General features: G+C 63.7%; 43 protein-coding genes (1 of these 43 cut by a window edge). 33 read left to right on the forward strand and 10 right to left on the reverse strand.

What is annotated here, in order from left to right:
- The 5 genes from AC0L2C_RS02015 to AC0L2C_RS02035 form a co-directional block, all read left to right on the forward strand.
- Positions 1 to 333: the final stretch of a fumarylacetoacetate hydrolase family protein gene (locus tag AC0L2C_RS02015; protein ID WP_287236926.1), read on the forward strand. 822 nt of this gene lie to the left of the window's left edge; 333 of the gene's 1155 nt are visible here — the last part of the coding sequence; its start codon lies off the left edge, out of view; it ends in the stop codon at positions 331 to 333.
- A gap of 255 nt (positions 334 to 588) precedes the next feature.
- Positions 589 to 1521, forward strand: a complete 933-nt coding sequence (locus tag AC0L2C_RS02020) for a substrate-binding domain-containing protein (RefSeq protein ID WP_287236924.1) — start codon at positions 589 to 591, stop codon at positions 1519 to 1521.
- A gap of 123 nt (positions 1522 to 1644) precedes the next feature.
- A complete protein-coding gene (locus AC0L2C_RS02025) occupies positions 1645 to 2631 on the forward strand; it encodes an ABC transporter permease (RefSeq protein ID WP_128167742.1) in 987 nt (328 codons plus the stop codon).
- A 3-nt stretch (positions 2632 to 2634) separates the two neighbouring features.
- Positions 2635 to 3429 carry an ATP-binding cassette domain-containing protein gene (locus tag AC0L2C_RS02030; RefSeq protein WP_287341477.1) on the forward strand — a complete coding sequence of 265 codons (795 nt, stop codon included), beginning with the start codon at positions 2635 to 2637 and terminating at the stop codon, positions 3427 to 3429.
- Between the two features lie 69 nt (positions 3430 to 3498).
- The gene (locus AC0L2C_RS02035) at positions 3499 to 4521 is read left to right on the forward strand and encodes a LacI family DNA-binding transcriptional regulator (protein WP_473522577.1); all 1023 of its coding nucleotides are present in this window, start codon (positions 3499 to 3501) and stop codon (positions 4519 to 4521) included.
- Positions 4522 to 5026: 505 nt separating this feature from the next.
- On the opposite strand, the gene AC0L2C_RS02040 is transcribed toward AC0L2C_RS02035, so the two are convergent.
- Positions 5027 to 5608 carry a TetR/AcrR family transcriptional regulator gene (locus AC0L2C_RS02040; RefSeq protein WP_023799451.1) on the reverse strand — a complete coding sequence of 194 codons (582 nt, stop codon included), beginning with the start codon at positions 5606 to 5608 and terminating at the stop codon, positions 5027 to 5029.
- A gap of 263 nt (positions 5609 to 5871) precedes the next feature.
- Between AC0L2C_RS02040 and AC0L2C_RS02045 the strand changes: the two genes are divergently transcribed.
- The 6 genes from AC0L2C_RS02045 (at position 5872) to AC0L2C_RS02070 (ending at position 15102) form a co-directional block, all read left to right on the forward strand.
- Positions 5872 to 6129: a hypothetical protein gene (locus AC0L2C_RS02045; RefSeq protein WP_023799452.1), complete on the forward strand. Its 258-nt coding sequence runs from the start codon at positions 5872 to 5874 to the stop codon at positions 6127 to 6129.
- Positions 6123 to 9299 carry an efflux RND transporter permease subunit gene (locus AC0L2C_RS02050; RefSeq protein ID WP_473522578.1) on the forward strand — a complete coding sequence of 1059 codons (3177 nt, stop codon included), beginning with the start codon at positions 6123 to 6125 and terminating at the stop codon, positions 9297 to 9299. Before AC0L2C_RS02045 ends, AC0L2C_RS02050 begins: the two co-directional genes overlap by 7 nt.
- A gap of 15 nt (positions 9300 to 9314) precedes the next feature.
- The gene (locus tag AC0L2C_RS02055) at positions 9315 to 10484 is read left to right on the forward strand and encodes an efflux RND transporter periplasmic adaptor subunit (protein WP_473522579.1); all 1170 of its coding nucleotides are present in this window, start codon (positions 9315 to 9317) and stop codon (positions 10482 to 10484) included.
- A 260-nt stretch (positions 10485 to 10744) separates the two neighbouring features.
- Positions 10745 to 11851, forward strand: coding sequence for a mandelate racemase/muconate lactonizing enzyme family protein (locus AC0L2C_RS02060; protein WP_287236914.1), 1107 nt, complete (start codon positions 10745 to 10747; stop codon positions 11849 to 11851).
- Positions 11852 to 12203: 352 nt separating this feature from the next.
- Positions 12204 to 13526, forward strand: a complete 1323-nt coding sequence (locus AC0L2C_RS02065; protein WP_473522580.1) for an NAD(P)H-dependent oxidoreductase — start codon at positions 12204 to 12206, stop codon at positions 13524 to 13526.
- A gap of 19 nt (positions 13527 to 13545) precedes the next feature.
- The gene (locus AC0L2C_RS02070) at positions 13546 to 15102 is read left to right on the forward strand and encodes a xylulokinase (RefSeq protein ID WP_473522581.1); all 1557 of its coding nucleotides are present in this window, start codon (positions 13546 to 13548) and stop codon (positions 15100 to 15102) included.
- Here the strand turns inward: AC0L2C_RS02070 and AC0L2C_RS02075 are convergent.
- Positions 15099 to 16061, reverse strand: a complete 963-nt coding sequence (locus tag AC0L2C_RS02075) for a sugar-binding transcriptional regulator (protein ID WP_473522582.1) — start codon at positions 16059 to 16061, stop codon at positions 15099 to 15101. The two genes, AC0L2C_RS02070 and AC0L2C_RS02075, sit on opposite strands and share 4 nt — an antisense overlap.
- Before the next feature lie 427 nt (positions 16062 to 16488).
- Between AC0L2C_RS02075 and AC0L2C_RS02080 the strand changes: the two genes are divergently transcribed.
- The 9 genes from AC0L2C_RS02080 (at position 16489) to AC0L2C_RS02120 (ending at position 27459) form a co-directional block, all read left to right on the forward strand.
- Complete coding sequence (locus AC0L2C_RS02080; protein WP_473522583.1) at positions 16489 to 17499, forward strand: ABC transporter permease; 1011 nt, start codon at positions 16489 to 16491, stop codon at positions 17497 to 17499.
- A 132-nt stretch (positions 17500 to 17631) separates the two neighbouring features.
- Positions 17632 to 18570: a substrate-binding domain-containing protein gene (locus AC0L2C_RS02085; protein WP_473522584.1), complete on the forward strand. Its 939-nt coding sequence runs from the start codon at positions 17632 to 17634 to the stop codon at positions 18568 to 18570.
- A 50-nt stretch (positions 18571 to 18620) separates the two neighbouring features.
- Complete coding sequence (locus AC0L2C_RS02090) at positions 18621 to 20129, forward strand: sugar ABC transporter ATP-binding protein (protein ID WP_473522585.1); 1509 nt, start codon at positions 18621 to 18623, stop codon at positions 20127 to 20129.
- Between the two features lie 135 nt (positions 20130 to 20264).
- A complete protein-coding gene (locus tag AC0L2C_RS02095; RefSeq protein ID WP_473522586.1) occupies positions 20265 to 21029 on the forward strand; it encodes an SDR family oxidoreductase in 765 nt (254 codons plus the stop codon).
- Between the two features lie 8 nt (positions 21030 to 21037).
- Entirely contained in the window at positions 21038 to 21823 is a 786-nt protein-coding gene (locus AC0L2C_RS02100) for an SDR family oxidoreductase (protein WP_023799464.1), read from the forward strand.
- A gap of 432 nt (positions 21824 to 22255) precedes the next feature.
- Positions 22256 to 23230 carry an ABC transporter substrate-binding protein gene (locus AC0L2C_RS02105; protein ID WP_473522587.1) on the forward strand — a complete coding sequence of 325 codons (975 nt, stop codon included), beginning with the start codon at positions 22256 to 22258 and terminating at the stop codon, positions 23228 to 23230.
- Positions 23231 to 23305: 75 nt separating this feature from the next.
- Positions 23306 to 24391, forward strand: coding sequence for a quaternary amine ABC transporter ATP-binding protein (locus tag AC0L2C_RS02110; protein WP_473522588.1), 1086 nt, complete (start codon positions 23306 to 23308; stop codon positions 24389 to 24391).
- The gene (locus tag AC0L2C_RS02115) at positions 24388 to 26370 is read left to right on the forward strand and encodes an ABC transporter permease (protein ID WP_473522589.1); all 1983 of its coding nucleotides are present in this window, start codon (positions 24388 to 24390) and stop codon (positions 26368 to 26370) included. The genes AC0L2C_RS02110 and AC0L2C_RS02115 overlap by 4 nt, the downstream gene beginning before the upstream one ends.
- Positions 26371 to 26433: 63 nt before the next feature.
- On the forward strand, positions 26434 to 27459 hold the full coding sequence (locus AC0L2C_RS02120; RefSeq protein ID WP_473522590.1) for a serine hydrolase domain-containing protein: 1026 nt from the start codon (positions 26434 to 26436) through the stop codon (positions 27457 to 27459).
- Positions 27460 to 27493: 34 nt separating this feature from the next.
- Here the strand turns inward: AC0L2C_RS02120 and AC0L2C_RS02125 are convergent, their stop codons facing one another.
- Positions 27494 to 28852, reverse strand: a complete 1359-nt coding sequence (locus AC0L2C_RS02125) for an NAD(P)-binding domain-containing protein (RefSeq protein ID WP_287236899.1) — start codon at positions 28850 to 28852, stop codon at positions 27494 to 27496.
- Between the two features lie 251 nt (positions 28853 to 29103).
- Between AC0L2C_RS02125 and AC0L2C_RS02130 the strand changes: the two genes are divergently transcribed.
- Positions 29104 to 29814 (forward strand): helix-turn-helix domain-containing protein, encoded by a 711-nt coding sequence (locus AC0L2C_RS02130; protein ID WP_128245547.1) that lies wholly within the window; start codon positions 29104 to 29106, stop codon positions 29812 to 29814.
- 279 nt (positions 29815 to 30093) lie between these two features.
- Here AC0L2C_RS02130 and AC0L2C_RS02135 read toward each other — a convergent pair whose 3' ends face one another.
- The 6 genes from AC0L2C_RS02135 to AC0L2C_RS02160 form a co-directional block, all read right to left on the reverse strand.
- Entirely contained in the window at positions 30094 to 31128 is a 1035-nt protein-coding gene (locus tag AC0L2C_RS02135; RefSeq protein ID WP_473522591.1) for an RNA polymerase subunit sigma-70, read from the reverse strand.
- A 42-nt stretch (positions 31129 to 31170) separates the two neighbouring features.
- On the reverse strand, positions 31171 to 31917 hold the full coding sequence (locus AC0L2C_RS02140) for an SDR family oxidoreductase (protein ID WP_287236897.1): 747 nt from the start codon (positions 31915 to 31917) through the stop codon (positions 31171 to 31173).
- Positions 31918 to 32050: 133 nt separating this feature from the next.
- On the reverse strand, positions 32051 to 33091 hold the full coding sequence (locus AC0L2C_RS02145; protein ID WP_473522609.1) for a heme-dependent oxidative N-demethylase family protein: 1041 nt from the start codon (positions 33089 to 33091) through the stop codon (positions 32051 to 32053).
- A 9-nt stretch (positions 33092 to 33100) separates the two neighbouring features.
- Complete coding sequence (locus tag AC0L2C_RS02150; protein ID WP_473522592.1) at positions 33101 to 34066, reverse strand: PDR/VanB family oxidoreductase; 966 nt, start codon at positions 34064 to 34066, stop codon at positions 33101 to 33103.
- Entirely contained in the window at positions 34063 to 34659 is a 597-nt protein-coding gene (locus AC0L2C_RS02155; protein WP_287226126.1) for a dimethylamine monooxygenase subunit DmmA family protein, read from the reverse strand. The genes AC0L2C_RS02150 and AC0L2C_RS02155 overlap by 4 nt, the downstream gene beginning before the upstream one ends.
- A gap of 14 nt (positions 34660 to 34673) precedes the next feature.
- The gene (locus AC0L2C_RS02160; protein ID WP_473522593.1) at positions 34674 to 35807 is read right to left on the reverse strand and encodes an aminomethyl transferase family protein; all 1134 of its coding nucleotides are present in this window, start codon (positions 35805 to 35807) and stop codon (positions 34674 to 34676) included.
- Between the two features lie 165 nt (positions 35808 to 35972).
- On the opposite strand from AC0L2C_RS02160, the gene AC0L2C_RS02165 reads away from it, so the two are divergent.
- The 12 genes from AC0L2C_RS02165 to AC0L2C_RS02220 all read left to right on the forward strand — a co-directional run bounded on the left by AC0L2C_RS02165 (position 35973) and on the right by AC0L2C_RS02220 (position 52303).
- Positions 35973 to 37370: an ammonium transporter gene (locus AC0L2C_RS02165; protein WP_287232500.1), complete on the forward strand. Its 1398-nt coding sequence runs from the start codon at positions 35973 to 35975 to the stop codon at positions 37368 to 37370.
- A 37-nt stretch (positions 37371 to 37407) separates the two neighbouring features.
- A complete protein-coding gene (locus tag AC0L2C_RS02170) occupies positions 37408 to 37626 on the forward strand; it encodes a hypothetical protein (RefSeq protein ID WP_287072904.1) in 219 nt (72 codons plus the stop codon).
- A gap of 133 nt (positions 37627 to 37759) precedes the next feature.
- Positions 37760 to 38656 (forward strand): class II glutamine amidotransferase, encoded by an 897-nt coding sequence (locus AC0L2C_RS02175; protein ID WP_287236893.1) that lies wholly within the window; start codon positions 37760 to 37762, stop codon positions 38654 to 38656.
- Positions 38657 to 38660: 4 nt separating this feature from the next.
- Complete coding sequence (locus tag AC0L2C_RS02180) at positions 38661 to 39392, forward strand: protein GlxC (RefSeq protein WP_473522594.1); 732 nt, start codon at positions 38661 to 38663, stop codon at positions 39390 to 39392.
- 6 nt (positions 39393 to 39398) lie between these two features.
- Positions 39399 to 40727, forward strand: coding sequence for an FMN-binding glutamate synthase family protein (locus AC0L2C_RS02185; RefSeq protein ID WP_473522595.1), 1329 nt, complete (start codon positions 39399 to 39401; stop codon positions 40725 to 40727).
- Between the two features lie 37 nt (positions 40728 to 40764).
- Positions 40765 to 42072 carry a type III glutamate--ammonia ligase gene (gene glnT / locus AC0L2C_RS02190; RefSeq protein ID WP_473522596.1) on the forward strand — a complete coding sequence of 436 codons (1308 nt, stop codon included), beginning with the start codon at positions 40765 to 40767 and terminating at the stop codon, positions 42070 to 42072.
- A 92-nt stretch (positions 42073 to 42164) separates the two neighbouring features.
- A complete protein-coding gene (locus AC0L2C_RS02195; protein WP_473522597.1) occupies positions 42165 to 43418 on the forward strand; it encodes a sarcosine oxidase subunit beta family protein in 1254 nt (417 codons plus the stop codon).
- A 16-nt stretch (positions 43419 to 43434) separates the two neighbouring features.
- On the forward strand, positions 43435 to 43710 hold the full coding sequence (locus AC0L2C_RS02200) for a sarcosine oxidase subunit delta (protein WP_473522598.1): 276 nt from the start codon (positions 43435 to 43437) through the stop codon (positions 43708 to 43710).
- A 285-nt stretch (positions 43711 to 43995) separates the two neighbouring features.
- A complete protein-coding gene (locus AC0L2C_RS02205; RefSeq protein WP_287237181.1) occupies positions 43996 to 46974 on the forward strand; it encodes a sarcosine oxidase subunit alpha in 2979 nt (992 codons plus the stop codon).
- A complete protein-coding gene (locus AC0L2C_RS02210) occupies positions 46967 to 47596 on the forward strand; it encodes a sarcosine oxidase subunit gamma (RefSeq protein WP_128245534.1) in 630 nt (209 codons plus the stop codon). The genes AC0L2C_RS02205 and AC0L2C_RS02210 overlap by 8 nt, the downstream gene beginning before the upstream one ends.
- A 264-nt stretch (positions 47597 to 47860) precedes the next feature.
- Entirely contained in the window at positions 47861 to 50230 is a 2370-nt protein-coding gene (locus AC0L2C_RS02215; protein WP_473522610.1) for a DUF1989 domain-containing protein, read from the forward strand.
- A gap of 363 nt (positions 50231 to 50593) precedes the next feature.
- Entirely contained in the window at positions 50594 to 52303 is a 1710-nt protein-coding gene (locus AC0L2C_RS02220; RefSeq protein ID WP_287209992.1) for an APC family permease, read from the forward strand.
- Between the two features lie 113 nt (positions 52304 to 52416).
- Here AC0L2C_RS02220 and AC0L2C_RS02225 read toward each other — a convergent pair whose 3' ends face one another.
- Entirely contained in the window at positions 52417 to 53910 is a 1494-nt protein-coding gene (locus AC0L2C_RS02225; protein WP_128245532.1) for an aldehyde dehydrogenase family protein, read from the reverse strand.
- Positions 53911 to 54062 lie beyond the last annotated feature (152 nt).

Here is a 54062-nt window from a genome sequence, read left to right on the forward strand (position 1 = left end):
AAGGTCGAGGGCGAGGATGGTTTCTCGCTGGAGGGCGCCAGTTCGATGGCCGAGATCAGCCGCTCGCCCGAAGAACTGGTCGCCGCCGCCATGGGCCCGCATCACCAGTACCCCGACGGGCTGGCGCTCTATCTCGGCACCATGTTCGTGCCGTCGAAGGACCGCGGCGAAAAGGGCAAGGGCTTCACGCACAAGATCGGCGACATCGTCACCATCTCATCGGAGAAATTCGGCGCCCTGATCAACCGGGTACGGCTGTCTCCCGACTGTCCCCACTGGACCTACGGCGCCAGCCATCTGATGCGCGACCTTGCCAGGGCCGACCTCATTTAGCTTCCGTCCCGCCTGCGCCTCGTCTTCGGCGCCGAGGCCGCTTGCCGCAAAAGATATCAGCCAAACTGATGCGATCTGATGGGATGGCTGATGGCGCATTGTCGTGCGCCAACTACCACTGGCAAATGGAGGCTTGCCATTGGTCGAAAAAGCGGATGCTCTGATGCATCCAGATCGCCGCTGGCAAGAATACGGTCAGGCTTGCCGTGATCGTCGCCGGAGCTGGAGGACGTTTTCAAAATGGGAGGAAATCAAATGCTGACGAGGCTACGACTATTTGTATTCGGCTTGATCTTGGCGCTGGCGATTCCGGCGGCGGCACAGGCCAAGACCTTCTACTGGATTTCGCATGGCGGCCCGGCCGACCCGGTCTGGACCTACTTCCTCGCCGGCGCCAAGCAATGGGCGACGGACACCGGCAACACCGTCAACACCTCGTTCCACAATGGCGACGTGTCGTCCCAGCAGGAGGCTGTTCGCGCCGCCATCGCGGCAAAGGCCGACGGCATCACCACCACCAGCCCCGACCCGGGCAGCCTTATCGAGCTCGTCAAGGAGGCACGAGCGGCAAACATCCCGATCATCAACTTCAACACGCCCGATCCGAAGGCGGACTTCAACGCCTATGTCGGCGGCGACAACGTCACCTTCGGCAAGAACTGGGCTCAGTATCTGGTCGACAAGGGCCTGGTGAAGAAGGGCGATTTTGTCTGGATGCCGGTTGAAATCCCCGGCGCCACCTATGGCGTCCAGGAAGAAGAGGGCATCAAGAGCGTCTTCGAGCCGCTCGGCATCACCTATGAAATCACCGAAGCCACGCTCGACCAGGCCGAAGCAATCAACCGCATGGTCGACTATCTCACCGCCAACAGGGCCAAGGTCAAGGCGATCATCGGTCTCGGCGACCTGGTGACCGGCTCGATCAAGCGGGTGTTCGACCAGGCCGGCATCAAGCCGGGTGAAATCCCGGTCGTCGGCTGGGGCAACTCGCTCGACACCACCCAGGAGGTGCTGACCGGCTACGTCAATGCCGCACAATGGCAGGATCCGCAGGCGACCAGCTATGTGGCGCTTTCGATCGCCAACATGGCCGCCAGCGGCATTCCGCCCGGCTTCGACGTGATCACCGGCGCGCTCTACGAAAAGGACACCGCGCAGGTCTACGACGACATCCTGTCCGGCAAATAAAACCGCGATCGGGATGGTCGCGGCGGCGCTTGCCGCAGCGATCATCCCCATCATCCCGCTGAGCCTCGAACCGCCTCATGCGGCGCCGGACTTGGCCAGTTCCAACCATGTCGCGGGTCCAACGTGGAAAACAGTTCCATCATCCAACGCTCGATTGCCAGGCCGGAATTCGGGCCCTTCGTGCTGCTCGTCGTCGAGCTTGTCGTGTTCTGGGGGTTCAACCACGACTTCCTGTCACCGCAGAACATCAGCAACATACTCGCCTTCACGGTCGAGCTCGGCCTGATCGCGCTGGCGATGACGCTGTTGATGACTTCAGGCGAATTCGACCTCTCCGTCGGATCGCTTTTCGGCTTCTCGCCCGTCTTGATGTGGACGCTCTTCAACAGCGGCCTCACCTCGCTGGAGGCCGGCTTTGTGTTGGCCTTGCTGGTTGCCGCCTTCATCGGGCTGGTCAATGGCTGGTTCGTGACGCAACTCAAGATACCGTCCTTCCTGGTGACGCTCGGCATGCTGCTGGTGGTGCGCGGCACCGCTCTGTTCGTCACCAGCGGATTTCCGCAACGCACCTGGAGCGCCGAAGGCAGCTGGCTTGCCGAGGCGCTGGTCGGCGATTTCTTCATCGGGCCGTTCCGCATCTACATGTCGCTGTTCTGGTTCATCGCAGCCGCGATCGCACTTGGCTACGTGCTGACGCAGAGCCGCACCGGCAACTGGATCCAGGCGGCCGGCGGCAACCCCAATGCGGCAAGGGCGCGCGGCGTCAATGTCAGCGGCGTCAAGATCGGCCTGTTCATCCTGTCGTCGATCATGGCCTCGCTTGCCGGCGTCATCAGCTCGCTGCGCACTTCGGCCGCCAACCCGAACAGCGGCACCGGCTACGAGCTCGAAGTCATCGCCATGGTGGTGATCGGCGGCACCGCGCTGACCGGCGGACGCGGCACCATCATCGGTACTGTGCTCGGCATCCTGATCCTGCGCGTGATGCGCAACGGCATCGTGCTGATCGGCGTGCCTGGGCTTGCCTACAACATCTTCATCGGCGCGATCATCCTCGGCATGATGGCGCTCCACTCATGGCTGGAACGCCGGCATCAGGCGGGGACTTGAACCATGGCTGAGCCGCTTGTCCGCATGGAAAACATCCGCAAGTCCTACGGGCGCGTGCAAGCGCTGGTGGACGCCAATTTCCATGTTAACGAAAAGGAGATCGTCGGTCTGCTCGGCGACAATGGCGCCGGCAAGTCGACGCTGATCAAAGTCTTGTCGGGTGCGGTCCCGCTGACCAGCGGCGACATCTTCATCCGCGGCAAGAAGGTGGACTTGCGCAGCACCAGCGACGCCATCGCCCACGGCATCGAGACGATCTACCAGGACTCCGCACTGGTCACGCAATTGTCGATCGCGCGCAACCTGTTCCTCGGGCGCGAGCCGATCAAGCCGCCGCGTTTCCTCAACCGTATGGACCAGGAGGCGATGAACGTGGTTGCCCGCGATCTGCTCAAGCAGGTCGGCATCTCGAAGGACATCCCGCCGACCACACCAATCGGCTCACTCTCAGGCGGCGAGCGGCAGGCGGTGGCGATCGCGCGCGCCATGCATTTCGACAGCGACCTCATCATCCTCGACGAGCCGACCAACAATCTCGGCGTCGCCGAGACGCAAGGTGTGCTGAGCTTCGTGCGCAGCGCCCGCGATTCGGGCCATTCCTGCATCTTCATCGCCCACAACATCCACCACGTCTTCCAGGTGGTCGACCGCATCGTCGTCATGCGCCGCGGCAAGGTGGTTGCCGACGATATCGATCCGAAGAACACCAACGTCGCGGAAGTCGAACGGATCATCACCGGCATGTCCGACAAGGAGATCCACGACGCCATCGCGCAGGGGAAGCAACCACAAGGCTGAGTGGCCAGTTGGAAGCCGGGTTGGCCGTATCTCTGGTACAGGATCACATCGGCTCCTATGACTGCGACTATGAAAGCCACCGTTGCGGACATCGCCAGAAGCTGCGGGCTGTCGACCGCGACGGTCGACCGGGTGCTGAACAACCGGCCGGGCGCCAGCGCCGCCAACCGGCAGCGGGTGATGGAGGCGGCCAAGCAGCTTGGCTATCTGCCGGTCGTGGATCAGGTCACGCTGCCCTCGCGGCCGGCGCATCTCGAGTTCTTCCTGCCGATCGGCTCGAACGCCTTCATGACGGATCTGGCAAATCATATCGAGGACTATGCCGCACGCTTGCCACTTGTCGCCTCCTGTCGGATCCACAAGCTCGCCGGGATCTCGCCGAACGCGTTGCAGGCGGCCGTCGAAAACCTCTCGCTTAGGGCGAACGGCGTCGGTGTCATTGCGATCGATCACCCGAGAACGCGCAACATCCTGCGCGAGATCGTCGAAGCCGGCATCCGCCTGGTCACGCTGGTGTCGGACGTTCCGGGCGCGCCGCGATCGGCCTATGTCGGCATCGACAACCGTGTCGCCGGGCGCACCGCAGCCCTTTTGATGGGACGTTTCCTGGGCGGCCGCACGGGCCATCTGGCAATGATCGTCGGCTCACGCTCCTATCGCGGGCATGAAGAACGCGAAATGGGCTTTCGCTCGGTGCTCAGCGAGGAGTTCCGCAATTTGACCGTGACCAGCGCCGTCGAGATCAACGACGAGCCTGATATCAGCTACACGGCGACGATGAAGGCGCTGCACAACGAGCCGGAACTGCTCGGCATCTATTGCGTCGGCGCCGGACGCTCTGGCGTGGCGAGAGCGCTGCTGGAAGCCAAGCCGCAAAGGAAGCCGGTGTTCATCTGTCACGACCTGACAAGGGCGACACGCGGCTATCTCGTCGACGATCTGCTCGATGTCGTCATCGACCAGAATGCACGGCTGATCGCCGAGCAATCAGTCATTCGCCTGCTCGGCTCGATCGCTTCCTCGGCGCCCTATCTGACGCGGAAATTCATCGAACCGCGCCTGATCTTCAAGGAGAACGTTCCGGTCCAGTGATGCCACGCAAGCGCCACGGTTGGTCGCGGCGATGGTTAATATTCGGTTGATAGCGCGAATCTGCACATCTGCTATGCATCTTTTGCTATTGCCGAATCATTGGGCAACCGCTAGTTTCGCAGTTGTCGGCCATCTACTCCTCCCAGATGCGATGCCGACGCTGAGTGCGGCGCACCTCCTCCCGCGTCGTATTCGAAATCGAGCCCGCTGCCACCTCCTCCCGGCAGCGGGCTTTTTTTGTTCTTGGGTGTCGGGCAAGGCGGCGGCAATCGCCAATGGCTGGTTCGGGCAGCGCCGCAGCCCCATTGGAATCCCGCCACACTTGTCACTCTCACCAATTCGCTATCGGGCCTAGCCTGCTCTCAACCAGCAGCGACCGCCGCGCGCAAGAGCGCGGCGACAGACCGGCAACGGAGACGTGAGATGACAGCACATGCCAAGGCAAAAGAGTACTCGCGGCGCGGCTTGCAATGACACGCCAGCGATCGTTTCGCCGCTTGCGAGACTATCTGGCCCTGAACGAGGTGATCAGGCCTTCCGCCATGCGGACAAACTGCGCGCTGGGGCCTTCGGCTCCGACGCTTTGCAGGCTGACACGGGCGCCTTCAAGCAGCAGCGACAATGTATCGGCGAGAAGCTCTGCCTGTCCGATGCCGGCATCCCGACACAGGCCGACGAGACGGTCGCGCTGAGCCTGCTTGAGTTCCTTGATGACCCGACGGGCCGGATGGTCGGTCTCGCTCAACTCGATGGCGGCGTTGGCCATGTCGCAACCGCGGCCGTCCATCATCAGGCAATCGGCTGCCATCCGAACCCAGGCATGCAGTTGCGCAAGCTTGTCGCCCGGATGCTCCGCCTCGAACTTTTGCCACATCGCGTTGGCGCTGCATGCGGTCGCCCGCAGGCACTCGATGACCAGATCGTCCTTGGACTCGAAATGACGGTAGAGCGTCATCTTGTTGGTACCGGCGGCCTCAGTGATCGCGTCGACGCCGACGCCCTTGATGCCATGCTTGTGGAACATATCCCGTGCCGTCTCCAGGATGCGATCCCGGGGGCGGATCCGTTCCGCCGTGCCGTCTTCCATCAAAACCTCCTTGGTTTCCGGGATTTCCGAAAAATCCCTCGGCACACCTCTTGACTAGGGTGTTACCGGTCTGTAACTTCTAGATGTTACTTACTGGTAACACCCCCATTGCCTCGTGTCAATCTCGCAGGCGCCTGTGAACAGCCTCCGCCAAATCGGCCCAGGCATGAAACTGCGCCCCAGGCGACTTTGGCCGCGAAAAGGAAGACCACCCGATCTGCGGCGGCGTACGCCACAGATCGCCAAAGCCAGGAGCCGCTACGATGTCGCAGCGCAAAGATTTGACGATCGACGAAGTTGTGAAGGATCCGATGATCCGGATGCTGATGCAGGCCGACCGTGTCGACCCGCGCTCTTTCGAGACGATGCTGCGTAGCCTTGCGGATGCGCAAGGCCGCAGCCGCAAGGCGCCGCCTCGTTTCCTGGAAGATTCCGGGCAAAGCCGCAGCCGGCGGCTGTCAAGGGTGGCCAAGGCCTTTGGCCAGGCAAGAGCATCGGGCGAGGCGTGCGTGTCATGGTAAATTTCTTCATCCACCGTCCGATCTTCGCATCGTCGATCGCCATCATCATGGTGCTCGCCGGGACGATCTGCTATTTCCTGCTGCCTGTCTCGCAGTTTCCCGATATCACGCCGCCTCAGGTGGTGGTCAGCGCCAACTATCCTGGCGCCAGTGCGCAAGTCGTGGCCGACACCGTCACGACGCCGCTCGAACAGCAGATCAACGGCGTTCAAGGCATGACCTACATGTCGTCGTCGAGCTCCAATGACGGCTCGTCGACGATCACCGTTACCTTCGAGGTCGGCTATCCCCTGAGCACCGCCGCCGTCGATGTCCAGAACCGCGTCTCACAGGCGGCGTCCTCGCTGCCGGCCATTGTCAACCAGGGCGGCGTGACCATCAAGAAGCAGAACCCGAACTTCGTCCTGATCGTCAATCTCACCTCGCCCGACGGCTCCGTCGATCCGGTCGCGCTCAGCAACCTCGCCTACCTGCAAGTGGTCGACCCGCTGAAGCGCCTGCCCGGCGTCGGCGACGTGCAGATCTTCGGCGAGCGGCGCTATTCGATGCGCGTATGGCTCGATCCCGACAAGCTCGCCAATCTCGGCATCACCGCCGTCGATGTCCAAAACGCCATTGCCGAGCAGAATGTCCAGGTCGCGGCCGGCAAGATCGGGCAATCGCCGGCGCCGGCCGGCACCGCTTTCGAAATGCAGGTCAACGCGGTTGGCCGACTGAGCGATCCCAAGGAATTCGGCGATATCATCGTGCGCGCCGATGCCGCGAACGGTTCGCTGGTGCGGTTGCGCGACGTCGCGCGCATCGAACTCGGCGCCCTGCAATATTCGTCGTCGGCGTTCTTCGGCGAGGACCCGACCGTGGTGCTTGCGGTCTACCAGATGCCGGGCTCGAACGCGCTCGATCTGCAGCAGCGCGTCAAGGACAAGATGCAGGAACTGTCGGCCCGCTTCCCCAAGGGCGTCAGCTACGCCATGCATTACGATACGACACGTTTCGTTTCGGCGTCGATGCACGACGTGGTGGTCACGCTCGGCGAGGCGCTGGTCCTGGTCGTCGCGGTGGTGTTCATCTTCCTGCAGAGCTGGCGCACCACGATCATCCCGACGATCGCGATTCCCGTGTCGCTGGTGGCCACGCTCGTCGTCATGTACATGTTCGGCTTCTCGCTGAACATGCTCAGCCTGCTCGGCATGGTGCTGGCGATCGGCCTCGTCGTCGATGACGCGATCGTCGTCGTCGAGAATGTCGAACGCCAGCTGGAGGCCGGCCTAAAACCGCTGGCTGCGACGCGCGCGGCGATGGCCGAGGTCACCGGCCCGATCATCGCCACAACCGCCGTGCTGATGGCCGTGTTCGTGCCGGTCGCCTTCATACCCGGCGTTTCTGGCCGGCTCTACAATCAATTTGCCCTGACGGTGGCGATCTCCTTCGGCATCTCCGCCTTCGTCTCGCTGACGCTCACCCCGGCGCTGAGCGCCGCTTTCCTGCGCCACCGCCCGGCAACGCAATTCGTGCTGTTCCGCTGGTTCAACACGGGCTTCGATCGGCTGTCGCATGCCTATGCCAATGGTGTGCGCTTCCTCATCCGCCTGCGCTGGATCATGCTCGGCATATTCGCGGCTGGGCTTGTCGCGACCTATTTCGTCTGGCAGCGCCTGCCATCGACCTTCCTTCCGGTCGAGGACCAGGGCTATTTCTTCGTGGTCATCCAATTGCCGGATGGGGCGTCGCTGGAACGCACCGACGCGGTGGCGCGGAAGGCACGCGAGATCCTGCAGAACACGCCTGGTGTCGATATCGTCGGCTCGATCAGCGGCTTGAACTTCCTCACCAGTGCCGCCCAGTCGAACTCGGCGGTGGAATTCGCCATCCTGAAGCCATGGGACGAACGCGGCCCTGACCAGAGCGCCTCGAAGCTCGTCGCCGACGTGCGCTCGAAGCTCATGGAACTTCCGGAAGCGTTCGCGCTAAGCTTCGATCCGCCTTCGATCCCGGGCATCGGCACGACCGGCGGCTTTGAATTCCAGGTGGAGGACCTGACCGGTCGCGGCAGCGCTGCGCTCAACGACGCGACGCAGGCAGTGCTGGCCGAAGCGCGCAAGCAGCCCGAACTCAACCCGCAGCAATTGTTCTCGTCGTTCTCGACCTCGACGCCGCAGTTCAACTACGACCTCGATCGCAACAAGGCGAAGCTGCTCGGCCTCAGCCTGCCCGACGTGTTCAACACACTGCAGATCTATCTCGGCTCGCTCTATGTGAACGACTTCAACCTGTTCGGCCGCACCTTCCGGGTGACGATCCAGGCCGACAAGGATGCGCGTGCGGGTGCGGCCGACATTTCGCGGCTCTATGTGCGCAATGCCTCCGGCGGCATGGTGCCGTTGAGCACGCTCGGCAAGCTGGTGCCTATCGTCGGCCCGGAAACCGTCCCGCATTACAACAACAATGCGTCGGCCCTGATCAATGGCGGTGCCGCACCCGGCTTCTCCTCGGGCCAGGCGGTCGCTGCGATGGAACGTGCCGCCGCCACGGCGCTGCCGAAGGATTTCGGCTACGAATGGACGGGCATCACCTATCAGGAGCTCAAGGCCGGATCGATCGCCTCGATCGTCTTCGGTCTCGCCATGGTCTTCGTCTTCCTGATCCTTGCCGCCCAATATGAGAGCTGGGCCATGCCCTTCATGGTCCTGCTCGCGGTGCCGCTTGCCCTGTTCGGCGCCTTTGTCGCCTTGCTTATGCGCGGCATGCAGATCGACGTCTATTCGCAGATCGGTTTCGTCATGCTGATCGGGCTGGCGGCAAAGAACGCCATTCTGATCGTGGAGTTTGCCCGGCGCCGGCGCGAGGAAGGTCTCAGCATCGTCGACGCCGCAATGGAAGCGGCGCGCCTGCGGCTGCGACCCATCCTGATGACGGCCTTCGCGTTCATCCTCGGTGTGCTGCCGCTGATGTTCTCGACAGGTGCCGGTGCAGCCAGCCGCCAGTCGATCGGCACCACCGTCTTTGGCGGCATGGTCGCAGCGACGATCCTGTCGCTGGTGTTCGTGCCGGTCTTCTACGCGGTGATCGAGCAGCTGCGCGAGCGCGGCAGCAAGAGCGAGCCTGTCGCCGAACCGACTGAACCAACTGCCGAACCCGCTTTCGAGCGATTGGCCGAAGCGGCCGAATAGAATTGGAGAATGATCATGCGTAAATGGAAAATTGCGTTGGGAGCGGCTGTTGCCGTGGGGGCGGTCTCGATGGCCAGCGTCCACTTGCTCGACATGGGTAATTTCGGCCTCAACGCCGGCACGGCAGGGGCGGCAACGCCTGAGCCCGCGGCGCCCGAGCCCGCGGCTTTTGTCATGCCGGTGCCAGTGGTGAGCGTCGTCAAGAAGACGATCCCTATCTATCTCGACTATGCCGCTCGCACCGAGCCGATCCGCAGCATCACGCTGCAGGCGCGCGTGCCGGGGTATCTGCAGGAGCAGGTCGCGCCCGACGGCAGCGATGTCAAGAAGGGCGACCTTCTCTACAAGATCGCTCCAGAAGATTTCCAGGCTGCCCTTGAACAGGCGAAGGCTCAGGTCCAGCGCGACGAGGCAACGCTCGACTATGCACGATCCAACCTTGGTCGCGGCACCGAACTGGCCAAGAGCGGATACATCGCCAAGGATGCGTTCGACCAGCGCACCAGCAGCTTGCGCGAGGCCCAAGCATCGCTCGCCGTCAACCAGGCGGCTGTGCGGACCGCCGAGCTCAATCTGAGCTATTCGGAAATCAAGGCGCCGTTCGCCGGGCGCGTCGGCCGCAACCAGGCCTCGGTCGGAACGCTGGTCAGCGTCGCCGGCACAGTGCTCAACACGCTGGTGCAGCTCGACCCGATCTATGTCACCTTCAATCCGAGCGAAACGGATCTGGCGCAGATCGAGGAAGCCCGCGCGACGGGACCCATCGATGTCGACGTCCTGCTTCCCGGCGATACGGAACCGCGCCAGAGAGGTCAGCTCACCTTCATCGACAACACGGTCGATCGCTCGACCGGCACCATCACCGCACGCGCGACGATCGGCAATGCCAAGTTCACGCTGCTGCCGGGCCAATATGTTCGCGTCAGGCTGCATATCAAGCAGCAGCCAGGTGCACTGATGGTGCCGCAGACGGCATTGGGATCGAGCCAGCTCGGCAAGTATCTCTACGTCGTCGGCAAGGACAATACTGTCGACCAGCGCATTGTTTCGCTGGGGCCGACCAACGGCGACCTGGTGGCGATCTCGAGCGGCGTAGCGGAAGGCGACCAGGTGATAACAGGCAATCTGCAGAAGATCGGCCCGGGAATGCCTGTCTCGCCGCTGCCACAGAAACCTGCCACCTGATACCCCCCATCAGGCCCGGTCCAGCGGCGCCCCCGGCTATGCCGAGGGCGCCGTTTTGCTGAGCAGTTCGACAAGGCCGGCGACATCGGCACAGCTTCGAAGAATTGCTTGCCTATGCGCGCTGCCTCGAACAGTGTGTTTCCAGAGGCGTCAAGGCCGATCGCGCCGGCCTGACGCGCAACCGGCCTGACGGCAGTTGAGCCCAGCGGACGATGCAGGTTGGCGGCTTCGTCAGGGCGTCACAGCGACGGACAGAAAAATTGCGGATCAAAACCATCAAGGCCTACCATGTCGTGCAGCCCTTTGTGGACGGGCCCTACCGCATGTCCAAGGGGCGTGTCGCCGCCGCGTTCGACGCGGTGATCGTCGCAATCACCTCCGACAGCGGGCTGACCGGCTGGGGCGAGATGGCGCCGCTCGGCAATTTCTACTCGCCGGCATTCTCGGCCGGCACTCGCGCCGGCGTCATCGAAATTGCGCCGCATCTGCTCGGCCACGATCCTCGCGCCTTGGCCAGTATCGGCAGGCTGATGGACACGGTGTTCAAGGGCCATCCCTACATCAAATCGGCGCTCGACATGGCCTGCTCGGATCTCGCTGCACGCGCCGCCGACATACCGCTGGTGACGCTGCTCGGCGGGCGCGAGAGCGAGACGGCGGAACTCTACAAGGTCGTCACCCATGGCACCGTCGACGCGATGGCCGCACTGGCCAAGCGCATCGTCAGGGACGGGTTTCACCGGCTGCAGGTCAAGGTCGGCGGCAACGTCCATGACGACATCGAGCGCGTCACCGCGGTCGCCGCTTCGGTGCCGAAGGGCACCGTCATCTTCTGCGACGCCAATGCCGGCTGGACGCCCTATCAGGCGCGCCAGTTCGCTGACGCGACGCGCGCCATCGACTACACGTTCGAGCAGCCCTGCACCACGATCGACGAATGCATGTCGGTGCGCCGCTCGCTCGACAAGCCGATGGTGCTCGACGAATCCGTCACCTCGCTGGACGACATGCTCGACATCCACCGCAAGGGGGCGGCTGACGGGCTGACGCTGAAAATCTCGCGGCTCGGCGGCGTGACCAAGACGCGCCAGATCCGCGACCTTGCCGTCGACCTGGGCTTCATGATCACCGTCGAGGACACCGGCGGCGCCGAGATCGACACATCAGCCATGGCGCATCTGTCGCTGTCGACGCCGGAGGAGCGCCGGCTGCACGCCATTGCCTTCCACGAATGGGTGACGGTGCGCACCGCATCGAACAAACCGCCGGTTTCGGGAAGCCGCATGGGCATTCCAGACGGGCCAGGCCTCGGCATCGACGTTGTTCCCGACCTGCTTGGCGCGCCCTTCTTCGAGGTCGGCAGCTGATAGACTGGCATGCGCCAGCATTCCGGCTGGCGCTCTCTGTTGCGCGGCTTCGTCGTTGGCGATTGGCACAGCGGCAGCTGAGCGGTCGTGAAACAGTTTTTTCGTCGCACTCGCTTGCTTGCGAGAAGGGATGTCACGGTCGTCGCCGCCTGCATCCCAAGAGATCACCGCCTTCTGCGCCCCTCGCTGACCGCGCTGCCAAGCCGCAAGCCAAGGCTTGCACAAATTAAATCACAGAATGTTTGCGGGGACGGCTGCCGAATTGCCGGTTGAAATATTTTTCATTTGGAAATAGGAATGTTCAAAATGATGACTTCGACGCTGCGGCGCGTCAGGAACTGGAGGAAGCGACATGGCCCATCCGCAATTTGCAGCGGAACTTTTGCAGCGCGCTGAACAGCAGGGACCGATCACCATCGGGCTTGCCGGCGCCGGGCAGATGGGCACCGACATCGTCGTCCAGGTCGCGCTGATGCCGGGCATGCGGATCGGCGCCATTTCCGAGGTCAGGCCGCAGGCGGCGATCGACGCGGCGATGCTCGCCGGCCACGACCGCTCGGATATCGTGCAGGCCGGCAATGCGGCGGCGATCGACCGCGCCATCGAGGCCGGCAAGATCGCGGTGACCGAAGATTTGCATGCGCTGGCGTCCGCCGGCCGCATCGACGTCATCATCGACGCGACAGGCAACCCCAACATCGGCACGCTGTTCGCGCTTGAAGTGATGAAGAACGGCAAGCATATCGTCATGCTCAACGTCGAGGCCGACATCACCATCGGCCGCTTCCTCAAGGAGGAGGCGCGCAAGGCCGGCGTCGTCTATACCGGCGCGGCCGGCGACGAGCCGGCCTGCACGCTGGAGATCATCGGCTTTGCCAGGAGCCTCGGCTTCAACATCATCGCCGCCGGCAAGGGCAAGAACAATCCGCTGAAGATCGATGCCATGCCGGCCGACTACGAGAAGGAGGCGGCCGAGCGCAATATGAATGCGCGCATGCTGGTCGAGTTCGTCGACGGCTCGAAGACGGCGATCGAGATGGTGGCGATCGCCAACGCCACCGGCCTGGTGCCCGACGTGCCGGGCATGCACGGCCCGACCGCGACGCTGGAGGAACTCGCCGGCGTGCTTTGCCCGCGCGAGGATGGCGGCGTGCTGCACCGCAAGGGCGTGGTCGACTATTCGATCGGCAAGGGCGTGGCGCCCGGCGTGTTCTGCATCATCGAGACCAGGCATCCGCGCGTGCTGGAGCGCATGATCGACCTCAAGGTCGGCAAGGGCCCGTATTTCACGATCTTCCGCCCCTATCATCTGACCAGCCTGGAAGTGCCGCTGTCGGCGGCGCGCGCCGTGGTCTACAAGCGCGCCGACATGGAGCCGCTCGACCATCCGGTCGCCGAGGCGGTGGCGGTTGCCAAGAGCGAGCTTGCCCCTGGCCAGTCGCTCGGCATGATCGGCGAGAACGACTATCGCGGCTTCGCCATGACCTGGGAGGACGCGCGCGCCCGCGGCGCCCTGCCGCTCGGCCTCGCCGAACGCGCCAAGGTGGTCAAGCCGGTCAAGACAGGCGATTTCCTCACCTATGAAAATTGTGTACCCGACGATTCGATGGTGATAACCCAGATCCGCCGTCGTCTCGACCAGTCGGACGGACGGTTCGTTACGAACGCCGCCTGATCCGCTGGATTCCCGCCTGATGGACGATGTCGTAATCGGGATCGACGCCTCGACCACGGCCGTGAAAGCGATTGCCTTCACGCGCGACGGCAAGGAGCTGTTCCAGGCGCGCGAACCCTACCCGCTTTCAAATCCCAGGCCCGGCCATTTCGAGCAGGATGCCGAACATTGGTGGACCGCGCTGCTCGGCGCCTTGAAGCAAGTCACCGAGGCGGTTGGCGCTGCCCGGGTGGCGGCGATCGCCATCGCCCACCAGCGCGAGACCTTCACGTTGATCGACCACGCCGGCAAGCCGCTTATTCCGGCGATCCTGTGGCTGGACGAGCGGGCGCGCCCGCAAGTCATCAGGCTTTCGGCGGAGCTCGGCCGCGAGACGATCCGCGACTGGAGCGGCAAACCGCCGGACCCGACGCCCGCGCTCTATGCGATCGCCTGGCTTGCCGAGCACCAGCCGCAAACGCTTGATGACGCAGCCGCACTCGTCGACGTGCATGGCTTCTTCGTCCACCGGCTGACCGGACGTCTGGTCACCAGCACGGCAAGTGCGGATCCGCTCGGGCTGCTCGACGTCAAGAATGGCACTTGGCACCCTCAGCTCGTCGAGGCCGCGGGGCTGCGCCCGGACCAGTTGCCGCGACTGGTCGCGCCCGGCGCGATCTGCGGCGGGCTTGGCGAAAGCGTGGCCCGGCTGATCGGGTTGAAGGCCGGCACGCCTGTTGTCGCCGGCGCCGGCGACGGCCAGGCGATGGGCCTTGGCATGGGCGTCTATGGCGACGGCAAAAACTACCTGTCGCTCGGCTCGGGCATCGTCAGCGGCTGTTACTCCCATGGGATCACGACTTCGGACGCGTTTCGAACGCTGGTCTCGCCGACCGGCTCGGGCTTCATGCTGGAGACCGTGCTGCGCTCGGGCATGCAATTGGTCGACTGGATCGTTCGCACCACCGGCTCGCCGTCGGCTGCAGCGCTGGAGAAAGCAGCGGTCGACGTTGCCGCCGGCAGCGAGGGCCTGCTCGTCATGCCGTATTGGGCCGGTGTCATGAGCCCCTATTGGGACGGCGCGGCGCGCGGCGCCATTGTCGGCCTATCGCTCGACCATGAGCCGAAGCACCTTTTTCGAGCGGTTCTGGAAGGCATCGCCTTCGAGCAGGCCATCGCCAGCGAGGCAATGGAAACTCAAGCGGCGGAAACCCAAGCGGCGCAAACGCAGGCGGCGGAAACCCAGGCGGCGGAAACTCTGGCCGGCGGCAAACCGGCGGCGATGATCGCCGCCGGCGGCGGCACCAACTGCGCCCTGCTGATGCGGATCATGGCAAGCGTGCTCGAGCGGCCGCTCTCCGTCTCGCCGGTCAACGAAGCCGCAGCGCTCGGCGCCGCCATGCTGGCGGCTTCCGCTATCGGATGGTTTGCCTCGCCTGAAACGGCGGCTGAGGCGATGGCCGCGCCGCCGACCCAGCATGTCGACCCCGTCGACGGGCTGGTCTCCGGTTACCGTGTGCGCAAGGCAATCTACCGCGACCTCTATCAGGCGACGCGCGAGACCCATGTGCGGCTCGGTGAAGTCGGGCAGGTTTAGCGGTTGAGCAGGCCCTTGGCGGCGTCCTCGTCGGTGATCAGAACCGATATCCTGGTGTTGGCAAGCGCCGCCCGCATGATGGCGATTTTTTCCTGCCCTCCCGAGACCAGGATGATGGCCGGGATGTCCGACAGGTCCTGCAGCGGATAGGCGCAGACCCGGCGGTTGACCTCATGGTCGACGAGCCGGCCGTCGGCGTCGATGAAATGGCATAAAATATCGCCAACTGCGCCGGCCGCCTGAAGCTCTTCGAGTTCGCTGGGCTTGATGAAGCCGTAATTGGCGATCGGGCTGTCAGTGGAAAACGATCCGACGCTGAGCACGGCGATGTTTGCCCGGCGCGCGCGGAAGACGACGTCCTGAACGCTGCGCTGGCTCATGAAGGCTTCGCGCTGCTCCGGCCTGTCGGCATAGACCGGCACCGGCAGCAGAAAGCACTCGGCGCCGATCTTTTCGGCGAATTCCCAGGCGCTTTCGGTCGGGTTGAGCGGCTGGGCATGGGTGAGGCCGCCCAGCATGGAAACCACCGTCGTCCTGGCGATCGGCCGCCGCGGCAATTCATTGATGGCGAACTTCAGCGTGCGCCCCCAGCCCAACGCGATGACATCGCCGGCATTCACATTGTCGGCCAGATAGGCGCCCGCGGCATGGCCGATCATCAGCGGCGCGTTGCTTCGGTCGGCGGCCGACGGCACCACAACGGCCTGGCTGAGCCCAAAACGCTGCTTCAGAGCCTCTTCCAGCACCAAGCATTCGACGACGCTGTCACGGATGCGGAACTGGACGACGCCCTCCTCACGCGCGGCGGACAGGATGCGATGCACCTTAATGCGGCCGATGCCGAGGATATCCGAAATCCTCTCCTGCGTCAGACCCTCGATATAATAGTGCCACGCGGCACGGGCCTTCAGCTCGGCATCCGGGAAGCGCGAGGCCTTGTCATTCTCTGTCATCGCCATCTTTTTGCCCTCCCGCGGTCGTCTGAATCCTTGAATGCCATTCAAATGGCGTTATCCGACCAAGCGACGCGAAATCGTTCTGCGTGCCCGGGATGTCAGGACATCGACAGGATCCCTCTACAACGTGAATGAAAGTCAAAATGGTCAACATTTACTTCGTCTTGGCCGTCCTGCCCTGCTCAAGCAGCCGACATGAATTCGCAGGATGCGATCGGACCTGAGAACGCGGCATTTCATGCCCTTTCGTAAGGCAAACCGGCTGGCGGCGCAAACCGGCGTGGAATGATGCGGCGGGCCTTGACAATTTTCCGACGAACAGTTTAGCTGAACAAAATTGCATATCAAAGATAAATTGTTCACAGGGAGGTGCCTGGTGAACAAGAGTGAGCCGACGACGCATCGCCGGATCGCTGATGGAGGAGACAAAATGGCTGTGAGCAACGGTGCAAGCGAGTTAAAGGCCGGCCCAAATGCACAGGCCGCGGCGGGCGCGAAGCTTTCGGCCCTGTTCGCCGGAACCATGGGACCGCTAATCGGGCTGGTGCTGCTGTGCCTTGCGCTGTCGCTGACCACCGACACGTTTCTGACTGTCCGCAACATCCTCAACGTGCTCGACCAGGTCACCGTGCTCGGCATCATGGCGATCGGCATGACGCTGGTCATCCTGATCGGTGGCATCGACCTGTCCGTCGGTTCCGTGCTGGCGCTCGCCGCCATGGTGATGGGCTTCGTCGCCCATCCCGACCACCTCAATCTCGGCATGCCTGCCGGCATCGTCACAGCGCTTGTCGTTGCTGGGCTTTGCGGGCTGGTTTCCGGCCTGCTCGTGACCGTCACCGAGCTGCCACCCTTCATCGCCACGCTGGCGATGATGTCGGTGGCGCGCGGTCTTGCCAACATGATCACCGACGGCTCGCAGATCATCGGCTTCCCCGACTGGTTCACCAGCCTGTCGATCATCCGCCATTTCGGCTTCCTGTCGGTTACCGTCGGCCTGATGATCGTGCTGGCCATCATCTTCGCGGTCTTCCTGAACTATCGCGCAACCGGTCGCAGCCTCTACGCGATCGGCGGCAGCGCCGAGGTCGCCAGGCTGTCCGGCATACCGGTCAAGTCGCTGACCAACTGGGTCTACGCGGTCTGCGGCGTGCTGGCCGGGCTCGCCGGCATCGTGCTTGCGGCACGGCTCGATTCCGTCCAGCCGAGCTCCGGCTTCGGCTACGAACTGGATACGATCGCAGCGGTGGTGATCGGCGGCGCCAGTCTGTCGGGCGGCGTCGGCTCGATCGGTGGCACCGCCATCGGCGTGCTGATCATCGGCGTGCTGCGCAACGGGCTGAACCTGCTTGGCGTGTCGCCCTTCATCCAGCAGGTGGTGATCGGCGTGGTGATCGCGCTGGCGGTGGCCACGGATACGTGGCGGCGCAGAGCCCAATGAAGAGTGGGGCGCAATGAGGAATTCGCCCGGATGTCCGGGCGAAAACGGATCGGTGATCCGAACCGGGAGTGTTCGGCCAAGGGCGCGGTGATGCGCCGGCAGAACAGATTTGAACATCAACGGAGGAAACACATGCTGACCAAACGTTCATTGCTGCTAGCTGCCGCGGCCGTCATTCCGCTGCTCGGACTGTCCGAGATGGCCTCGGCCAAGGAGGCCAAGAAGCTTGGTCTCGCCGTCGCCAACCTGCAGGCCGATTTCTTCAACCAGATCAAGCAGTCCGTCGAGGCCTATGGCAAGGAAAAGGGCATCGAGATCGTCACCGTCGACGCCAAGGGCGATTCGGCGACCCAGGTCAGCCAGGTGCAGGACCTGATCACGCAAAACATCGATGCGCTGATCTACATCCCGGCCGGCGCCACCGCCGCCACCGTGCCGACCAAGACGGCGAAGGCCGCCGGCATCCCGGTCATCAATGTCGACCGCAACGCCGAGGGCGCCCCCGGCGACACCTTCATCGCCACCAACAGCGTCGCATCGGCCAAGGCGGTGTGCGACTACATCGCCAAGCAGGCCGGCGGCAAGGGCGAGTTGATCATCATCCATGGCCAGAAAGGCACGACGCCCGAGGTCGACCGGTCGAAGGGCTGCGGCGAAGCGCTGGGCGCCTATCCCGACATGAAGGTGGTCGGCGAGCTGTGGAGCGAAGGCTGGCACCAGGACGAGGGCTTCAAGCTGACGCAGGACCTGCTGCAGTCGCATCCCGACGTGTCGATCGTCATCGGCCAGGCCGATGCGCTGGCGCTCGGTGCGGCGCAGGCGGTCAAGGTCGCCAATCCCGGCCACAAGGTCTGGATCGCCGGTTTCGACGGCGACGTGGCGGCGCTCAAGGCACTGAAAGGCGGCGTCTTCGACGTGACTGCGACACAGCAGACGCAAGGCATGGGCCGGCTTGCCGTCGATGCGGCGATCAAGCTGGTGGCCGGCGAAACCGTTCCCGCAGAACAGCTGCAGGATGCGACGCTGACCACCAAGGACAATGTCGATCAGTTCATCGCCAAGCATCCTTAGTATCAGGCATCCCTGATCCCAAAAGAGTCCGGTAGTTGATGAGCGGAACGATGTCCTTGGATCCCAGCCATACGCAGACCCCGCATCTGGGGCTCTTCGTCAGCGGCCTCTGCAAGAGCTACGGGCCGGTGCAGGTCCTGGCCGATGCGAGCTTCGAGGTGCGGCCGGGAGAGGTCGTGGCGCTGCTTGGAGAAAATGGCGCCGGCAAGTCCACCGTTTCGAACATCATCGCCGGGTCGACCAAACCCGATGCCGGCAGCATCACATGGCGGGGGAAGCCGTATTCCCCCGCCTCTCCCGCCGCGGCCATCGACGCCGGCGTCGGCATGATCCACCAGGAACTGAAGCTGCTGCCGGATCTGTCGGTTGCCGAGAACGTCTATGTCGGGCGCCTGCTGATGCGCGGCGGCCGTATCGACCGCGCGGCCATGAATGCGCGGGCATCGGCCCAACTGAAGCGGCTCGGCCTCGATGTCTCGCCGGAACGCAAGGTCGGCACGCTGCGCGTCGCCGCCCAGCAGCAGGTCGAGATCGCCAAGGCGCTGACGCTCAATGCCGAGCTTCTGATCTTCGACGAACCGACAGCGGCACTTGGCAGCGAGGAAACGGAGCTGTTGTTCAAGCAGATCCGCAAGCTCAAGGCGGAAGGCATGTCCTTCATCTATATCAGCCACCGGCTGGACGAGGTTGCTGAGATCGCCGACCGCGTCGTGGTCATGCGCGACGGGCGCATTGTCGCCCGCCACGAGCGCGCCGACGTTCCGGTGCGCGCGATAGTCGAGCAGATGGTCGGCCGCAGCGTCGAGCGGATGTTCCCGCCGCTGTCGGAGCCGGGCAGCGAGGCGTTGCTCGAGGTCGACAACCTGTCCTCGCCGGAACGCAGTTTTCAGAATGTCAGCTTCTCGGTAAGGGCCGGCGAAATCCTTGGCATCGCCGGCCTGATCGGCGCCGGCCGCACCGAACTGGTGCGGGCGATTGCCGGCGCCGATCCGATTTCATCGGGTTCGGTGCGCGTTGCTGGCAAACCGGTGCACCTCACTGGCCCGGCGGCGGCGATCAAGGCCGGCGTCGTGCTGGTGCCGGAAGACCGCAAGGCGCAAGGCGTGGTGCTCGACCAGACCATCGGCGAGAATCTGGCGATCGGCAATTTCGACCATGTCGCGCCGAATGGCTGGGTATTTCCGAAGGCGGTGCAGAAATTCGCCGAGGCCGGCATTGGCCGGCTCGGCGTCAAGGGCCGGCCTAACCAGGCGATCAGCAAGCTTTCCGGCGGCAATCAGCAGAAGGTGATCATCGCAAAATGGATTTCACGGCCGCCCAAGGTGTTCATCCTGGACGAGCCGACACGCGGCATCGACGTCGGCGCTCGCGCCGCGATCTACGATGTCATCGCCGAACTCGCCCGCTCCGGCATGGCGGTGGTGGTGGTGAGCTCCGACCTCGAGGAAGTGCTCGGCCTGTCGCATCGCGTGCTGGTGCTGAGCCGTGGCCGCCAGCGTGGCATTCTAGACCGCAGCGAAGCGAGCAACGTCGCCGTCATGGAGCTCGCCACAAGCTGAGGGCGGCATAAGGGATCGGAATAGAGCGCAGCAGGTGGTATCCTCCCAGGCACCGGACCGCGCGGGGCGCCAGCCAGGACTGGCGCCCCTTCCTTCCCAGGGCAGCACCGGCGGCTCACCAGGAAAACATTTTCGATGAAACTATTCGATCTTCAGGGGGACGCTGCCCTCGTCACCGGCGCCGGCAGCGGCATCGGGCAAGCAATCGCCATCGGCCTGGCCGAAGCCGGCGCCGATATCGCCTGTTTCGGCCATGCCTCGAAGGGCGGGCTGGACGAGACCGCGCACAGGATCTCGGCGCTCGGCCGCAAGGCATTGGTGCTGACCGGCACGGTGACGTCAGAGGCCGATTTGGCAGCGGCGATCGAACGCGCGGAGAAGGAACTCGGCGCGCTGACCATCGCCGTCAACAATGCCGGCGTCGCCGGGGCCGAGCCGGCCGAGACGCTGTCGCTGGAGAAATGGCAGAAGCTCTACGACGTCAATGTCGGCGGCGTGTTCCTGTCCTGCCAGGCCGAAGCGCGCGTAATGCTGACGCGGCGCAAGGGTTCGATCATCAACATCGCCTCGATGTCGGGCTCGATCGTCAACCGCGGCCTGACCCAGGCGCACTATAATTCGTCGAAGGCCGCCGTCATCCACATGTCCAGGAGTCTCGCCATGGAATGGGCCGATCGCGGCCTGCGCGTCAACGTCGTCAGCCCCGGCTACACGCTGACGCCGATGAACAAGCGGCCGGAGGTCGCCGACCAGGTCAGGATCTTCGAGCGCGACACGCCGATGGGGCGGATGGCGGCGCCGGAAGAGATGGTCGGCCCGACCGTGTTCCTGGCCAGCCGCGCTTCGAGTTTCGTAACCGGCATCGACCTGATCGTCGATGGCGGCTTCGTCTGCTGGTAGGAGAGAACATGCAGAAGCGGTTCGAGGGAAAGACGGCGGTCATCACCGGCGCCAGCGGCGGCATCGGCGCAGCCATAGCCAGGCGCTTCGCGGCTGAGGGGGCTGCTGTCGTCGTCAGCGCCATCGACGCGCGCGTCGAAGAGGTCGCCGCCGGACTGAAGGCGGAAGGCGCCAAGGTGGCATCGCTGCGCATGGACGTGAGCAGGAAGGACGAGGTCGCCGCCCTCTATGATCTGGCCGAACAGCAGTTCGGCCGCGTCGACATCTCCGTGCAGAATGCCGGCGTCATCACCATCGCCAGGATCGAGGCGATGACCGAGGCCGAATGGGACAAGGTGATGGCGGTCAACACCAAGGGCGTGTTCCTGTGCTGCCAGGAGGCGATCGCGCGCATCCGCAAGCATGGCGACGGCGGGCGGCTGATCAACACCGCTTCCGGCCAGGCGCGCCAGGGTTTCATCTACACGCCGCACTATGCTGCCTCGAAATTCGGCGTCGTCGGCATCACCCAGAGCCTCGCCAAGGAAGTGGCCAAGGAGAAGATCACCGTCAACGCGATCTGCCCCGGCATCATCGACACCGACATGTGGGCCTACAACGACGCCGCATGGGGCAGACTGATGGGCGACTACAAGCCCGGCGAGTTGATGGCAGAATGGGTGAAGAACATCCCGATGGGCCGCGCCGGCAGCGGCGAGGATGTTTCGGGTCTGGTCAGCTTTCTGGCCAGCAACGACGCCGCCTATATCACCGGCCAGACGATCAATGTCGATGGCGGCCTGATCATGTCGTGAGCAACGGGGCAGGTTCACGCGTCAATCTGCTGATATAATCGGCAGGCGGCGAAACTGCAGCCGAATTGCGCGATTCGCGCCGCGTTAGTCGTTGCGCGACATGAATGTTGGTATATATAATTTCATCTCATGAAAATGGCTCCGGCGACTGCCGAGAGCCGACAGCATGGGACCTTGATGGCTCGCAAGCTTGAGGGCGCCGCAAGAGCGGCAATCGATCCGCGGATCACTGCTTCGGCAGCACGGCAGCCATGACGCGGTCGCACGACCTCTTGATCGAATTGGGCATCATTCCCGTCTGCGCCTACTTCAGCGCCGACAGCAATTTGCTGCCAATGGGCTTGCGCAACGACCAGCTTTTCCAACACAATCAAAAAGACGCAAGAAGGGAACGAACGATAACTTCCACCAGAGCTTGACAGGAGCACAGGCATGTCACTTCGGAGTTTGATTTCGAGATTATCAATGGGAGCCTTAACGCTTGCCGCGGCAAGTGCACTGACGCCTTCGGCCCAAGCGGCGGCGCCAGAATCGAACGACCCTATCAAGATCGCGCTGTTCGACTGGACCAGCGTCAATCTGAACGCAAAGATCCTCGGCGGCATTCTTGAAAAGCTGGGATACACGGTCGAGTACCCGACCGCTGATTATCTCTCCAGCCTGACCACCGGTCTTACCAATGGTGATCTCGCTGTCGCCATGGAATTCTGGGACACGACGGCCGGCGAAGCCATGAAGGCCTCGGATGCGACCGGGCAGACCGAACGCCTCGGCCCGCTCGGGCCCAAGGCCAAGGAAGAATGGTGGTATCCCGAATACATGAAGGAAAAATGCCCGGGTCTGCCGAACTGGGAGGCGCTGAAGGACCCGAAATGCGCCGAAGCCTTCTCGACCGCCGAAACGGCGCCGAACGGCCGCTATCTCGGCGGCCCGGTGACATGGGAAGGTTTTGACGACGAGCGTGCCGCGGCGCTGAAGCTGCCCTTCACCGTCATCCATGCCGGCACCGACGCGGCGATGTTCGCCGAGCTGGATTCGGCCTATCAGCGCAAGGCGCCGATCATGCTGTGGGTCTATTCGCCGCATTGGGCGCCGGCCAAATACGAGGGCGAATGGGTCGAATTCCCCGACTATACGCCGGAATGCTACACCGATCCGAAATGGGGCGTGAACCCCGACGCAAAGTATGACTGCGGCAAGCCGCATGGCGAGATCTGGAAATATTCCTGGGCCGGCATGAAGGACAAATGGCCGGTCGCCTACAAGGTCGCGAAGAACTACACGATCGACACCGACGAGCTCAACAAGATGAGCGGCCAGATCGATCTTGAAGGCAAGACGCCGGAAGACGTCGCCGCCGCCTGGATCGCCGCCCACGAAGCCGACTGGAAAGCCTGGGCCGAGTGATCGTTCCAACTGGAAACTGCGAGACCCGGTCATTCATGGCCGGGTCTCTATCCCATATTCCAGAAGGACGACTGCATGGCCGATACGACTGAACAGGTGCCGCAAACGGCAGGCACGCCGAAGGATGCCCGCCCGATAAAACTTGCCTGCCGCAACGTCTGGAAGCTGTTCGGCGCGAACGCGGCCAATTTCATCCGCCAGCGCGACGGCAAGGCCAGCATGGCGGAGGTCGCCGCGGCCAGGCTGGTCGGCGCGGTGCGCGCCGTCGACCTCGAAATCCGCCAGGGCGAGATCTTCATCATCATGGGGCTTTCGGGGTCGGGCAAGTCGACGCTGGTGCGCTGCATGTCGCGGCTGGTCGAGCCGACGCATGGCAAGGTCGAGTTCGAGGGCAAGGATCTCCTCAAAATCTCCGATGCCGCGCTGATCGAGCTGCGGCGCCACCGCATGGGCATGGTGTTCCAGAATTTCGCCCTGCTGCCGCATCTGAATGTGCTGGAGAACATCGCCTTTCCACTGGGCATCCAAGGGCAGGACCGGCCGACGCGCGAGAAGCGCGCGCGCGAAGTGATCGAGCTTGTCGGCCTGCGCGGCCGCGAGCATTTCTATCCGCGTGAGCTTTCCGGCGGCCAGCAGCAGCGTGTCGGCATCGCCCGCAGCCTCGCCACCAAGCCGGAAATCTGGTTTCTCGACGAGCCGTTTTCCGCGCTCGATCCGCTGATCCGCCGGGAGATGCAGGACGAATTGATGCGGCTGCAGACCATGCTGCACAAGACCATCGTCTTCATCACCCATGATTTCGACGAAGCCATCCGGCTGGCCGACCGCATCGCCATCATGAAGGACGGCGAGGTCATCCAGATCGGCACCCCGGAACAGCTGGTGGTCAACCCGGCGACCGACTATGTCGCCGAGTTCACCCGCGACGTCGACCGCGCCAAGGTGATCTCGGCGCGAAGCCTGATGCGCGCCTGCGCCGGCGCCGAGCATGGCGGCGTGGTCGCGCCGGATGCCAAGATATCGAGTTTTTCGGCTGATATCGTCTCGGCCGGCAAGCCGTTCGCCGTCGTCAATGGCACCGGCAAGCCGATCGGCGAAGTCACGCCGCAAGCCGTGATCGATCTTCTGGCCGGCATCGAGCGTTCCGAGGCCAATGCATGACGGTGACGGCAAGCGCCAGCGAGGCGAGATCGCGGCCGGTTCAGCTCTGGCTGGTGGTCTGGGCCTGCTCCCTTGCCGCCGTGCTTGCCGTGTTCCTGCTGCAGGACAGGCTGCCCTGGGCGGTCAACTATCCGGCCGGCGCAATCATTCCGGTCGCCGATTGGGTCAGCGCGCTGATGAGCCTGATAAAGTCGAACTTCTCCTGGCTGACGCGGTCGATCACCGCGGCGCTCGGCGTGCCGCTCGATTTTGCGCTCGGTCTGCTCGCCAAGAATTTCAAGATCGGCCATGGCGCTGACATGCTCGTCCTGCCGCGCCTGTCCTGGGTGGGTGTCTGCATCGCCGCATTCCTGGCCGGACGTGCCGCCGGCGGCTGGAAGCTCGGCGCGCTGGTCGGCGGCTGTTTCCTCTACATCGCGCTGTTCGGCCAGTGGACCAGCGCCATGCTGACGCTCGGGCTGATCTCCATCGCCGTTCCGTTCTGCATCGTCACCGGATTGTTCGTCGGCATCTGGGCGTGGCGCAAGCCATGGGCGGAGAGGCTGCTGATCTCCCCTGCCCTCGACCTGATGCAGACCATCCCGACCTTCGCCTATCTGATCCCGATGCTTCTTTTGTTCGGCAACAGTCCGGTTTCGGCGATGATCGCGACGGCCATTTTCGCGACGCCGCCGATGGTGCGCGCGACGATGCTGGGGCTGTCGCGGGTGCCGTCCGAAATCGACGATTTCAGCGAGATGGCCGGCTGCACGGCGCGCCAGAAACTGTGGCGCGTGCTGCTGCCTTCGGCGCGTCCGACATTGATGGTCGGTGTCAACCAGGTCATCATGCTGGCGCTCAACATGGTGATCATCGCTTCGATGATCGGCGCCGGCGGCCTCGGCTACGACGTGCTGTTAGCGCTCAGGGCGCTGAAAGTCGGCGAGGCGATGGAAGCCGGCCTTGCCATCGTGGCGCTGGCCATCGCGCTCGACCGGCTGAGCCAGGCGATCGCGCGCAATCATGCGAAGGGCCATGTCTATCAGGAGGTCAGCCCGAGCTTCTGGCGGCGCTACCCCAATCTGACGCTGGCCGTCGCCATCCTTGCAACCACGACGCTGCTTGGCCTGTTCGTGCCGGCCTTCGCCGCGGTGCCGAAGGCGATCACCTTCACCACCGCGCCGATGTGGAAGACAGCGGTGAGCTGGATCACGATCAACTTCTTCGACACGATCGAAGCGTTCCGCGTGGCGCTGATTCTCAATGTGCTGAACCCGGTTCGCGCCTTCTGCGAGGGCTTCCCGTGGCTGGGCGCGGTATTCCTGCTCGGCCTTGCCGGCTACCAGCTCGGCGGCCAGCGCCTCGCCGCCCTGGTCGCGGCGCTGACCGTCTTCTGCGCGGTGACCGGCCTCTGGGAAAAGACCATGGCGACGGTCTACCTGTGCGGCATCTCGGCCTTCATCGCCTGCCTGATCGGCATTCCGATCGGGCTGATGGCATCGCGCAGCGACCGTGTCGAGAAGATCGTCACCCCGATCATCGACACGCTGCAGGTGCTGCCGTCGTTCTGCTTCATCATTCCGGTGGTGATGCTATTCAGAGTCGGCGACGTCACGGCGATGATCGCGACCGTCGCCTTCGCCGTGGTGCCGGCCATCCGCTACACCAATCACGGCCTCAGGCAGGTGCCGCCGGCGCTGATCGAGGCGGCAAAGGTGTCGGGCTGCACCAAGCGCCAGACGTTCCTGCGCGTCCAGCTGCCGCTGGCGCTGCCCGAGATCATGCTCGGCGTCAACCAGACGATCCTGATGGCGCTGGCGATGATCATCATCTGCGCCATGGTCGGCACCCGCGATCTCGGCCAGGAGGTGTTCATCGCGCTGTCCAAGGCCGATTCCGGCCGCGGCATCGTCGCCGGACTGGCCATCGCCTTCATCGGCATCGTCGCCGACCGGCTGTTCAACGCCTGGACGGCCAAGGCGCGGGCAAGGCTGGGATAGCCGGAAATAGTGGATCGCGCGTCCCACCTTCGTCTTGCCCAAAATGCATCCCAAGCTGGCTTCATGCTGAAGCGCCCCACCGTGATTCTCGCCTTCCTCCTCATCCTTTCCGTCGCTGCTCACGCCGCGGATAGCCTGGAGCAGCGGCTTGAAAAGCTCCTTGACGAGGCCGAGCGCCTGACGCCGCTGCGCACGGTTGCCATCGCGCATGAGGGCGCGGTGGTGGCGGAGCGCGGCTATCGCGGCCACTCTCCGGCACGTCCTGCCAACATAAAATCGGCATCCAAGTCGATCATCTCGGCGCTCGTCGGCATCGCCATCGACAAGGGCGTGCTCAAAGGCACTGACCAGAAGATCGCCCCGCTTCTTCAGGCCGATCTGCCCGCCAACGCGGATCCGCGGCTCCAGCAGATTACGATCGGACATCTGCTTTCCATGCAGGCGGGGCTGGGTCGGACCTCCGGCCCAAACTACGGGCGCTGGGTGGCAAGCGACAACTGGGTGCGGGCAGCGCTCGCCATGCCTTTCGACGACGAACCGGGCGGTACCATGCTCTATTCCACCGGCTCGACCCATCTCCTTTCGGCGATCCTGACGCGGCGGACCGGCCGATCGACGCTGGAACTGGTGCGCGAATGGCTGGGGCCGCAGCAGGGCTTTTCCATCACCGCCTGGGACCGCGACCCACAGGGCATCTATCTCGGCGGCAACCAGATGGCCATGAGCCCGCGCTCGCTGCTCGCCTTTGGCGAGCTCTACCGCAACGGCGGGAGGAGCCGCGGCGGACGGCAGCTCGTGCCGGCCAACTGGATCAAGCTCTCCTGGCAGCCACGCACCGTCTCGCGTTTCACCGGTGACGGTTACGGCTATGGTTGGTTCATCCGTCAGATCGCGGGCGAAGTGGTCGTCTACGGGTGGGGGTATGGCGGGCAGATGGTCTATGTTGTGCCGGGGCGCGCGTTGACCGTGGTCATGACTTCGGATGAAAACGGCCCCGCCGGCCGCAGCGGCCACCGCGACGATCTCCATGCCCTGCTCGGCCGGATCATCGAGGCGACGAAAGAGGTGCGCGAGGCGCGCAGCAACTGATGAATGTCGCGCGAAGTGTGTGGCGAGGACGCCGCTACTCCGCCGCGACGCCTTTCACCTCGAGATAAGATTCCATCGAATCGTCCATCGCCTGCAGCCAGGGCGTATGGTGCAGCGGCGCCATCGTGCCGGTCATCAGCGAGCGGTAGGCGTGGTCGCGAAAGCCCATGATGTCTTGCGCCTTGTGGTGCTCCCATTCCATGAAGGTCTGATTGACAGCCTCGACGTCGAAGCCCGGATAGTCGGTCTGCTCCATCAACTCCCTGGTGTAGTCGCCCTGGAACCAGATCATCTGCTCGGCGTCTTCCAGCGTTTCCTCACGCGCCCGCCAGTTCCTGCCGTGTTCGGCCATCGCCTCGGCCGAAGGCAGTTTTATGCGGCCCATGATGACGTCGCGCGCGAACCAGGCCTGCGCGTCGAACATGTTGAACGTGTAGAACTGGTCCTGCATGCCGATATAGAACAGCTGCGGGTTCCTCTCCCAGACGACGCCCTCATAAAGCCCGTCCGGCCACATGCGGTTGGCGGTCTTGAGCTTCAGATCTTCGGTCAGGAATGGGAACGAGTGGAGATAGCCGGTGCACAGGATGATGGCGTCTACATCCCTGGTGCTGCCGTCCTTGAACTGCGCGGTTTTGCCGACGACCTTCTGCAGCAGCGGCACTTCCTTCCAGTTGTCAGGCCATTTGAAGCCCATCGGCTTCGAGCGGTAGCTGGAGGTGATCGATTTGGCGCCGTATTTGTAGCATTGCGAGCCGATGTCCTCGGCCGAATAGGAGCGGCCGATGATCAGGATGTCCTTATCCCTGAATTCCATGGCGTCGCGGAAATCATGGCTGTGCAGGATGCGGCCGTTGAAGGTCGAAAAACCTTCGAAGTAGGGAACGTTGGGCACGGAGAAGTGCCCCGAGGCGACGACGACGTTGTCGAACTCCTCCGAATAGGTGACGTCGTTGGTGCGGTCATGCGCGGTGACGGTGAACTTTTTCGTCGTGTCGGAGAAGGTCACCATGCGCACCGGACTGTTGAAGCGCACCCATTGGCGCACACCGGATTTTTCGACGCGGCCCTTGATGTAGTCCCACAGCACGGCGCGCGGCGGATAGGAGCCGATCGGGCGTCCGAAATGCTCCTCGAACGTATAGTCGGCGAATTCGAGGCATTCCTTCGGCCCGTTCGACCAGAGATAGCGGTACATCGAGCCATGCACCGGGTCGCCATGCTCGTCGAGGCCGGTGCGCCAGGTGTAATTCCACAGGCCGCCCCAGTCGGACTGCTTTTCGAAGCAGACGATTTCCGGAATGTCCGCACCCTTGTCGGCAGCCGACTTGAAGGCTCGAAGCTGGGCCATGCCGGAGGGTCCGGCTCCAATGACGGCAACACGACTTTTCATTGCGGGCCTCCCGGTCTCATTTCCCTAACGAAACAAATTTCACTGACAGGACAGTAATTGCCCCTTCGATGCTGTCAACAGGCCTTCTGCTGAAACCACGTTCACCAGATCGGATTCTGGGCAAAACCGCTGACGGCGGAAAAATCGGAGAGCACGCTGTTCGACAAAGTGCCTTCGCAGTTGCGCTCAGGTACCCGCACCGAATATGTTCACCCCGAGTGAAATAAATCCGCAGAACCCGGGGTGGCGACATGGCGAAAAAAGCTTTCAATTCCAGGAATGGGGCAGCCCCTTCCAAGGCCAAGCCATCGCCGAAGGGCGTGGCAACGATCCGGACGCCACTAAGCCAGGACCCGCACGCCGTTCGCGACACACGCGAAAAAGTCCTCGAGGTCGCGATCGGTCGCGAGGTGCGGGCGTTTCGCAAAAAACTCGGCATCACCGTCGCCGATCTTGCAGCTGCCACCGATATTTCGCTTGGTATGCTGTCGAAGATCGAAAACGGCATCACCTCGCCGTCGCTGACCACTTTGCAGGCGTTGTCGCGGGCGCTCGGCGTTCCGGTCACCGCTTTCTTCCGCCGTTTCGAGGAAGAACGCAGCGCTGTCTTCGTCAAGGCCGGCCAAGGCCTCGATGTCGAGCGGCGGGGTACGCGCGCCGGCCATCAGTACAACCTGCTCGGCCATATCGGGTCGAACACCAGCGGGGTCGTCGTCGAGCCCTATCTGATCACGCTGACCGAGGATTCCGACGTGTTTCCGACCTTCCAGCACGAGGGCATGGAGTTCCTCTACATGCTCGAAGGCGAGGTGGTTTACCGGCACGGCAGCAATCTCTATCCGATGAAACCCGGCGACAGCCTGTTCTTCGACGCCGACGCGCCGCACGGCCCGGAACAGCTGACGCAACTGCCGATGCGCTATCTCTCGATCATCTGCTATCCGCAGAGTAGCGCGGTTTGAGCGGGTTCGGACGCAAGCGAAGTCCCCTCATTGAGCGCCGTGGCCGCGAAGCGGCCGGATGGAATGTTACAGGTCCAGGCTAGAACCGCTCTATCTCTTTGTTTATGCGCAATTCCCTAGGGAAAGCGCTATGCGCTTTCCCGGGAAAGCCGTTTCACGCTTTTCCTGGAATTGCTCTAATGCATGTCGCGCAAAAGTGTGCAGCGGTTTTGCGATATCGACATGCATGAAACAACAACCTAAAGCGCGTCGCATGGGGCCGGTCAAATGCGACGCGCTTTAGGATGGCGGCAGGCCGAAGGCCGCAAACAAGCTGGGGCCGAGCGGCGGCACATAGATCGTCAGAGCGGCGATACCGCCCTCGGCGGGCTCGATCACGTGCAGCGAATGGGCTCGCCACGCAGGGTCATTCTGGCTGCGGGAATAGACCCCGACTGCCGGCTGGGCATTGGCTCCAATGGCTATGGTGCGGAAGCCCGAAAAATTGCCCCAGATGGTCTCGAGGAAACTGCGGATCGCCGCGCGTCCACGATACCATTCCTGCCAGGGCGGCATGCGATAGGTGGCGTCCTCCCGCAGGAGTTCGATCAGGCTGTCGAGATTGGCGGCCTCCCAGGCTCGCATGTAACGTTCGAGCAGCAGGCCTTCGTCGGGGTTGGGCTTCGATCGATGGATGGGACGTCCTTGGGGATATCGCGCCGCAAGGGTTATGCGGGCCCGCTGCAATGCGCTGTTGATCGAAACCGTCGACCCGCCCAGCAATCCCGCCGTTTCGACAGCCGACCAGCCCAGCACGTCGGAAAGCAGTAGAGCGGCGCGCTGCCTGGGCGGCAGATCCTGGATCGCGGCGACGAAAGCGAGTTGGACGGCTTCGCGGGTCTCGTAGCGCGCTTCCGGACCCGGCTCACCATCAGCGCGGCCCGGTAGCTCTGCGTCCGGGTAAGGCTCCAACCAGGTGACCTCGGCTGCAGGGCCGCCTGTGGCCATCCCGTGGGAAGCCGGCCGTTCGGGCTGCTGGAGAATGCGATTCGCCCTCGACCTGGCCTTGAGCGCGTTGAGGCAAGAGTTGGTCGCGATCGTGTAGAGCCAACCGCGAACCGAACCCCGCCCATCGAACTCCGATCTTGCACGCCAGGCGCGCAGAAGCGTGTCCTGGACGAGGTCGTCCGCCTCGTGCAGCGAGCCCATCATGCGATAGCAATGGAGCTTGAGCTCCCGGCGATGGGCCGCCGTGAACTGCTCGAAGGCCAGCCGATCGAGGATCGGCTGACCCGGCTGACGTACCGGGTTGAGAGGTGCCTGGGCGTCTGTCATGCGGATCCGGCAATTTTGAGTCCGGTTTGCATTACGCGCGCCTCAGCCCGCCGGCGCAAGCCCGCTCCCGCTCACCGCGAAGGAATATCCTTGCGGTTTTTGGGTGGCGAGTGCGACCACCGCACCTCCCACGTCGGCCGGCGTTTGCATGTCGAGGATGCCCGCGATGAACTCCATGGGCCGGATGCCCATATAGGCCGAAATGCTCTCGATGCCGGCGTCGCCCACGCCGGTCCCTGGCATGATGCGCATAGGCGCAAGCGCCATGAAGCGCAGGTCGAGGTCGAGCCGATCCGATTCCTTCTGGCTATGACCGGCCAGGAACATCTGCATGCGTTTTGCGCCGCCATAGCCGCCGGAATTCGGTGGCCCCCCGGTCAAGGCCGCGCCGCTGGAGATCAGAACAACCCGGGCGCCCGGTTTGAGCGGACGCCGAAGCGCGGCCTTGCAAAACAGAAACGACGCCTTGACGTCCGTTTCCCAGTTTGCGGAGAACGCCTCCCAGTTCTGTTCATGTAGGGGCGCGGAGGGGGCAAGAGCACCTGCGCATATCACCAGGACGTCCGGTTCCAGCGCGGCGAAGACCTGATCGGGAGCGATGTCCACAGTTGCATCGACCGCGAACGTCTTCACGCCCGAAGTCTCCCGGGCAAATTCCGCCAGGGTCTGTGCGCTGCGGGCGACTGCGAGGACCGTCGCTCCCTCGCTGAGGGCGGCTTCTACGATCGAGCGGCCGACACCACGGCTTCCTCCAACGACGACGACATTCTGACCTTGTAACAATCTCATGGACCCACCTTGCTATCCGGGCAGCTGGACCATCCAGGCACGCCCATTGATAAGGACAGCGCAGGCGGTCTGAAATCATCGGTGCGGGGTCAAAAATCTTCTCAGGTGATCGGAAGCGCCAGTGCAAGCCTCCTTAATCCGGCCCGAAGCCGGGTGATGTCGGGCTGCCGTCGTCCAGCTTCGACAGCCATTCGACCAGCGTCGCGCGGTAGCGTGTCAGGCCTTTGTAATTGGCGAGCTCTTCGGGAAGGTCGCGGATGACGCGGTGCAGGCGCCGCGCCCATTTTGGCTGGGTCACCAGCTCGTCCATTTTGATGAGATAACAGCGGATCGGGAAGACGATGCCGTTCGAGCGCGGCAGCCGCCAGAAGCTTTGCAATTCGACACGCAGATGGACCTTGTCGCCGACGTTTTCGGGCGTCACCGTCGCCCGGTCCGGACCCCATTTGTGGTAATTTTCCGGGCTGGTGTCGAGGCGCGAATTGATGGTCATCGTCCAGTTCAGCCGCCGCGCCGGCTTGCCCTGCTGGATGTTGGTGAGGAATTTGAGCGCCCGGGTGAAAATCCCCTTCTCATGCGCCAGCGGCACCGGCGCATGCCACTCGAAGAAGTTCATGCCGATGTCGAAGTCGAGCGACCAGTCGGCCTGGGTAGTGACCATGCCGGCATCCATCCACAGATTGCCGTCGCGCTGGTCGAGGATGCAGAAATCGCCCTGTGATTGCCGCGTGATGTATTCCATCGGCCCATAGGGCAGCGTCGAGACATCGCCGAAGGTGAAGCTGTCGTCGATGCCGAGCGGCCGGTTGATCCAGCGCCATTTGTCGCCGTCGCGCGTCAGCGTGAAATGCTCGGGATAGCCCAGCGTCTGCTGTTCCATCAGAAGTTCGAGCAGGTCCCAGCCGGCCAGCGTCATGTGCGGCAGCGACTGGCAGCGCAGCGGATCCTCCGCCAGCACCAAAGCGCGGTCCTGCATCTCGGCGACATAGTGCTCGTCGACGTCGATCAGGTTTTCGAGCACGCTGCCCTTCGGCCCGACGACGTGCGGCTCGATGTTGACCGCATACATGTAGCTGTCTTCGTTGAACGGGAACGGAAACCGCCTGATGTGCTCCGGGCTGTTCCTGAAGGTGAAGTCGTTACGGAACGTTTCGTTACGAAAGGTGATGCCCAGGCTCGCCTCCTATCTTTCCAGAACCAGCGACCTGCCCTCGAAGCGCGAGACGCAGGGCATGATCTTCTTGCCGCAACGGTGCTCTTCATCGCTCAGCCAGTGGTCGTTGTGGATGAAGTCGCCGTCATGCGCGATGACATTGGTTTCGCACTGGCCGCAGACGCCGCCGCGGCAGAGATAGGGCGGATCGACGCCGGCGGCCTCGATCGCTTCGAGCAGGCTCTGCTGCTCGCCGACACGGATCGACTTGCCGCTCAGGGCCAGCGTCACGTCGAACGGCGCGCCGGGCTGCGGAGCGGCGAAATGCTCGAAATGCACGGTCTCCGTCGGCCAGCCCAAGGCAGCGGCGCGGTCACGCACCCAGCCGATCATGCCCGACGGGCCGCAGACGTAGAGATGCGTGCCAAGCGGCTGCGACGACAGCAGCCGGTCGAGCTCGATCCGCTCGTCGCGGTCGTCGTGATAGAGCCTGACGCGGCGGTCGTAGCGTTCTCTAAGCACATCGGCATAGGTGCCGAGCGAGGCGGTGCGGCAGGTGTAATGCAGCTCGAAATTGCCGCCTTCCGCTGCCAGCTGCGCGGTCTGCGCCATGAAAGGCGTGATGCCGATGCCGCCGGCCAGCATCAGGTGCTTCCTGGCGCGCAGGTCGAGCGAGAACAGATTGACGGGGTAGCTGATCACCATCTCCATGCCGGGCCTGACATGCCTGTGCATGAACAGCGAGCCACCGCGGCCAGCATCGTCGCGGCGCACCGAGATGGTGTACTCGCGCGTGTCGAGCGGCGAGCCCATCAGCGAATAGGGATTGAGCCTGGTCCGCTCGCCGTCGCGCATCTCCACCACAACATGGGCGCCGCCGGAGAATGTCGGCAAAAGCTGCCCGTCGCGCCGGCGGAAATGGAAGCGCGTGACAAGTTCGTTGACCGGGACGACATCGCTCACGACGACGTCAAGCTTGGTGGTGCCGGTGCTCATCGAAAGATCTCCTCCGCCGGAGGAATTTCGCTGCGGTCTTCCGCATTGATGCAGACGCCCTGGAATGCGGCGAGGCGCCTGGAATAGTGATCGCGTACCAGAAGAAGCAGGCCACAATGCGAACAGGTCGCCGGCTGCGTCGTCACGTTTTCGGTGATGCCCTTGCAATGGACGCATTGAACGCGGCGCGCCAGCGAGCCGCGATGCTCGGTCTGGATCGAGGTGTGGTCGATGCCGGCTTCGAGCGCCGCCTGCATCGCCTGGCCGATCAGCCCCTCGGTGCCGGCGAGATAGAGGCGCAGGCCCATATGCGCGTTGGCCAGCGTCTGCTTCAGCCGCGGCAGGGCGCTGGCGAAGGAAGGTCCTTGGTAGAACTGCGCCGGCTTCAGCGCTTCGAGCGCGGCGACATGCTGGCCCTCATTGCCGGGGATGAAAATAATATGGGCATCGGCAAAAAAACCGTCGGGCGCCTTGGGGGCCAAGTCCGTTATCGCCAGCGCGCCGTCTGCATCGGCCACGAAAAGATGGTGCTTGCCGGGCTGCGGCGACAGGGTTCCGTAGACCGGCCGGCTGATGATGCTTTTCGCTGCCATCCTCTCAGTATGCCTTAGCCCTTTGCCGTGCGCTTGGTCTTCTTCGGATCGTCGAATGGAAGCGGCTCGGCCGTTGCGCTGATGGCGCCGCTCTGGTTGCGGATCTCGAGCCTGGTGCCCTGGACGGCACAATCGACATCGAGCCGGGCAATGCCCATCGATTTCTGGACCAGCGGCGAATACATGGCGCAGGTCACCACGCCGACCCTTTTGCCGTCGCGATAGACCGGTGCGCCCTCGTCGGCCGGCTCCTTGCCTTCGAGCAGCACGCCGAAGATCTTAAAGCGTTCCTTGCCCTTGAGGCGGTAGTGCTCCTCGGCGCCGCGAAACCCTGTCTTGCCGGGGCTGACGGTAAAATCGAGGCCGAGTTCCCACAGCGTGTCGCCGGGGCCTTCGTTCTCGAACGGATATTTCTGCGAATTGTCGTAGGGGTAGAACAGGAGGTAGCTCTCGACGCGCAGCATATCGAGCGTGGTGAACCGGCACGGGATGATGCCGGCGCTCTTGCCCTCGTCGAGGATGGTGTCCCAGATCGTGCCGGCATCCTGGCCACGGCAGAAGATCTCGTAGCCGCGTTCGCCGGTGTAGCCGGTGCGTGAGATCATCACCGGAAGACCGAACAGCCGGGTCTGCATGTGATGGAAATAGGCGAGGTCGCGTAGGCCAGGCACATGCTTGGCCAGGTAGTCGACTGATATCGGTCCCTGCAGCGAAAGGTCGTGCATATTGTCGTCAAAGCGCAGCGAGACATCGCGGCCCATGGCGGCGCGCTGCAATTCCTCATGGCCGGTGCCCGAACCATGCACGACCATCCAGGCATTCGGACCGGTGCGGTAGAGAATGCAGTCGTCGGTGAACTTGCCGGCCTCGTTGAGCATGCAGGCATAAGCCGACTTGCCGGGATATATTTTCTCGACGTCGCGCGTCGTGGCGAGGTCGATCAGGTGCGAGGCATGCGGCCCGGTGATGTGGACCTTCTTGAGGCCCGACACGTCCATCAGCCCGGCCTTGGTGCGGATGGCGATGTACTCCTCGTCGGCGTCCTTGTCGTAGGTCCAGGCAGTGCCCATCCCGCTCCAGTCTTCGAGCTTCGAACCGAGCGTACGATGGCGATCCGCCAAGGTCGAAAATCTCCAGGATGCGGTCATGGACTTGCTTCTCCTCACAAGATTGCCGGCGTTCGCCGCTCAAGGGCACTGAGGCCATGCGACGGTCCGCGCCATATTGACTCAAAACTCCAAAAGCGCGCAATACTAAGATGCAAAAAGTTTTACTGAGAGGCAAGGAACGCAACTGAACGGAGGGGACATGCAATGGAAGGGAATCTCAACGCTCTAACGACCATTTTCACGGAGTTCTATTACTGGGTGACCATCGTCATGATGTTCCTGATCCATGTCGGGTTCTGCATGTACGAGGTCGGCGTGTCGCGTCGGCGCAATCATCTGAAAACGCTGATGAAAAACGCGATGGCGATTCCGCTCGTCACGATCACCTTCTATTTTTTTGGCTGGTGGATCTATTTCGGCTTCCCCAACGGGCCGGGCATCGCCGGCGGACTTGTCACGGCGCCATTTGCCGAACCATGGAATCCGCTGATGGGCACCCATCTCTCCGGTGTCAATCCGGGCGAGACGGGGGTCACCCCTACCGACGCGGCGCTGTGGCATCGCCTCAACGGCGTGTTCTGGGGCGCCTTTCTGCTGTTTTCCATCACGACGGCGTCGATCATCTCGGGCTCGATCATAGAGCGCGCGCGCTCTGGCGCGTTCTGGATCGTCGCGGTGCTGATCGGCTCGGTCCTGTGGATCCTCGACGCGTCCTGGGGCTGGCATCCGCAAGGCTGGATGGTGAAACTGTGGGGCTATCACGACGCCTATGCATCGGGCGTCGTGCACGCAATCGCCGGCGGAGCGGCGCTCGCCTTTCTCATCGTGCTTGGGCCGCGCATCGGCAAATTCAGGCCCGACGGCACGGCCCGCGACATCCCGCCCCATAATGTCTGGCTGGTCACGATCGGCCTGTTCCTGATCTTCACCGGCTTCTGGGGCTTCTATGCCGCGTGCAACATTCCGCTGATCAGCCCGGCCACGATTGCCGGCCAGATCACCGGCGAGACCTGGACGGCGACCAATATCTATCTCGCGCCGACCACGCTCTCGGCGGTCACCTTCAACTTCTTGATGTCGCTGTCGGGCGGTATGCTGGCCGGCTACATCGTCTCGAAAGGCGACCCTTTCTGGACGTTCTCTATGGGGCTTTGCGGCATCATCTCGGCGTCTGCCGGCAACGACCTCTATCACCCGATCCAGGCGATGCTGATCGGCGCGATCGTCCCGAGCATCTGTTACAAGCTGCACTATTTCGTCGAGCGCCGCTTCAAGATCGATGATGCGGTCGGCGCCGTTGCGGTGCACGGTTATGGCGGGTTCCTCGGGGTGGTGGTGGCGGGCTTCATGCTGTGGGGACAGCCGTCCTCGCCCTATGAGGGCTTCGCGCACATCAACCCGCTCGGCAATTTCGCTGGTGCGGTGCTGATGTTCGTGCTCGGCTTCGTCCCCACCTTCGTCGTCTGCAAGATCCTCAACAGCATGAACCTGCTGCGCGTACCGAAAAAGGTCGAACTCGAGGGCGTCGACTTTGCCCTCAACCATGCGTTCGAGGCGTCGGTCCGCGAACTGGGAACCGCCGAAAAGGCCATGATCAAATAGTCAACCGACAAGTAGTCAACCGACAGGGAGAACCGCAATGTCGACCAATGGAATGGAAAGCTGGGCCGTGGACCTCAAGGACGTCGGCGCGATCTACCCTTTCCAGGGCTCTGAAGTGGTGATGGTGATCGTCGGCCTCGTCTTCTGGATCGGGTGGCACGTCCTCCAGACGCGCCAGGAGAACGCTGAGATCGAGGCCGATATGGCGGCGGATCGCACCGGAGAGGAAACCAGAAAGGCGATCGACCGCCATTAGACCGGAATAAGGTCGCCTGGCGTCTCAAATCGCGCCGGGCGACTTGTCCAATATGAAAAAAACTTTCATATGAGTTGAATTCTATTTATGAAGCTGGTAGCACCGAAATCATACCTCACCGCGGGAGCCTGGCATGTGCGGAATCGTCGGATTGTTTTTGAAGGACAAGTCGCTCGAGCCCCAACTCGGCTCGATGCTTTCGGAGATGCTGATCTCGCTCAGCGATCGCGGCCCCGACAGTGCCGGCATCGCCATCTATGGCACGCCATCCGGCAACGAGGCCAAGATTACCATGCAGTCGGCAAAGCCGGAGCAGGATTTCGGCAACCTTGACGCCGAACTCGCCAAGGCGATCGGAGCGCCAGTAAGCATTGCAGTGAAATCGACGCATGCGGTGGTCAGGACCGCGCCTGCCAAGATCGACGAACTGCGCGAGGCGATCCAGGCGCTGCGCCCCGACATCCGCATCATGGGCGCCGGTGACGTCGTCGAAATCTACAAGGAAGTCGGCTTGCCCGAAACGGTGGTCGATCGCTTCGACGTGCGCAGCATGACCGGCACGCACGGCATCGGCCATACCCGCATGGCGACGGAATCGGCAGTTACGACGATGGGCGCGCATCCGTTCTCGACCGGCGCCGACCAATGCCTGGTGCATAATGGGTCGCTGTCCAATCACAACAACGTCCGCCGCGAGCTGATCCGCGAAGGCATGAAATTCGAGACCGAGAACGACACTGAAGTCGCGGCCGCCTATCTCTCCTCGCAGATGGCGCATGGCAAGAATCTCGGCGAGGCGCTGGAAGGCACGCTGAGCGACCTCGACGGCTTCTTCACCTTCGTCGTCGGCACCAAGAACGGCTTCGGCGTGGTGCGCGATCCGATCGCCTGCAAGCCTGCCGTCATGGCCGAGACCGACCAGTATGTCGCCTTCGGCTCGGAATATCGCGCGCTCACCAAACTGCCCGGCATAGATAATGCGAGGGTCTGGGAACCGGAGCCTGCAACCGTCTATTTCTGGGAGCATTGAATTCATGCCGGCAATCAACGTCTCCAAGGCACTCGACCAGAGCCATGCGTCACGGGTCGTCGACCTGGCCGAGATTCCGCTGCGCGAGCTCAACCAGGCGCTTCACGATTTGCCTCCCGGTTCCAACCAGACCGCCTGGGAAGTGCTCAATCCGAAAGGCAGCCATTCGGTGGCGGTCGGCGTCGACCAGCCGGTTACCGTCGATGTCCGCGGCAGCGTCGGCTATTATTGCGGCGGCATGAACGACGGCAGCGCCATCACGGTGCATGGCTCGGCCGGACCCGGCGTCGGCGAAAACATGATGTCGGGCTCGATAACGGTCAAAGGCGACGCCAGCCAATATGCCGGCGCCACCGGCAGGGGCGGGCTGCTGGTCATCGAGGGCAACGCGTCGTCGCGCTGCGGCATCTCGATGAAGGGCATCGACATCGTCGTCCACGGCAATATCGGCCATATGTCGGCCTTCATGGCGCAGTCCGGCAATCTGGTGGTGCTGGGCGATGCCGGCGATGCGCTCGGCGATTCCATCTACGAGGCGCGGCTGTTCGTGCGCGGCAAGGTCGGCAGCCTCGGCGCCGACTGCATCGCCAAGGAGATGCGGCCCGAGCATCTGGCATTGCTGCAGGACCTGCTCGACCGCGCCGGGGTGACCGGCGTCAAGGCGGCGGAGTTCACGCGTTACGGCTCGGCGCGCACCCTCTACAATTTCAACATCGACAACGCCGACGCGTATTGAGGCTCAATGACCTATCGCAACCCGCCGACGACGCCGCGCAAATCCGCGACCTTCGACGACTACACGCTTTCCGAGATCCGCCGCGCCGCTGCGACCGGCATCTATGATATCCGCGGCGCCGGCGCCAAGCGCAAGCTGCCGCATTTCGACGACCTGCTTGTCCTCGGCGCCTCGATCTCGCGCTATCCGCTCGAAGGCTATCGCGAGCGCTGCGACACCAGCGTCGTGCTGGGCTCGCGCCATGCGAAAAAGCCGATCGAGCTGAAAATCCCGATCACCATCGCCGGCATGAGTTTTGGCTCGCTGTCCGGCCCGGCGAAGGAAGCGCTCGGCCGCGGCGCGACGCTGTCCGGCACCTCGACGACCACCGGCGACGGCGGCATGACCGAGGAAGAGCGCGGCCATTCCAAGACGCTGGTCTACCAACACCTGCCGTCGCGCTACGGCATGAACCCGCGCGACTTGCGCCGGGCGGATGCGATCGAGATCGTCGTCGGCCAGGGCGCCAAGCCCGGCGGCGGCGGCATGCTGCTTGGCCAGAAGATCTCCGACCGCGTCGCCGAAATGCGCACCCTGCCCAAGGGTATCGACCAGCGCTCAGCCTCACGCCATCCCGACTGGACCGGACCCGACGATCTCGAAATCAAGATCCTGGAACTGCGTGAAATCACCGACTGGGAAAAGCCGATCTACGTCAAGGTCGGCGGCGCGCGGCCCTACTACGACACTGCCCTTGCGGTGAAATCAGGCGCCGATGTCGTCGTGATCGACGGCATGCAGGGCGGCACCGCCGCAACCCAGGAAGTGTTCATCGAGAATGTCGGCCAGCCGACGCTTGCCTGCATCAGGCCGGCGGTGCAGGCACTGCAGGATCTCGGCATGCACCGCAAGGTGCAGCTGATCATCTCCGGCGGCATCCGCAACGGCGCCGATGTCGCCAAGGCGCTGGCGCTCGGCGTCGACGCGGTGTCGATCGGCACCGCCGCACTTGTCGCGCTCGGCGACAACGATCCGCGCTGGGAGGCGGAGTACAACGAGCTCGGCACCACCGCCGGCGCCTATGACGACTGGCACGAGGGCCGCGATCCGGCCGGCATCACCACGCAGGACCCCGAGCTGATGAAACGGCTCGATCCGATAGCGGCCGGGCGACGGCTGGCCAATTATCTCAAGGTGATGACGCTGGAGGCGCAGACGATCGCCCGCGCCTGCGGCAAGAACAGCCTGCACAATCTCGAGCCCGAGGATCTCGTCGCGCTGACGATCGAAGCCGCCGCCATGGCCGGTGTGCCGCTGGCCGGCACCAACTGGATACCGGGGAAGAACGGCTTCTGATACCAAACTACCAAATACCAATAAGCGAGGAACTATAATGGGGAACGATCTCGCCGCCTTCGCCAAAGGGAACGGCGTCAAATATTTCATGATTTCCTACACCGACCTGTTCGGTGGACAGCGGGCCAAACTGGTGCCGGCGCAGGCCATCGCCGACATGCAGAAGGACGGCGCCGGCTTTGCCGGCTTTGCCACCTGGCTCGACCTGACGCCGGCGCATCCAGACATGCTGGCGGTGCCGGATCCGGATTCGGTCATCCAGCTGCCGTGGAAGCCGGAAGTCGCCTGGATTGCCGCCAATTGCATGATGGACGAAAAAACGGTCGCCCAGGCGCCGCGCAACACGCTGAAGCGGCTGATTGACGAGGCGGCGGGCGACGGCATGCATGTCAAGACCGGCGTCGAGGCCGAATTCTTCCTGATCTCGCCGGACGGCAAGACGATTTCCGACGAATACGACACGGCGTCAAAGCCCTGCTACGACCAGCAGGCGGTGATGCGGCGCTATGATGTCATCGCCGAGATCTGCGACCACATGCTGGCGCTCGGCTGGGGCGCCTACCAGAACGACCATGAGGACGCCAACGGCCAGTTCGAGATGAACTGGGCCTTCGACGATGCGCTGGCGACTGCCGACAAGCATTCCTTCTTCAAGTTCATGGTGAGGTCCGTTGCGGAAAAGCACGGCCTGCGCGCCACCTTCATGCCAAAACCATTCCCGGGCCTGACCGGCAATGGCTGCCACGCCCATATCTCGGTGTGGGACAAGGACGGCAAGACCAATGTCTTTGCCGACAACGCCATGGAGCTCGGCCTGTCGGCGAAGGGCAGGAATTTTCTCGGCGGCATCATGAAGCATGCCTCGGCACTTGCCGCGATCACCAACCCGACGGTCAATTCCTACAAGCGCATCAATGCGCCGCGCACCATTTCGGGCGCCACCTGGGCGCCGAACTCGGTGACCTGGACCGGCAACAACCGCACCCATATGGTGCGCGTGCCCGGCCCCGGACGCTTCGAGCTGCGCCTGCCCGACGGCGCGGCAAACCCTTATCTGCTGCAGGCGGTCATCATCGCCGCCGGCCTCGACGGCATCCGCTCGAAGGCCGATCCCGGCAAGCGCTACGACATCGACATGTACCAGTTCGGGCATACGGTGGAGGGCGCGCCGAAGCTGCCGCTCAACCTGCTCGATGCGTTGCGCGAGTTCGACAACGACAAATCGCTCAAGACAGCGCTGGGTGAGGAATTCTCGTCGGCTTATCTAAAGCTGAAGCATCAGGAATGGAATTCCTATGCTTCCCACTTCACCCAGTGGGAGCGCGACCACACGCTGGATATCTAGAGCATCGGACCGAAAAGTGTGAAGCGGTTTTCGGACGATTCCGATGCGTCAAGAATGGTCCTGCGCGGCGCGAGCGACCTCGGAATAGAGCCATGAAATACTCGATCTTCTCCCTCGCCCGTGCGGCATTTTCCGGTCACAAGAATTGGCAGCGCACCTGGCGCGACGCCAGCCCGAAGGACCGCTACGACGTGGTGATCATCGGCGGCGGCGGCCACGGCCTGGCGACGGCATGGTTCCTCGCCAGCGAATACGGCATCAGGAATGTCGCCGTGCTCGAAAAGGGCTGGATCGGCTCCGGCAATGCCGGCCGCAACACCACCATCATCCGTTCCAATTACGGGCTGCCCGGCAATACCGGCTTCTACGAGCTGTCGATGAAGCTCTGGGAGCGGATGGAGCAGGACCTCAACTACAACACGATGGTCAGCCAGCGCGGCGTCATCAACCTTTACCATTCCGATGCGCAGCGCGACGCCTATGCGCGGCGCGGCAACACGATGCGCATCAACGGCATCGATGCCGAACTGCTCGACCTTGCCGCGGTCAAGAAGATGATGCCGTTCCTGAACTTCGACAATGCCCGCTTTCCCGTGCAAGGCGGCCTGCTGCAGCGGCGCGGCGGCACAGCACGCCACGACGCCGTGGTCTGGGGCTACGCCCATGCGGCGAGCGCGCTCGGCGTCGACATCATCCAGAACTGCGAGGTGACCGGCTTTGGGCGCGACGCCAACGGCAAGGTAACCGGCGTCGAGACATCGCGCGGCACAATCGGCGCCGGCAAGGTCGGCATGGCCGTCGCCGGCAGTTCGTCGCGCGTCGCGGCGATGGCTGGCCTGCGGCTGCCGATGGAGAGCCATGTGCTGCAGGCCTTCGTTTCCGAGGCGATCAAGCCGCTGATCCCCAATGTCATGACCTTCGGCGCCGGCCATTTCTATGTCAGCCAGTCGGACAAGGGCGGGCTGGTCTTCGGCGGCGATATAGACGGCTACAATTCCTATGCCCAGCGCGGCAACATGCCTGTGATGGAAGACGTCTGCGAGGGCGGCATGGCGCTGATGCCGATGATCGGTCGCGTGCGCCTGTTGCGCCAATGGGGCGGCATCATGGACATGTCGATGGACGGCTCGCCGATCATCGACAAGACGCCGGTGGACGGGCTCTATCTCAATGCCGGCTGGTGCTATGGCGGCTTCAAGGCGACGCCCGGCTCCGGCCTTGTCTTTGCCCATCTTCTGGCCCGCGACGAACTGCACAAGGAGGCGGGGCGCTTCCGCCTCGACCGGTTCCGGCGGGGCGCGATGATCGATGAAAAGGGCGTCGGCGCCCAACCGAACCTGCACTGAGGACGGTCCGAAAAGCATGCGTATTGTCTGTCCCTTCTGCGGCGAACGCGAACTCGGCGAGTTCACCTGTCTCGGCGACGCCAAGCCGCTGCGGCCGGCTGCCGGCGCCTCGGAAGACGAGGTCTTCGACTATGTCTATTTACGCGACAACATTGCCGGCGAGACCAGCGAACATTGGTACCATGGCGGCGGCTGCCGGGCCTGGCTGGAGATCACCCGCAACACGCTGACGCACGAGATCTCCTCGGTCGAGCCGGCGGCGGGCGTGGGTGCAAGGCAGGTGGCAAAATGAGTATTCTTAGCCAGCTCAGCGCTGCCGCGAAGAACGCGAGGCCCCTACCTCCCCCTTGTGGGGAGGTCGGACCGCAGGTCCGGGTGGGGGTCGGCGCCGCGGGGGGGGGCCCCCGGCGGGGGGGGGGGCGCCCCGCCCCCCCCGCCGGGGGGGGGGGGGGCCCCCCCGCGGGGGGGGGGGGCCCCCCGGCGCCGCACCCCCACCCCGCTGCTTCGCAGCGACCCTCCCCACAAGGGGGAGGGTTAGGGGCAGCGCGACGCTCCTGCATGAAGGCCGGCAACCGTGATCACCAGCCAGCCCCATCGTCTCACATCGGGCGGTCTCATCGACCGCTCGGCGCCGCTGAACTTTCGCTTCGACAGCAAAACCTTTGCCGGCTTCCAGGGCGACACGCTTGCCTCGGCGCTGATCGCCAATGGCGTCAAGCTGGTCGGCCGCTCGTTCAAATACCACCGGCCGCGCGGCATCCTGACCGCGGGCTCGGAAGAACCCAACGCACTGGTCGAGCTGCGCACCGGAGCCCGGCGCGAGCCCAACACCAAGGCGACCACCGTCGAACTTTATGACGGTCTGGAAGCCGCCAGCCAGAACCGCTGGCCGTCGCTGCGCCACGATCTGATGGCGGTCAACCAGTTGTTCTCACCGATCTTCGTCGCCGGCTTCTACTACAAGACCTTCATGTGGCCGGCAAAATTCTGGGAAGCGGTCTACGAGCCGGCGATCCGCCGCGCCGCGGGTCTCGGCCGCGCCGCGGGCGTTGCCGATCCTGATCATTACGACAAGACGTGGGCGCATTGCGACGTGCTGATCGCCGGTTCCGGCCCAGCCGGGCTGGCGGCAGCACTTGCCGCCGGCCGATCTGGTGCCCGCGTCATCCTGTGCGAGGAAGATTTTGCGCTTGGCGGCCGCCTGCTTGCCGACGGCGGCACGATCGACGGGGTGCCCGCAGCCGAATGGATTTCGCGCACGCTGGCCGAGCTCGCCTCGCTGCCGGACGTCCGCATCATGACCCGCACGACGCTGTTCGGCGTCTATGATGGCGGCACCTATGGCGCGATCGAGCGGGTCAACGACCACCTGCCCTCCCCGCCAGAGCATCAGGTGCGCCAGCGGCTGTGGCGGATTGTGGCAAAGCGCTCGATTGTTGCCGCCGGCGCCATCGAACGGCCGATCGTTTTTGCCGGCAACGACACGCCCGGCGTGATGATGGCTTCGGCGATGCGGACCTATATCGCGCGCTATGCGGCAACCCCGGCGAAGAGGATTGCGCTGTTCACCAACAATGAGGATGGCTGGCGCACGGTCGAGGCGGCACTCGACGCCGGATTGCAGATCGCTGCCGTTGTCGATGCGCGTCCGGACGTATCGGCCGCGCATCGCGCGCTTGCCGCCAAGGCCGGCTTTGCCGTTTTGAACGGTTTCGTCAGCGGAGTGGACGGCGGCAAGGACGGTGTCAGGAAAATCTCGGTGGCGCTCGCCGGCGGCGCACGCGCCGAGGTCGAAGCCGACGGGCTTGCCGTTTCCGGCGGCTGGAACCCGGCGGTCGGGCTGACTTCCTACCATCGCGGCCGGCCGAAATGGCAGGACGACATATCCGCCTTCGTGCCGGACGGCGCGCCTCCCGGCATGGTGGCCGCCGGTGCCGCCAACGGCGCTTTTGGGCTCGGCGCCTGCCTGCGCCAGGGATTCGCCGCCGGTGCGGCGGCAGCGCAGAGTGCCGGACACAGCGGCAATGCCGGCGCTCCGCCAGTCGCCGAAGACGAAGCTTTTTCGCTGACCCCGCTCTGGCATGTTGCCGGCAAAGGCAAAGCCTTTGTCGACTACCAGCATGACGTCACCGCTGCGGACATCGAACTGGCGCAGCGCGAAGGCTTTGAGTCGGTCGAGCACCTCAAGCGCTATACGACGCTCGGCATGGCGACCGACCAGGGCAAGACCTCGAATGTCGCCGGCCTCGCGATCATGGCGGCGCTGTCAGGAAAATCCCTTCCCGAGACCGGCACGACGATCTACCGTCCGCCCTATGTGCCGGTCGCCATCGGCGCGTTTGCCGGCCATCATCGCGACGAAAACTTCCATGCGACAAGGCTGACGCCGTCGCATCACTGGGCAGCCGAACAGGGCGCGGTGTTCGTCGACACCGGCTTGTGGAAGCGCGCGCAATGGTATCCGCGCGCCGGCGAGAAGGACTGGCTGGAAACGGTCACCCGCGAGGTCAAGGCGGTGCGCGGCGGTGTCGGTTTTTGCGACGTCTCGACGCTCGGCAAAATCGACGTGCACGGACCGGATGCCGGCGCCTTCCTCGACCGCGTCTACATCAACACTTTCTCCAACCTTGCTGTGGGAAAAGCCCGCTACGGGCTGATGCTGCGCGAGGACGGCATGGTCTACGACGACGGCACCACGTCGCGGTTGGCCGAGGACCACTATTTCCTGACCACCACGACCGCCAAGGCCGGGCCGGTGATGCAGCATCTCGAATTCTGCCGGCAGGTGCTGTTTCCTCAATTCGACGTGCAACTTACGTCAGTCTCCGACCAGTGGGCGCAATTCTCGATCGCCGGGCCGAGCGCACGGGAGTTGCTGAAACAGATCGTTGATGATTCAGAGGACCTTTCGAACGAGGGCTTTCCATTCATGGGCGCGCGGGAGGTATGCCTTCGCGGCGGCATCGGGGCGCGGCTGTTCCGCATTTCGTTCTCCGGCGAGATGGCGTTCGAGATCTCCGTTCCGACCCGCTACGGCGACGCGCTGGTGCGCAACCTGATGATAGCCGGCAAACAATTCGGCGCCACACCCTATGGCACCGAGGCGCTTGGCGTCATGCGCATTGAAAAGGGCCATGTCGCCGGGCCCGAGCTGAACGGCACGACGACCGCGGCCGATCTCGGCTTGGGCAAGATGATGTCGACCAAAAAGGATTTTATCGGCCGCGTCATGGCCGGACGCGAGGCGCTGGTCGCACCGGACCGGCAGGTCGTGGTCGGCATCAAGCCGACGGACAGAGCGCGCCGCCTGCGCTCCGGCGCGCATATCATTCCGAAGGCCGAGGTACCGGGTTCCGCCAACGACCAGGGCTATGTCACCTCGGTCTGTTTCTCGCCGACGCTTGACCAGTGGATCGGGCTGGCGCTTGTCGAGCGCGGCCGCGAGCGCATCGGCGAGATCGTCCATGCGCATGACCCGCTGCGCGGTGAAGACTATGATGTCGAGCTGTGCAATCCCGTCTTCTACGATCCGGATGGAGGGCGCCAGCGTGGCTGAGTTTTCGTGGCTTTCTCGCAGTCCGCTGGAGCACGCACTTGTCGTGGGCGCCCATGGCGCGCGCGACGTCGCGTCGGGCATTTCCCTCAGTGAAGTTCGCAATTTCGACCTGATCCAGGTGATGGCGCGGCGCGGCAAAGGGGCGGAACTGGCAAACGCCGCCAAAGCCCGCTTCGGCATGGCGGCTCCGGACGCGCCCAAGGCGATGCAAGCTGCGGACGCTGCGCTCATCTGGTCGGGACCGGACCAGTTCCTCGTCCTGTCCAAAGGCGGCAAGCACGTGATGGACATTTTGAGACAGGCGTTCTCGCAATCCGCCTCGCTGTCGGACCAATCGCATGCGCGCGCCCTGATCAGCGTCTCGGGAGCCAAGGCGCGCGCCATGCTGGCGAAATTGTCATCGATCGATCTGCACCCGACGGCGTTTCCGATCGACGCCGCTGCCACCACATCGATCGACCACACCGGCGTCAATCTCTGGCGTGGCAATGATCGGCCGGACGGGCAGCCGGTGTTCAATCTTCTGGTGTTTGCAAGTTTCGCCGAAAGCCTGTGGCACACGATGCTCGACGCAGCCGCCGAGTATGGCGTCGACATCGGGTATTCCGAGGAGTTGGGGTAGCGGTTGCCTCTTCCCTTCTCCCCTTGTGGGAGAAGGTGGATTGGCGCGCAGCGCCAAGACGGTTGAGGGGTGTTGGACGGAGTGCGGCCGATGCCAAGCTGGAGCACCCCTCATCCGACCGAGCTTCGCTCGGCCACCTTCTCCCACAAGGAGAGAAGGGGGAGCCCCACCACCTTCGCCTTGCCAAACCGACACGCACTGCTATTCTTGCTGATAAAATAATTTTACGGACAGGCAAACTTGTTTCTTGAGACCCGGGTCGAGATGAGCCAGTCGCCCTACCCCGCCGTCGCTGCCGGACCGCCTCGGCCGAGCCTGATCCTGCGGCCCGGCGAGATCGCGCTGCCCGCCGGCATGGAGCGCTATTCCGTTCAAGGCAATGGCGCGGTGCTCATCGATGTCGAGGCCGGCGATACCATCATCGTACGCAACGTCGAAGGCGGCCAAGCCTGCGAGCTCTTGGCATGGGACAAGAGCGGCGTGACTGATGCCGGCATTTTCGGCGAGAAATCGAACAGCAATGCCGCCGGCATCAAGGCGTTGCTGGCCAATGGCGACGACAGCCTCGCGTCCTTGCGCCGGGGGCTCGAGCGACGCCAGGTGCAGCTCGATCAGCCAAAGGCGGCTCGCATCTTCGGCGGCGCCACCCCTGCCGGCACCGAACAGGGTTTTGCCGTCGCGCGCGACGCCTCGATGCTGATCGCCGCCCCGGGCGGGCCGATGCCGGTCGACGGCCACGACACTGCAACGCCGCTCGGCGTCATCGTGCGCCGTGCCACGATCCGTCCGGCGGCGAAGTCCAGGCTTGGCGACCCGCTGGCCGACCCGGTGCTCGATTTGCGCGTCCATTCGGCGACCGCGGAAGCCTACTTCGTCAGGGCGGGTGACTATCTGCAGATCATCGATGTCGACGGGCGGCAATGCACCGACTTCCAGTGCTTTTCGGCGCGCAAGCTCGACAAGGGACGCGACCATCCGCTCGACGTGACGACGACCCGCACGCTGATGGGTTCGAGCTATCCGGTGCCAGGCCTGCATTCGAAATATTACGACCAGGACATGGAGCCGCTGGTCGAGGTGGTGCAGGACACCTGCGGCCGGCACGATGCATTCGCGCTCGCTTGCGCCGCCAAATATTACGACGACATCGGCTATCCCGGTCATCCCAACTGCTCGGAGAATTTCAACCGAGCGCTCGCCGATCAGGGTGTAACTCCTCGCGCCGGCTGGATGGCGATCAATTTCTTCTTCAATACGGCGATCGACGCGCATGGCGTCATGGTGTCGGACGAGCCATGGTCGCGGCCGGGCGACTATGTGCTGCTGCGGGCGCTTACCGACATCGTTTGCGTGTCGTCCGCCTGTCCCGACGACACGACGCCGGCCAATGGCTGGAACCTGACCGACATCCATGTGCGGACCTATTCCGGCCAGCACAAATTCTCGCGAGCGATCACCAGACGCATGACGCCCGATTCGGAACCGAAAATGACCCGCGAGACATCATTTCATTCGAGCTTTGCCAAGCACACCCGCAACTTCGTCGAGTACAGGGGGTATTGGCTGGCTAATTCCTTCGCCAGACAAGGCCCCATCGACGAGTACTGGGCCTGCCGGCAGACCGCCGTGATCATGGACCTGTCGCCGCTGCGCAAGTTCGAGGTCACCGGCCCGGATTCCGAAGCGCTGCTGCAATACACGCTGACCCGCGACGTGAAAAAACTCGGGGTCGGCCAGGTGGTCTATTCCGCCATGTGCTACGAGCATGGCGGCATGATCGACGACGGCACGCTGCTCAGACTCGGCAAGGATAATTTCCGCTGGGTCGGCGGCGACGATCTGTCCGGCGAATGGCTGCGCGACACGGCGACGAGCCTCGGCCTCAACGTGCTGGTGCGCTCGTCGACCGACCAGATGCACAATGTCGCCGTGCAGGGACCGAAGAGCCGCGACATCCTGAAGGAGATCATCTGGACCTCGCCGCTGCAGCCGTCGATCGAGGAGCTCGAATGGTTCCGTTTCGCCGTCGCCCGCATCGGCGGCGGCAACGGCATTCCAATCGTCGTCTCGCGCACCGGCTACACCGGCGAACTCGGCTACGAGATCTGGTGCCACCCGCGCGACGCCGAAAAGGTGTTCGACGCCATCTGGGCGGCCGGCCAGCCGCACGGCTTGAAGCCGATGGGGCTGCAGGCGCTCGACATGGTGCGCATCGAGGCCGGGCTGATCTTTGCCGGCTATGAATTTTCCGACCAGACCGATCCGTTCGAGGCCGGCATCGGCTTCACCGTGCCGCTGAAGAGCAAGACCGACGATTTCATCGGCCGCGAGGCGCTGATCCGGCGCAGGGAAAACCCGCAGAGGAAACTGGTCGGCCTCGACATCGACGCCAATGTCGCGGTCGGCCATGGCGATTGCGTCCATGTCGGCCGCGCCCAGATCGGCGAGGTCACTTCCGCCATGCGCTCACCGCTGCTCAACAAGAACATCGCGCTGGCCAGGCTTGACGTCACCCATTCCGCCATTGGTACCGAGGTCGAGATCGGCAAGCTCGACGGCCACAGCAAGCGGCTGCCGGCGCGCGTCGTCGCCTTCGCGCACTACGACCCGCAAAAGGCCAGACCGCGCTCCTGACGGCAGCATCCCTTGCCTTCTCCCCCCTGTGGAAGAGGGTGGAGCGGCGCGCAGCGCCGAGACGGAAGAGTGGTGTTGGACGGAATGCTGTCGGTGCCAAGCTGGATCACCCCTCATCCGACCTCGCTTCACGAGGCCACCTTCTCCCACAAGGGGAGAAGGCAAGAGCGTGTCCCACATCTGCGATGTGCACAGCTTCACAAAAACGCTTGACGTGAAAGCGTGACGCGTCGATCTTCACTCCCAAGAAAAAAATACTACTGAGCGGAAAACGCCTGAGGTCGTTCAACGCGTGCGTCGATGACGCATCGCGAAATGTCGACTGTCGCCGATGGGGAACATCAAAATGGGGAATTCACGCAAATGAGCACGATAGTCTCTGCCCTGGTGCCGGCTGCCGAAGGAAAGCTGCACCGGAACATCGATTGGCGCGGTGCCTTCTGGGTGGCAAGCGGCGTTCCCGCCCTTGTGCTGTTTTCGATCGGCGGCATTGCCGGCACGACCGGGAAGCTGGCCTTCCTGATCTGGACCGTGTCCATGATCATGGGCTTCCTGCAATCCTTCACCTATGCGGAAATCGCTGGCCTGTTCCCGAACAAGTCCGGCGGCGCCTCGATCTATGGCGCCACCGCCTGGCTGCGTTATTCCAAGTTCATCGCGCCGCTTTCAGTGTGGTGCAACTGGTTCGCCTGGTCGCCGGTGCTGTCACTCGGCTGCTCTATCGCCGCCGCCTATATCCTCAACGCGCTGGCGCCGGTGCCGCTGTTTACCGACACCTCGCCGGAAGTCCTTGCCTATATCGCGGCTAATGCCGGAACGAGTGCCGCCGACGCCATCACGGCGGTGAGCGCGGCCGCGACGCCGGCGATCCGCAACTGGACGCTCTACAGTCACACGTTGGGGCCGGTCTCTTTCACCTTCAACGCCACCTTCTTCATCGGCGCGGTGCTGATGCTGATCATCTTCTCGATCCAGCATCGCGGCATCCTGGGCACGGCCAACGTGCAGAAATATATCGGCCTGTTCGTGATCATCCCGATGCTGATCGTCGGCGTCGTGCCGATCGTCACCGGCCAGATCGACTGGGCGAATTTTTCGCCACTGGTGCCGCTGGCGGCCGCCTACGCGCCGGAGCCCGGGGCGTGGAACATCGCCGGCTGGACGCTCGTTCTCGGCGGCATGTTCATCGCCGCCTGGTCGACCTACGGTTTCGAGACAGCCGTCTGTTACACGTCCGAGTTCAAGAATCCCGGCACCGACACCTTCAAGGCGATCTTCTATTCCGGCCTGCTGTGCATGCTGCTGTTCATCCTGGTGCCGTTCACCTTCCAGGGCGTGCTCGGCTTGAACGGCATGCTGGCCACCCCGATCGTCGACGGCTCCGGTGTTGCCGATGCCTTGGCCGGCATGGTCGGCGGCGGACAGCTCATCCATAGCCTGCTGGTGATGCTGATGATCCTGGCACTGGTGCTGTGCATCATGACGGCGATGGCGGGGTCCTCGCGCACGCTTTACCAAGGCTCCGTCGATGGCTGGCTGCCCCGCTATCTCAGCCATGTCAACGAGCACGGCGCCCCAACGCGGGCGATGTGGACCGACCTGATCTTCAACCTGGCCGTGCTGGCGATCGCCTCGGCCGACGCGACGAGTTTCTTCTTCATCCTCGCCGTGTCGAATTGCGGCTACATCATCTTCAACTTCCTCAACCTCAACGCCGGCTGGATCCACCGCATCGACAATGGCCATATCGCGCGGCCATGGCGCGCGCCGAGCTGGCTGCTCGGCCTCGGCGCCATCTTTGCCTATGTCAACATGATCTTCATGGGCGCCGGGGCAAAGGTCTGGAACCCGATGGCGCTGTGGGCAGGACTGATCACGGCTGCCCTCATCATCCCGGTGTTCTGCTTCAGGCATTACATCCAGGACAAGGGAAAGTTCCCCGACCATATGCTGGCTGACCTTGGCATGACGTCGTCGGATCTCGCGGTCAGAAAAGCGGGAATCCTGCCCTACCTGACGCTGATTGCCGGCGTCGTGGTGATGCTGCTCGCCAACTGGCTGTTCGTCATCTGACCCCGCCTGACGGGATCAAGCGCGCGATGCGCGCTTGATCCCCGCATGTTCGTGCCGATGATTACCCGCCGCCGAGGCGGGCTTTTCGTTTCAGGGCCTATTCGGCGGATCGCTCAATCGATCTTGATGAACACGCCCTTGGTGTTGAGATACTCGTCGAGGTGCTCGGCACCGCCCTCGCGGCCGTAGCCGCTCATCTTGTAGCCGCCGAAGGGCACGGCCGGATCGATGGCGTGATAGGTGTTCACCCAGACTGAGCCGGCGCGGATTTTTCGCGACAGCTGGTGGGCGGTGGCGACGTTGCGGGTGAAGACCCCGGCAGCAAGACCGTAAGGCGTGTTGTTGGCCCGCTCGACCGCCTCATCGAGCGTATCGAACGGCAGCGCCGAAATCACCGGCCCGAAGATCTCCTCGCGCGCGATCCTCATGTCGTCCGAAACATCGGCAAAGACGGTCGGCGCGACGAAATTGCCGGCGGCCAGCGCGCCCTCCATGAGGCGTTGACCGCCGGTGACGAGGGTCGCCCCCTCCGCCGTGCCGGCCTCAAGATACGAGGCGACCCGTTGCAGCTGCTTTTCGGAGACGAGTGGGCCGATCTCGGTCGCCGGATCGATGCCGTCGCCGATCCTGAGACCCTTGGCATAGGTCGCCAGCCGCTCGACGAATTCATCATGGATGGAGCGTTCGACGAACAGGCGCGAGCCGGCGATGCAGATCTGGCCGGAATTGGCGAACACCGACATCGCCGCCACCGGCACCGCCTTGTCGAGATCGGCGTCGGCGCAGACGATGACCGGCGACTTGCCGCCAAGCTCCAGCGAGACGCGCTTGAGGTTGCCGGCAGACGCCCGGACAATCGACTGGCCGGTTGCCGTCGAGCCGGTGAAGACGATCTTGTCGACGCCCATATGGTCGGCAAGGGCGGCGCCTGCCTCGGCGCCGGTGCCGGTCACGATGTTGACGACGGCTGGCGGAACGCCGGCCTCGTTCATGATGTCGGCGATCAGAAGCGGCGTCAGCGGCGCCTCTTCCGATGGTTTCAGCACCACCGTGCAGCCGGTCGCCAGCGCCGGTCCGATCTTCCAGATCGAAGCCGCCGTCGGTGCGTTCCACGGGATGATGGCGCCGACGACGCCGACCGGCTCCTTTCGCGTGAAGGAGACGATTTCGCCCGGCAGCGAGTTCTCGATCGTCTCGCCGTGCAGGGACGTCGCCATGCCGGCGTAATAGCGCAGCATGCCGATGACGCGGTTGCGGTTGGCCAGGGTGCGCACGATCGGCATGCCCATGTCGGTGGTGTCCGAGCGGCTGATCTCCTCCCAGTGCTTTTCGACGAGATCGGCGATCCTGAGCAGCAGCACCTGCCGCTCATAGGGCTTGCACCGGCTCCACGGCCCGTCGAAGGCCCTGCGCGCTGCGGCCACCGCCAGCTCAACATCCTGGCGGTCGCCGCGCGGCACCGTGGCAATGACCGCGCCGGTGGCCGGATTGCGGGTCTCCATGGTCCTGCCCGAGCGGGCGTCGACCCAGGCCCCATCGACGAACATTTTGCGGTGGCGTCCGTCGATCGGCCGGCGCAGCGCCACCGGTGCCTGAGCTATGGTCATGACGTCCTCCTCCGGCGCGCGGTAGCCTCACTTGAGATTAATTATCGATCTCGGCGCCGCCCCTCATCGCCCTGCCGGTGTCCAGTTGAAAGATGGGTAACACTTTGAACCGGATACATGGGTTACAGTTTTCCCCCTGTCGTGGGGGGGGG

The sequence above is a fragment of the Mesorhizobium sp. WSM4845 genome, assembly GCF_055811455.1.

What these genes read in the sequence shown, in the direction of transcription:
- AC0L2C_RS02075 (WP_473522582.1), bottom strand. Translation starts at nt 16,061, where the DNA reads ATGGCGATGACAGAGAATGACAAGGCCTCGCGCTTCCCGGATGCCGAG.
- AC0L2C_RS02195 (WP_473522597.1), top strand. Translation starts at nt 42,165, where the DNA reads ATGAAATACTCGATCTTCTCCCTCGCCCGTGCGGCATTTTCCGGTCAC.
- AC0L2C_RS02170 (WP_287072904.1), top strand. Translation starts at nt 37,408, where the DNA reads ATGTCGACCAATGGAATGGAAAGCTGGGCCGTGGACCTCAAGGACGTC.
- AC0L2C_RS02185 (WP_473522595.1), top strand. Translation starts at nt 39,399, where the DNA reads ATGACCTATCGCAACCCGCCGACGACGCCGCGCAAATCCGCGACCTTC.
- AC0L2C_RS02180 (WP_473522594.1), top strand. Translation starts at nt 38,661, where the DNA reads ATGCCGGCAATCAACGTCTCCAAGGCACTCGACCAGAGCCATGCGTCA.
- AC0L2C_RS02040 (WP_023799451.1), bottom strand. Translation starts at nt 5,608, where the DNA reads ATGGAAGACGGCACGGCGGAACGGATCCGCCCCCGGGATCGCATCCTG.
- AC0L2C_RS02030 (WP_287341477.1), top strand. Translation starts at nt 2,635, where the DNA reads ATGGCTGAGCCGCTTGTCCGCATGGAAAACATCCGCAAGTCCTACGGG.
- AC0L2C_RS02150 (WP_473522592.1), bottom strand. Translation starts at nt 34,066, where the DNA reads ATGAGCACCGGCACCACCAAGCTTGACGTCGTCGTGAGCGATGTCGTC.
- AC0L2C_RS02225 (WP_128245532.1), bottom strand. Translation starts at nt 53,910, where the DNA reads ATGACCATAGCTCAGGCACCGGTGGCGCTGCGCCGGCCGATCGACGGA.
- AC0L2C_RS02110 (WP_473522588.1), top strand. Translation starts at nt 23,306, where the DNA reads ATGGCCGATACGACTGAACAGGTGCCGCAAACGGCAGGCACGCCGAAG.
- AC0L2C_RS02220 (WP_287209992.1), top strand. Translation starts at nt 50,594, where the DNA reads ATGAGCACGATAGTCTCTGCCCTGGTGCCGGCTGCCGAAGGAAAGCTG.
- AC0L2C_RS02095 (WP_473522586.1), top strand. Translation starts at nt 20,265, where the DNA reads ATGAAACTATTCGATCTTCAGGGGGACGCTGCCCTCGTCACCGGCGCC.
- AC0L2C_RS02090 (WP_473522585.1), top strand. Translation starts at nt 18,621, where the DNA reads ATGTCCTTGGATCCCAGCCATACGCAGACCCCGCATCTGGGGCTCTTC.
- AC0L2C_RS02105 (WP_473522587.1), top strand. Translation starts at nt 22,256, where the DNA reads ATGTCACTTCGGAGTTTGATTTCGAGATTATCAATGGGAGCCTTAACG.
- AC0L2C_RS02125 (WP_287236899.1), bottom strand. Translation starts at nt 28,852, where the DNA reads ATGAAAAGTCGTGTTGCCGTCATTGGAGCCGGACCCTCCGGCATGGCC.
- AC0L2C_RS02070 (WP_473522581.1), top strand. Translation starts at nt 13,546, where the DNA reads ATGGACGATGTCGTAATCGGGATCGACGCCTCGACCACGGCCGTGAAA.
- AC0L2C_RS02165 (WP_287232500.1), top strand. Translation starts at nt 35,973, where the DNA reads ATGGAAGGGAATCTCAACGCTCTAACGACCATTTTCACGGAGTTCTAT.
- AC0L2C_RS02155 (WP_287226126.1), bottom strand. Translation starts at nt 34,659, where the DNA reads ATGGCAGCGAAAAGCATCATCAGCCGGCCGGTCTACGGAACCCTGTCG.
- AC0L2C_RS02175 (WP_287236893.1), top strand. Translation starts at nt 37,760, where the DNA reads ATGTGCGGAATCGTCGGATTGTTTTTGAAGGACAAGTCGCTCGAGCCC.
- AC0L2C_RS02135 (WP_473522591.1), bottom strand. Translation starts at nt 31,128, where the DNA reads ATGACAGACGCCCAGGCACCTCTCAACCCGGTACGTCAGCCGGGTCAG.
- AC0L2C_RS02065 (WP_473522580.1), top strand. Translation starts at nt 12,204, where the DNA reads ATGGCCCATCCGCAATTTGCAGCGGAACTTTTGCAGCGCGCTGAACAG.
- AC0L2C_RS02130 (WP_128245547.1), top strand. Translation starts at nt 29,104, where the DNA reads ATGGCGAAAAAAGCTTTCAATTCCAGGAATGGGGCAGCCCCTTCCAAG.
- AC0L2C_RS02020 (WP_287236924.1), top strand. Translation starts at nt 589, where the DNA reads ATGCTGACGAGGCTACGACTATTTGTATTCGGCTTGATCTTGGCGCTG.
- AC0L2C_RS02215 (WP_473522610.1), top strand. Translation starts at nt 47,861, where the DNA reads ATGAGCCAGTCGCCCTACCCCGCCGTCGCTGCCGGACCGCCTCGGCCG.
- AC0L2C_RS02035 (WP_473522577.1), top strand. Translation starts at nt 3,499, where the DNA reads ATGAAAGCCACCGTTGCGGACATCGCCAGAAGCTGCGGGCTGTCGACC.
- glnT (WP_473522596.1), top strand. Translation starts at nt 40,765, where the DNA reads ATGGGGAACGATCTCGCCGCCTTCGCCAAAGGGAACGGCGTCAAATAT.
- AC0L2C_RS02160 (WP_473522593.1), bottom strand. Translation starts at nt 35,807, where the DNA reads ATGACCGCATCCTGGAGATTTTCGACCTTGGCGGATCGCCATCGTACG.
- AC0L2C_RS02100 (WP_023799464.1), top strand. Translation starts at nt 21,038, where the DNA reads ATGCAGAAGCGGTTCGAGGGAAAGACGGCGGTCATCACCGGCGCCAGC.
- AC0L2C_RS02080 (WP_473522583.1), top strand. Translation starts at nt 16,489, where the DNA reads ATGGCTGTGAGCAACGGTGCAAGCGAGTTAAAGGCCGGCCCAAATGCA.
- AC0L2C_RS02085 (WP_473522584.1), top strand. Translation starts at nt 17,632, where the DNA reads ATGCTGACCAAACGTTCATTGCTGCTAGCTGCCGCGGCCGTCATTCCG.
- AC0L2C_RS02120 (WP_473522590.1), top strand. Translation starts at nt 26,434, where the DNA reads ATGCTGAAGCGCCCCACCGTGATTCTCGCCTTCCTCCTCATCCTTTCC.
- AC0L2C_RS02140 (WP_287236897.1), bottom strand. Translation starts at nt 31,917, where the DNA reads ATGAGATTGTTACAAGGTCAGAATGTCGTCGTCGTTGGAGGAAGCCGT.
- AC0L2C_RS02045 (WP_023799452.1), top strand. Translation starts at nt 5,872, where the DNA reads ATGTCGCAGCGCAAAGATTTGACGATCGACGAAGTTGTGAAGGATCCG.
- AC0L2C_RS02055 (WP_473522579.1), top strand. Translation starts at nt 9,315, where the DNA reads ATGCGTAAATGGAAAATTGCGTTGGGAGCGGCTGTTGCCGTGGGGGCG.
- AC0L2C_RS02050 (WP_473522578.1), top strand. Translation starts at nt 6,123, where the DNA reads ATGGTAAATTTCTTCATCCACCGTCCGATCTTCGCATCGTCGATCGCC.
- AC0L2C_RS02200 (WP_473522598.1), top strand. Translation starts at nt 43,435, where the DNA reads ATGCGTATTGTCTGTCCCTTCTGCGGCGAACGCGAACTCGGCGAGTTC.
- AC0L2C_RS02115 (WP_473522589.1), top strand. Translation starts at nt 24,388, where the DNA reads ATGACGGTGACGGCAAGCGCCAGCGAGGCGAGATCGCGGCCGGTTCAG.